At 41.6% G+C, this 48,108-nt stretch carries 35 protein-coding genes, 1 tRNA gene and 1 pseudogene (1 of these 37 running past the window's edge); 20 read left to right on the plus strand and 17 right to left on the minus strand.

The genetic code is table 11. The features are described from left to right. Window positions 1-1,108, plus strand: partial view of a DUF1822 family protein gene (locus RMY27_RS09740; RefSeq protein ID WP_322662647.1) — the 3' portion only. Its footprint begins 122 nt before the window's first position; only the last 1,108 of its 1,230 coding nucleotides appear in the window; its start codon lies off the left edge, out of view; its stop codon occupies window positions 1,106-1,108. Window positions 1,109-1,261: 153 nt separating this feature from the next. Here the strand turns inward: RMY27_RS09740 and RMY27_RS09745 are convergent, their stop codons facing one another. After that, window positions 1,262-1,396, minus strand: coding sequence for a hypothetical protein (locus RMY27_RS09745; RefSeq protein ID WP_322662648.1), 135 nt, complete (start codon window positions 1,394-1,396; stop codon window positions 1,262-1,264). 126 nt (window positions 1,397-1,522) lie between these two features. On the opposite strand from RMY27_RS09745, the gene RMY27_RS09750 reads away from it, so the two are divergent. Next, a complete protein-coding gene (locus tag RMY27_RS09750) occupies window positions 1,523-3,913 on the plus strand; it encodes a CHASE2 domain-containing protein (RefSeq protein WP_322662650.1) in 2,391 nt (796 codons plus the stop codon). Window positions 3,914-3,946: 33 nt separating this feature from the next. On the opposite strand, the gene RMY27_RS09755 is transcribed toward RMY27_RS09750, so the two are convergent. From RMY27_RS09755 to RMY27_RS09785, 7 genes are all read right to left on the minus strand, one after another. After that, window positions 3,947-5,194, minus strand: a complete 1,248-nt coding sequence (locus RMY27_RS09755; RefSeq protein ID WP_322662652.1) for an HlyD family secretion protein — start codon at window positions 5,192-5,194, stop codon at window positions 3,947-3,949. 219 nt (window positions 5,195-5,413) lie between these two features. Continuing rightward, window positions 5,414-6,610, minus strand: coding sequence for a hypothetical protein (locus tag RMY27_RS09760; RefSeq protein ID WP_322662654.1), 1,197 nt, complete (start codon window positions 6,608-6,610; stop codon window positions 5,414-5,416). Window positions 6,611-6,729: 119 nt separating this feature from the next. Continuing rightward, complete coding sequence (locus RMY27_RS09765; protein WP_322662656.1) at window positions 6,730-8,232, minus strand: HlyD family efflux transporter periplasmic adaptor subunit; 1,503 nt, start codon at window positions 8,230-8,232, stop codon at window positions 6,730-6,732. Between the two features lie 38 nt (window positions 8,233-8,270). Then, window positions 8,271-10,463: a peptidase domain-containing ABC transporter gene (locus RMY27_RS09770; protein WP_322662658.1), complete on the minus strand. Its 2,193-nt coding sequence runs from the start codon at window positions 10,461-10,463 to the stop codon at window positions 8,271-8,273. 182 nt (window positions 10,464-10,645) lie between these two features. Beyond that, window positions 10,646-10,975 (minus strand): beta/gamma crystallin-related protein, encoded by a 330-nt coding sequence (locus tag RMY27_RS09775; protein ID WP_322662660.1) that lies wholly within the window; start codon window positions 10,973-10,975, stop codon window positions 10,646-10,648. A 202-nt stretch (window positions 10,976-11,177) separates the two neighbouring features. Then, complete coding sequence (locus RMY27_RS09780; RefSeq protein WP_322662662.1) at window positions 11,178-11,516, minus strand: beta/gamma crystallin-related protein; 339 nt, start codon at window positions 11,514-11,516, stop codon at window positions 11,178-11,180. A gap of 541 nt (window positions 11,517-12,057) precedes the next feature. Then, window positions 12,058-12,405: a beta/gamma crystallin-related protein gene (locus RMY27_RS09785; protein ID WP_322662664.1), complete on the minus strand. Its 348-nt coding sequence runs from the start codon at window positions 12,403-12,405 to the stop codon at window positions 12,058-12,060. Between the two features lie 367 nt (window positions 12,406-12,772). Here RMY27_RS09785 and RMY27_RS09790 point away from each other — a divergent pair, with 367 nt between their 5' ends. Together RMY27_RS09790 and RMY27_RS09795 are read left to right on the plus strand one after the other, a co-directional pair. Then, window positions 12,773-17,029, plus strand: coding sequence for a filamentous hemagglutinin N-terminal domain-containing protein (locus RMY27_RS09790; protein ID WP_322662666.1), 4,257 nt, complete (start codon window positions 12,773-12,775; stop codon window positions 17,027-17,029). Beyond that, a complete protein-coding gene (locus RMY27_RS09795; protein ID WP_322662668.1) occupies window positions 16,995-19,619 on the plus strand; it encodes a CHAT domain-containing protein in 2,625 nt (874 codons plus the stop codon). The genes RMY27_RS09790 and RMY27_RS09795 overlap by 35 nt, the downstream gene beginning before the upstream one ends. 39 nt (window positions 19,620-19,658) lie before the next feature. On the opposite strand, the gene RMY27_RS09800 is transcribed toward RMY27_RS09795, so the two are convergent. Then, window positions 19,659-20,498 carry a DUF928 domain-containing protein gene (locus RMY27_RS09800; RefSeq protein ID WP_322662670.1) on the minus strand — a complete coding sequence of 280 codons (840 nt, stop codon included), beginning with the start codon at window positions 20,496-20,498 and terminating at the stop codon, window positions 19,659-19,661. A gap of 367 nt (window positions 20,499-20,865) precedes the next feature. Further along, window positions 20,866-23,037 (minus strand): PAS domain S-box protein, encoded by a 2,172-nt coding sequence (locus RMY27_RS09805; protein WP_322662671.1) that lies wholly within the window; start codon window positions 23,035-23,037, stop codon window positions 20,866-20,868. A 297-nt stretch (window positions 23,038-23,334) separates the two neighbouring features. Between RMY27_RS09805 and RMY27_RS09810 the strand changes: the two genes are divergently transcribed. The 8 genes from RMY27_RS09810 (at window position 23,335) to RMY27_RS09845 (ending at window position 30,503) form a co-directional block, all read left to right on the plus strand. Further along, on the plus strand, window positions 23,335-24,504 hold the full coding sequence (locus tag RMY27_RS09810; protein WP_322662673.1) for an SDR family oxidoreductase: 1,170 nt from the start codon (window positions 23,335-23,337) through the stop codon (window positions 24,502-24,504). Window positions 24,505-24,509: 5 nt separating this feature from the next. Continuing rightward, window positions 24,510-24,580: transfer RNA gene (locus RMY27_RS09815), tRNA-Gly, on the plus strand. Between the two features lie 329 nt (window positions 24,581-24,909). Then, the gene (locus RMY27_RS09820; protein ID WP_322662675.1) at window positions 24,910-26,253 is read left to right on the plus strand and encodes an adenylosuccinate synthase; all 1,344 of its coding nucleotides are present in this window, start codon (window positions 24,910-24,912) and stop codon (window positions 26,251-26,253) included. A gap of 91 nt (window positions 26,254-26,344) precedes the next feature. Continuing rightward, window positions 26,345-26,962, plus strand: coding sequence for a 50S ribosomal protein L25/general stress protein Ctc (locus tag RMY27_RS09825; RefSeq protein WP_322662676.1), 618 nt, complete (start codon window positions 26,345-26,347; stop codon window positions 26,960-26,962). Between the two features lie 89 nt (window positions 26,963-27,051). Beyond that, the gene (locus tag RMY27_RS09830; protein ID WP_322662678.1) at window positions 27,052-28,578 is read left to right on the plus strand and encodes an AAA family ATPase; all 1,527 of its coding nucleotides are present in this window, start codon (window positions 27,052-27,054) and stop codon (window positions 28,576-28,578) included. A gap of 134 nt (window positions 28,579-28,712) precedes the next feature. After that, window positions 28,713-29,219, plus strand: a complete 507-nt coding sequence (locus RMY27_RS09835; RefSeq protein ID WP_194044631.1) for a hypothetical protein — start codon at window positions 28,713-28,715, stop codon at window positions 29,217-29,219. Between the two features lie 161 nt (window positions 29,220-29,380). Continuing rightward, a complete protein-coding gene (locus RMY27_RS09840) occupies window positions 29,381-30,172 on the plus strand; it encodes a YdcF family protein (protein ID WP_322662681.1) in 792 nt (263 codons plus the stop codon). A gap of 109 nt (window positions 30,173-30,281) precedes the next feature. Beyond that, the gene (locus tag RMY27_RS09845) at window positions 30,282-30,503 is read left to right on the plus strand and encodes a hypothetical protein (protein WP_322662683.1); all 222 of its coding nucleotides are present in this window, start codon (window positions 30,282-30,284) and stop codon (window positions 30,501-30,503) included. A 5-nt stretch (window positions 30,504-30,508) separates the two neighbouring features. On the opposite strand, the gene RMY27_RS09850 is transcribed toward RMY27_RS09845, so the two are convergent. Continuing rightward, window positions 30,509-30,730, minus strand: coding sequence for a ferredoxin-thioredoxin reductase variable chain (locus RMY27_RS09850; protein WP_416211729.1), 222 nt, complete (start codon window positions 30,728-30,730; stop codon window positions 30,509-30,511). Window positions 30,731-31,216: 486 nt separating this feature from the next. Here RMY27_RS09850 and RMY27_RS09855 point away from each other — a divergent pair, with 486 nt between their 5' ends. The 3 genes and pseudogenes from RMY27_RS09855 (at window position 31,217) to RMY27_RS09865 (ending at window position 36,974) form a co-directional block, all read left to right on the plus strand. Then, window positions 31,217-35,668 carry a bifunctional diguanylate cyclase/phosphodiesterase gene (locus RMY27_RS09855; RefSeq protein ID WP_322662685.1) on the plus strand — a complete coding sequence of 1,484 codons (4,452 nt, stop codon included), beginning with the start codon at window positions 31,217-31,219 and terminating at the stop codon, window positions 35,666-35,668. 507 nt (window positions 35,669-36,175) lie between these two features. Continuing rightward, window positions 36,176-36,310: pseudogene (locus tag RMY27_RS09860) on the plus strand (transposase); the annotation flags it as partial. A gap of 106 nt (window positions 36,311-36,416) precedes the next feature. Continuing rightward, the gene (locus tag RMY27_RS09865) at window positions 36,417-36,974 is read left to right on the plus strand and encodes a hypothetical protein (RefSeq protein WP_322662687.1); all 558 of its coding nucleotides are present in this window, start codon (window positions 36,417-36,419) and stop codon (window positions 36,972-36,974) included. Here the strand turns inward: RMY27_RS09865 and RMY27_RS09870 are convergent. Continuing rightward, complete coding sequence (locus RMY27_RS09870; protein ID WP_322662689.1) at window positions 36,971-37,501, minus strand: hypothetical protein; 531 nt, start codon at window positions 37,499-37,501, stop codon at window positions 36,971-36,973. The two genes, RMY27_RS09865 and RMY27_RS09870, sit on opposite strands and share 4 nt — an antisense overlap. 625 nt (window positions 37,502-38,126) lie before the next feature. On the opposite strand from RMY27_RS09870, the gene RMY27_RS09875 reads away from it, so the two are divergent. Both RMY27_RS09875 and RMY27_RS09880 read left to right on the plus strand, forming a co-directional pair. Continuing rightward, window positions 38,127-39,440, plus strand: a complete 1,314-nt coding sequence (locus tag RMY27_RS09875) for a cytochrome P450 (protein WP_322662715.1) — start codon at window positions 38,127-38,129, stop codon at window positions 39,438-39,440. A gap of 8 nt (window positions 39,441-39,448) precedes the next feature. Next, window positions 39,449-40,189: a hypothetical protein gene (locus RMY27_RS09880; protein ID WP_322662691.1), complete on the plus strand. Its 741-nt coding sequence runs from the start codon at window positions 39,449-39,451 to the stop codon at window positions 40,187-40,189. Here RMY27_RS09880 and urtE read toward each other — a convergent pair. Continuing rightward, the gene (urtE, locus tag RMY27_RS09885; protein WP_322662693.1) at window positions 40,152-40,850 is read right to left on the minus strand and encodes an urea ABC transporter ATP-binding subunit UrtE; all 699 of its coding nucleotides are present in this window, start codon (window positions 40,848-40,850) and stop codon (window positions 40,152-40,154) included. The two genes, RMY27_RS09880 and urtE, sit on opposite strands and share 38 nt — an antisense overlap. A 489-nt stretch (window positions 40,851-41,339) precedes the next feature. Between urtE and RMY27_RS09890 the strand changes: the two genes are divergently transcribed. Beyond that, a complete protein-coding gene (locus RMY27_RS09890) occupies window positions 41,340-41,534 on the plus strand; it encodes a hypothetical protein (RefSeq protein WP_322662695.1) in 195 nt (64 codons plus the stop codon). Here the strand turns inward: RMY27_RS09890 and RMY27_RS09895 are convergent. Further along, window positions 41,491-43,134: a calcium-binding protein gene (locus tag RMY27_RS09895; protein ID WP_322662697.1), complete on the minus strand. Its 1,644-nt coding sequence runs from the start codon at window positions 43,132-43,134 to the stop codon at window positions 41,491-41,493. The two genes, RMY27_RS09890 and RMY27_RS09895, sit on opposite strands and share 44 nt — an antisense overlap. 768 nt (window positions 43,135-43,902) lie before the next feature. Here RMY27_RS09895 and RMY27_RS09900 point away from each other — a divergent pair. Next, entirely contained in the window at window positions 43,903-44,427 is a 525-nt protein-coding gene (locus tag RMY27_RS09900; RefSeq protein WP_322662699.1) for a hypothetical protein, read from the plus strand. A 26-nt stretch (window positions 44,428-44,453) separates the two neighbouring features. Here the strand turns inward: RMY27_RS09900 and RMY27_RS09905 are convergent, their stop codons facing one another. After that, complete coding sequence (locus RMY27_RS09905) at window positions 44,454-45,149, minus strand: pentapeptide repeat-containing protein (RefSeq protein ID WP_322662702.1); 696 nt, start codon at window positions 45,147-45,149, stop codon at window positions 44,454-44,456. Window positions 45,150-45,342: 193 nt separating this feature from the next. Further along, complete coding sequence (locus tag RMY27_RS09910) at window positions 45,343-46,131, minus strand: tryptophan-rich sensory protein (RefSeq protein WP_322662703.1); 789 nt, start codon at window positions 46,129-46,131, stop codon at window positions 45,343-45,345. A 136-nt stretch (window positions 46,132-46,267) separates the two neighbouring features. Here RMY27_RS09910 and hisD point away from each other — a divergent pair, with 136 nt between their 5' ends. Continuing rightward, on the plus strand, window positions 46,268-47,548 hold the full coding sequence (gene hisD, locus RMY27_RS09915; RefSeq protein WP_322662705.1) for a histidinol dehydrogenase: 1,281 nt from the start codon (window positions 46,268-46,270) through the stop codon (window positions 47,546-47,548). A 283-nt stretch (window positions 47,549-47,831) separates the two neighbouring features. Here the strand turns inward: hisD and RMY27_RS09920 are convergent, their stop codons facing one another. Further along, on the minus strand, window positions 47,832-48,065 hold the full coding sequence (locus tag RMY27_RS09920; protein WP_322662707.1) for a hypothetical protein: 234 nt from the start codon (window positions 48,063-48,065) through the stop codon (window positions 47,832-47,834). Between the last annotated feature and the right edge of the window lie 43 nt (window positions 48,066-48,108).

Here is a 48,108-nt window from a genome sequence, read left to right on the forward strand (position 1 = left end):
AAATCAAATTTGCCTTGATGGGTTTTTGAATTGGGTAAAAGCTGAATATGTTCCAGAAGCAAGTGTCTGGCATAGTTCCCCTGGTATTCCTGCTTTTTGGGAATTTGTCAATGGCACAGCAATTTTGTTAGAGGAAAAGCGAGTCGTTTTAATTCCCAGCGAGGCAATTGACGATCGCGAGTTAGAAATTCCTCAAGAATGGGTAGACATTCCTAGTTGGGCAGCAGATTATTATTTAGCAGTGCAAGTTACAGCAGATGGGGATTGGGTAAGAATTTGGAGCTACATAACTCATAGGGAACTTAAATCACTAGCAGACTATGACCAAGTAGATAGGACTTATTGTATAGATGCACGGCACTTAATTAAAGACTTTAATGCTTTTTGGATGACTTACCAATTTTGTGGAACAGAGGAAATGAAAGGTGCGATCGCTCCACTACCAGAATTATCGAATGTTCAAGCAGAAAATCTTGTGCAACGGTTAGGTAATCCCTCTGTAACATTTCCGAGACTTGCAGTGCCATTTACAACTTGGGGAGTGCTACTAGAGAATGAGCAGTGGCGGCAGCGTTTGTACCAAGAAAGGCTGCAATCTCTACAACAGGTGGTTCCTGAGCGCAGCCGAAGGGCTGCGCCTACACAATTTTCACAAGTACAAGTGAATCTCAGCCGTTGGCTGGAGCAGATTTACGATACTTCTTGGCAAGCTATAGAGACTTTTTTTGAGCCAAACTCCAGTAGCCGAGCTTTTAATTTCCGCACTTCTTCCGGGTTAAATGCTACCGCTATCAAACGCGCCAAACTGATTGACTGGGGAATAGAAATAGAGGCTCAAAAAGTTATTTTATTAGTTGCCTTAATACCAGATCCTAACCTGTTGGTTAGGATTCGCGTGCAACTACATCCAGCTTGTAATCAACCTTACCTACCTGCTAATATCAAACTAGTTTTACTTTCAGATCGAGGGGAAATACTTCAACAAGTACAAGCAAGAACTCAAGATATTTATGTGCAGTTGAAACTTTTTCATGGAGAAGTGGGAGAATGTTTCAGCATCCAGATCGAGCTGAATAATTATCAAATAACAGAAAGCTTCATAATTTAGTTATTAGGAGGCAGCAGTATTAAATTGGTGTTGATTGGGAGCATCCCTAACTGAACTGTACTGAGATATAAGTAGTCCGTCCTTTGCTTGTACTTGTAGTTTGTTCGATAAAGAAAGGCGATTTGAGGGCTGAAATGCTTAAGCAAACGCTGCCTACAGCGGTAAACTACGCAGTATTTTTTCGATACCTTCAAAAGTTTTTAATGCCTCTAGTGATGTATTTTTATACAAAATTGATACGATCTCTTTTGCGGTGGCTTGTAAACGTTGTTTTTCCTCAAAGGTCATAGGTTTAACCCAAATTGGTCTTGTGTAGTATAATGACTACACTTTCCTTTGGTATTTTTGCATAAGTAGAATGCTCTTTGTTGATTAGTCATTAGTTAATCACGAATGGCAAAGTCCACTGAACTTATGAGTAAGCTAGTTGTCTTCAGCTTCTTGGGAGGAGATTTAAATCAAGGGTTTCCTGTTGTCACGGCTCAACTTTGGTGTCACAACCAATTTGTACCCGTGAAATTAACAGGGAGTCTACCGCCAGCCCCAGAACTAAGCGAACTCTACCGCAGATGGAAGTTACTCTACGCAGCAGTTCATCAACGCCTGGATCGTAGCAATCAACGGATAAAAGTACATTCACAAGACATAACCAATATTTCTGTCAATGACTTCGATAAAGTGTGTCAAGAGCTACAAGCAAATATCAATGCTTGGTTGAAATTTGAGTCATTTCAGAATATTGAACGGCAGTTGCGAACTCTACTTAGTCGCCATGATGAAATTAGAGTAATTATTGAAACAAATATAGTTTTATTACATCGCTTGCCTTGGCATCTATGGCATTTTTTTGAAGATTACCCGAAAGCGGAATTAGCTTTGAGCAATCATGAGTATGAATCTCCTCAAGTATTACAAAAATCTCCTACAGGTAAAGTCAAAATTTTGGCAATTCTAGGCAATAGGGTTGGTATTGATATTGAAAAAGACGCCTCTTTGTTACAAGGTTTAACAGATGCCAAAACCACCTTTCTTATAGAACCAACACGGCAAACACTTGACGAATATCTATGGAATCAGGATTGGGATATTCTATTTTTTGCTGGACACAGCACTAGTCTTGCTGACGGAGAAATTGGGGAAATTTGCATCAATCAAACAGAAAGCTTAACAATTTTCCAGTTAAAAAATGGACTTAAGACAGCAATTAGACATGGTTTAAAACTGGCAATTTTTAATTCTTGTGACGGAATTGGTTTAGGACGAAATTTAGCCGATTTAAATATTCCCCAAATGATTGTAATGCGGGAAGGAGTGCCAGATTTAATCGCACAGGAATTTTTAAAAAACTTTCTTACTGCCTTTGCAGATAGCAAACCATTTTACTTGGCTGTGCGAGAAGCGCGAGAAAGACTTCAAGGACTGGAAAATAAATTTCCTTGTGCCAGTTGGTTGCCAGTAATCTGTCAAAATCCTACAACTGTTCCTACTACGTGGCAAGAACTGCGTGGCAATTTTGATAATACTAAATTTGTGGGTAAAGTTTCGACAAAAGGTAAAATTGCGACATCAAAATCTAAATTTTGGAATGTACTACTTAGTACTTTTCTTGTGGCTGTTTCAACGGTAGGTTTGAGATACTTGGGAGTCTTTGAGAAAATCGAACTGCAAACTTTCGATCAAATGCTACGGTTGCGATCTAAGGAAGACCCAGATCCAAGGTTGATAATTGTAGAAATTACTGAAAAAGATATTCAATCACGACAAGACATAACCAAAGGACTGAAATCCATTTCGGATAGTACGTTAGCTAAATTGCTCAACAAATTACAAAAGTATCAACCGCGAGTTGTTGGACTGGATATTTATAGAGACTTTGCTGACCCCCCAAACAAATCAAATCTAATACAACTTCCGACTGAACTTAATAAAGAGAACGTTGTTGTTGTCTGCAAAAGCCGCGATAGTAAATACGATCCCCAAGGTGTTAAACCTCCGAAAGATGTACCTGTAAGACGTCAGGGTTTTACTGATGCAATTAAAGACCCAGATGGTATCGTCCGTCGGCAAATTTTGATGATGGCACAAGAGCCTTCTTCGACTTGTACAACGCCTTATTCGCTCTCATTGCAATTAGTTACTCGTTACTTATCTTATGAAAATATTAAACCTAAATTTAATAAAGATTATGTACAGTTTGGCTCTAAAGTATTTAAACGCTTAAAACCTAATCGCAGTGGTGCCTATCAACAAGGAGTTGATTTAGGCGGAAATCAAATACTTGTCAATTACCGTAATACAGATTATCAGAGAGTTTCCCTTGATGATGTATTGAGTCATAAATTTGATCGTAAATCATTTAAAGATAAGCTAGTTCTCATTGGAGTGACAGCTAATACAGTCAGCGATACTTGGTCAACTCCCTACAGTACTGCACAGCAAGATTACCAAGAGATATCAGGGATATTTATACAAGCACAAATGGTTAGCCAAATTTTGAGTGCAGTTTTAGATCAACGTTCAATTCTTTGGGTTTTGCCTTACTGGGGCGATATTCTTTGGATATGCGGTTGGTCTGTAGTTGGGAGTCTGATTATTTGGTGGGTGCGATCGCTCTTAGATAAGAGATGCGCCATCTTTGTGACAGTTGTCATATTATATGGAGTTTGCGCGATCGCTCTTTTAAAACAAGGGCTATGGTTGCCATTTATTCCTTCTGCCTTTGCCGTGGTTGCAAGCGGTGTTATTGTAGTGTTGATTCAACGCCCTCAAGAATTTTTCACGATTCGACAATCATTAGTTGAGTAATGTCAGACTAGTAAAAATTAAAGGCATAAATTGCTAAAAAGGCGAGGACTTTGATTCAAGAAAGCGAACGTTTACACTTCTCCCCGCCAGACAAAAATCGTCAAATCTAGGTGTTTTCTGCCAATCAACTTTGATTCGTACTGCCGCTACCCGTACTGTTAGTTGACGGCGGGCAATTTCTGGCGGTGGTTCTACAACATATTGCCCAACTTCAACACGACCTGTACCTGCTCTGATTGTCTCTAATCGTCCTCTCCATTGAAAATTACTTGAGTTATTAAGGTTGATTTGGGCTTCTTGTCCAATAACAAGTTTCGACGCATCAGTCTCATTTATAAATGCCTCTATCCAAAGATTCTGACAGTTGAGTAACTGAATAATCGATTTATTAGCTTCAACTATTTCCTGGGGCTGGGAATCAATTGACCAGATCACGCCTGTTGTTGGTGCTAAAACTGAGGCAGTTTGCTGAACCTGCAATTCTTTACTGGTACTAGCTAGTTGTGATTGAATACTCTGGATTTGTTTTTCGAGGTTTCTTTGTTGTTGCTTTAAGTCTGTTAACTCTACCTTAAGTTCGAGAACACGAGTTTCAGGATAGCTTAAGGTGCGAGTTCCTTCTAGCTGAAGTCCGGCTTTCGTTGCTTCTAAGTTGAGTTTGGCTAGCTCAATTCTTGATTGAACTTCCTTGACTACAGCAGATGCTTGCTGCGCTTTTGCAATTTCGTTTTCGGCTTTGGAGATAGTCTCTGCTCCCTCCTTAGCTAAACGAACAAAGCGTTGAGTGTCAGCGATCGCTACTGTTTCTGTAGCTTTTGCTTGAGCTATTTCCCCTTCATATTGTTTTATTTGTTGACGGGCGTAGTTGAGTTGAAGTGTTTTCTGGGTATCAGTTTGTTTTTTAAACAAGTTCATCAATTCAGTGCGATTCCGAATTTGCTGTTTTACCCCAAAGATTTGCTGTTGAATATCCTGTAGCCGAGTTTTCAATTCCTGCTTCTCAATTTTGAGGACTGATACTCGTGGATTTTCGACAGTAGATTTAATTGTGCCGATTTGTGTACCTTTCTCAAGTTTGTTGCTCAACTTAATTTTATCGCTTTTCAACTCTAGTTCACCTGGGATAGATGCCCGCACAAAAATAATTTCACCATTAACAAAAGCTTGTACACTGCGAATTTGAGAAAAGTTGCGTCTTAGCCTAACTCCAATAACAGCCAGACAGCTAAGGACTAGAATCGAAAGGATAATTTTTCCTGAAGCTGTTTTAATTAATTTCATGAAACAAATCGCTTTAAATTTTAGTTATAGCAATCCTAAATCAGATGTGAAAACTTCTCTTTCTTTTGTTGGCGCTCTTGGTAGTTCGTTAATTTTCATAACTCAAATAGGATTGCTATAGTTTTCTAAATACTATTTAGACTATTTAGAAAACCAGCATCCAAACAAGTACAAAACGTAATTTCATTGCTTAAGTAACAAACAAAGCATACAGCAGCCTCAAGAATCCCAGGTAGCTCCATAAGCTGGAATACCTTTTCCCAAACAAGCCTTGACCACCTTTTCAGTAACCGCTTTGTTGGATACACAAAACACAGCTTGCGCCCGAAAATCTCGAACGGCGCCAAGAGCTAGCTGCTCTACATTTGGTCTACCATGCATTCCTGTATCGAAAATATTGCAACGAGGATGAGAGTCAAGCAAAGACCAAAGCTTTTCGCCGTAAGTTTGTTCGTGTTCGTTAGCGATCCATACAATACAAAGTTTGTGACTATTTTCTATCACATGAGGTATGACTGGTGCAATTCCTGCTCCAGTTGCGATTACAACTACTCGTGAATAAGCGTTAATTGAGAACATAAAACCAGGAGGCTTGACTCGACGAACCCATAATCGTTTGGGCAAATTTCCTTTTTCAACTTGCCGAATCAAATTTTTAGTCCAGTCACCTACCGCGCCGATTATTAAATGAATTTCTGATTCGCCCGTTTGTTTGCTGAAACTCGTTCCTGCAACAGAAAAAGAATGCCATTCAATACCATCTAGACTAATTCGAGCAAATGTCCCTACATCAGCCCTACCTGGAAGAGTCACAACTAAAACCCCAACAGATGGACAATCCATCCTAAAATTATCAAAACACTGCACGCTGATCCAAGGCAAAAATATGCTGAAAATCATCAGCGCGATCATGAGTAAAACTGGATTAGTTAATAAAGTTTCTAGAGGATAAGCTTGGTTGAGAGCGATGATAAATTGAAATCTAATTTGATGCAAGACAAGAATACTCAAACAAGACCATCCCAGATAGCGATGGCTGATTTCAAACGTGTCATGGAACTTATGGCGGAATGGGGGAATAGCAGTGATGATAATAATAAATAAAAGTGTTAACAACATACTTGATGTAACGATTGATATAGGATCGCTCTCTGTAGCCATTGATAGAGGATCGCTTGGGTTTCCCAACTGCTGCAATACATCAACAATTAGCCACAGAAAACCCCAAGTAGCACATGAGGCGTGAACGCCACCGATATAATGAACGCCACTATTAAGATAGTATTTGCCATAAACAATCTTTACCGAAGTCCATACTGCCAAACGATACAAGAAATGCAAAATCAGTTCATTACGGACTAAAATAGCTACTAATATATTGCTGACGCTAAAAACTGCCGTTGAAATGTCAGTCAAATATATTGTTTCGTAAAAAATAACTAAAAGTAAAATATTGACGCTAGAAACCAAAATCCACCAAAAAACATGCATATTAAAGTTTTGCATGAGCATAAATCTATCTCTTAATGTCAATATCACAAATCTGTCATTAATCTTGCCTTGCGAAGCAGGAATTGCAGCACAGTTTCTTCGCGGGTAATAATATCAACTCTGCCATCCATACCCAATTGAATTTGACATTTTTTTGTACTGCGACCTAAAGCAAGTTTCTCTGGTTCAATTGTGACTTCGTAAAAAGCACCTACAGCAGTTGCTTTTGGGATAGAGTTCGTATCAGTATCTGCATCATTTTTTTGCGAACTCACAGCATCCGGGGAAATTGCTTTGACAACGCCATTGAGAGTACCATAATCAGGATAAGCACAAGCACTAACTCGCATTTGCACCTTTTGACCGACTTTTATCTTACCTTTTTCTTCAGAACCGACAGCTGCTTTGATAACTAAAGGTGCATGACTAGGAACAATTTGCACAACTTCCTCCCCAGCCCGGAGAGTTTGACCAGGGTTTCTCAAATTGAGCTTGGAAATAATCCCGTCTGCTGTAGCGGTAATAGTAGTTTGCTTCAGGTCAATTTCGACTTGCTTAAATTCGCTAGTATCACGCTCTAATTGTTTTTCCGTTTCAATTTTCTGTTTTATAAGTGCTTGAAGTTCTCTTTCTAAAGATGCTTTGTTTACTTCCCCAGAAGCTTTTTCTTGAGCAATGCGTTCAGTCGCCATTGCTATCTCTGCATTGCTGGGGTTCAGAGCTGCTTGAGCGCGATCGCGTTTAGCAATAGCCCCATTAACAGCTTGTTTTAGCCGTTCATTTGTTTTTTCTTGAGCTTTATAAGTTGCTTTTTGCGCCTGTACAGCTTGTTCTTGTTGTTTCACAGCCAACTGTACTTCTTCAAGTTGATCGCGGGATAATGCCCCTTGTTTGGCGGCACTGTCATATCGGCTCTGCTTTGATGTCGCTGCTCCTAAAGCTGCCTCAGTTGCGTGGAGATTAGCTAATGCTGATTGTAACTGTGCTTGACCTGCATATAATTCTTCTTGAGCCATTTTGACATTGGCTTCTGCTTCTTGAAGTTCAGTGATGCTAGTAATTTTTTTGTCTTGATGAGCGCGATCGCGTCCCTGTAATTCTGCTTTAGCAGAAGCGATAGTCCGATTAGTGCGATCGCTTTCAGCTCGAATTTGACTATTTATTGCATTTATTTGCGGAACAGTTTGAATTAGTTGTAACCTAGCTTGTTGAATATTGGTTTGCAACTGGTTTTTTTTAGTTTGCAGTCGAGAATCATCAATAGTGGCAATTTTATCTCCTTTTTGCAGCGTTTGATTTTCTTTGACGTAAATCTGCATTACCTGTCCTTCTGTCGCCGCCTGTACAATTGGCAATTCACCCGCAGGACGAATGACCGCTTGCCCTTTGACCGTAACTTTATATTTAACCACCGCAGCCACAGGAACAGCTAACGCCAAGGCAAATACGATAAATAGTCCGCCAAATGTAGTCCAACGACTAATTGGTGGGAGAAACTCGTTGTCTTGAACTAAAGGTAAAAAATTTGTTTGAGGGTTACTAATCATAAGTGCTGAGTAGATATAAAATACCCAATAACCATTAACTAATTACGAAGAACTAAAGAAGATTTAAACCCATTATTAGAAGGAGAAATCTCATCAATAAAGCTTAAATGCTCTCCAGGTATATGACGTAATTCTTCTGGAGTTCCTTGAATTTTTAAATATCCATTTTCAAGCAAAACAATCCAATCAGCCCGTTTGATAACTTGAGGACGGTGACTAATCATAATTGTAGTTTTGCCTTGACGGTGAGCAAGTAATCTATTCAAAACTTGGGTTTCACTTACTGGATCGAGAGCGCCTGTCGATTCATCTAAAATTAATATAGGTGGGTCAGTCACAATTGCTCTAGCTATAGCTAATCTCTGCCTTTGTCCGCCAGAAAGATTTGCTCCAAATTCACCTAAAACAGTTTGATATTTATCAGGTAATTTACTAATAAATTCATCTGCACCAGCAATTTTGCAAGCTTTGACTATCTCCTCAAAACTAACGTTGGGATAACTGAAGCGAAAATTTTCAACAATCGAACGGCTCCAAAAATGAGGTTCTTGGGGAACTAATATGATTTGCTGTCGCAAACATTCTAAAGATAAATCTTGCTGGTTGTATAAACCGTAACAAATATTCCCTGATTGGACTTGATATAAACCAGTAATTAATTTGCCAAGAGAACTTTTACCACAGCCTGATTGACCGATTAAAGCTATTACTTGACCACCAGGGATAGTTAAAGAAAAATTTTCTAACAGGTCAGTTCTACCAGCATGATGAAAGTTAACTTGAGAACAAATAATATCTGCGTTTCCAGGAATTTCTGCCCAAGGTTTTTTAAAGTCATTTTCATCTTCTGGGGTAGAATCTATCACTTCTGTCAAGCGTTGAACGACAATTTGAGCAGTGATAAATTGATCGATTAGCCCGACTACTGACGTTAAAAACCCAAGAAAGCTGCCACTCATACCACTGTACGCCAGCAGTTGACCGATGGATAATGTCTGATTGATCACCAAGCTAGAACCGAACCAGAGTATGCCAATACTCGTCAATTTGGAAAGAATACTCGTGACTGTGCTGCTGTAAAGCCCCAATTTCATTGTATCCCAGCCTAAGTTAGCAAGGCGACCAAAATTTGTCTGATACTCTTGCCAAGCTTGAGGAGTTGCTTGGGTGGTTTTGAGGACTTGAACACCGTGAAAGGTTTCGACTAAAAAGCCTTGATTTTCTGTACCTTTAACTATGAGGCTGCGGGTTTTCTGGCGTAAGGCGGGAAGAAAAAGCAGGTTGACTCCTGTGACAATGATAAAGGCAGCGACGGAAGCTAGAGTAAGTTCCCAACTATAGAAAAGCATGAAACCCAAAGAAACCAGAGCCACAAAAAATTGACTGGGTAAACCAAGGACAATTTCGGAAACTAGATTATTGATGGTATGAACATCTGCAATCCGGCTAACGACTTCCCCACTGCGACGAGCTTCAAAATAAGATAGGGGTAAGCGCAACAGTTTTCGGCCGTATTCTAGAATTAGCCCGTATTGCAACCGTTGACCAAAATGACCAATCAGATGAGATTGTACCAAACCAATGGCATTTTGAATTAGGTTCATGGCAATGACGCCAATTGCCACTGTTGTTAGCAGTTGGGTATCTCCCCGCACTAGCACGTCATCGGTGAGGAGTTGCATCATTAAAGGAGAAGCCAGGGACAACAGCCCGATCGCAAAGTTAATGGCGATCGCCTGAATCAGAAGGTTACGATAGGGTAATATCCGGGCAATAAAGCGCCCAAAACCGCCAATTTTATCTTCTGATTGCTCATAAAAGCGGCTGTCGTCTGGCATTAGCAGCAGCATCACACCATCACTCCAACCCGCCATTAACTCTTTTAGGGTGAGATAACGGATACCAACTGCGGGGTCAGAGATAATACATTTTTTCCCCTTCAGCCCGTAAAAGACCACCCAGTGGTAGCCTTTCCAGTGAATGATCGCAGGCAAGGGAACTTCATTTAATTTTTCTAGTACTTGTGCGGTGGCTTGGACTTGACGAGCATGGAATCCCAGGGTTTCTGCTCCCCGCCTTAAACCTAATAGTGTAGTTCCTCGCGTTCCCGTGCCTACAGCTTCTCGCACGCGATTGAGGGCAAAGGTGCGTCCGTAGTGTTTGGCAACAGTAGCTAGGCTTGCAGCACCACAGTCTTCCTCACTGTGTTGGAGAACAACCTGATATCTCATGGTAAAATTAAATATCTATGAAAAAAGTAGGAGCGAAAGCAATCTCGCCCTTAGTAACTGCGAGAAAAAGCGTTACTCAGCTAAAAGCGAAGGTGACAGCGTTTTTTCTCTTTTGATTTTCAGGACTTAAGTTTCAAGAATCACAATAGATGAGATCGGATCGTTGAAAGTGTTAGCTTAACCTACCCGATCCTCCGGAAAGATGTGATTGAATCACTAAAACCGAGACCAATATTTGCATAACGTCCTGGTCCCAAATCGGCAGAAACACCCCGAAATTGAGAATCTGTGTAGAATCTCCAAACACCCTCGTTGACTACAATCGAGGTAATACGGTCATTTACTCTGTCGCCCACATTTCCAGTACCTTCGTTTGTCAGCACTAACAGCTTCCTAAAATTGCTGTCATCGTAGAGTTCCAATGCAGCACCGCCAGAAACAGCAGCAGCAGTTTCATGGGAAAGGTCTTGCACACCTTCGCTGCTGTAAAATAGATAGTTAGTAGGACTCATATTTGATTTTTGAAAAGCTCAGTACAACTAGATATCTATGAAAAAAGTAGGAGCGAAAGCAACCTCGCCCCTAGTAACTGGGAGAAAAAACGTTACTCAGCTAAAAGCGAAGGTGAGAACGTCTTTTCTCTTTTGATTTTCAGGACTTAAGTTTCAAGAATCACAATAGATGAGATCGGATCGTTGAAAGTGTTAGCTTAACCTACCCGATCCTCCGGAAAGATGTGATTGAATCACTAAAACCGAGACCAATATTTGCATAACGTCCTGGTCCCAAATCGGCAGAAACACCCCGAAATTGAGAATCTGTGTAGAATCTCCAAACACCCTCGTTGACTACAATCGAGGTAATACGGTCATTTACGCGCTCGCCCACATTTCCAGTACCATCGTTTGTCTGCACTAACAGCTTCCTAAAATTGCTGTCATTGTAGAGTTCCAATGCAGCACCGCCAGAAATAGCAGCAGCACTTTCATAGGAAAGGTCTTGCACAGCTTCGATACTGTAAAGGTCTTGGGTTTGGTTGTTGATGTTAGACATTGTTTTTCTCCTGAGTTTCAGATTGTGTTTGAAGTGAAGGTAATCGCTTGTTTGCCTTGACTCTAATTCTTAATTGGTAGCAGTGATTAAATTTTATTCACTGTTGGAATGAGAGTTTTTTCCGGTTTACTAACCTAACTGATTTTTAACTAGTAGCAGTGACATGGGTTTATTCACTGTCGGTAATCAGGCGTTTTTGGCTTTCCCTCCTGATTTTTAATAAATAGCAAGCAGTGATTAAATTTCATTCACTGTGGGAATTAGAGTTATTTCCGGCTTGCTAACCTGACTGATTCTTAATAGGTAGTTCAACTCGCAACGTAAAACTTGAAAGGCTATAGTTCCAAGGAAAGCCAGCTTTACACGACACAATATAAGAAAGATATTTTGTCGTTGTTTAAAGTAGACTGTATTACGCTCTGCATAACCCAACATAGTCTAGGCTGTGTTGGGTTTAATTTCGTTCCAACCAACTTTTGAAAACTACTCAAAAAATGAGATTGAGTTGTTGGGAATTCAAAAAGTTAATGTCAGTTCGTTATTATTTAATATTTCTTTTTGCTGACGAGATAACATCATTGAATTCCGGTGGAATGGTAGCATAGTCTCCTGGGTTCAAAATTATACCAACACCACTATAGTTAGCATCTGACCAAAATGTCCATTGCCCAGAAAAGACTTTAATCGATGAGATTTTATCGTTAAAATTATTCAGATCGAAAAGACCGATGTCATCAGAAAAAATAGTTGAGGCAAGTCCTGAGAAATTTGCATCTGTAAATACTTGCGCTGAAGCACCACCTTGAATGGTTGCAGCCTTTTCACAGTTGAGTTCTTGAAAAAGTACATCGTTGTTCATATCTACTCCGTGGTTGTTGATGTTAGACATTGTTTTTCTCCTGAGTTTCAGATTGTGTTTGAACTGAAGGTTAAGCTCGTTTGCCTTAACTCTGATTCTTAATTGGTAGCAGTGAGTAAATTTTATTCACTGTCGGGAATCAGAGTTATTTCCGACTTACTAACCTTCCTGATTCTTAATTGGTAGAAGTGAGATTTGTTTATTCACTATTCAGAATCAGGCGTTTTGGGCTAGTCTGACCTTCTAATTTTTAATTGGTAGCAGTGACATGATTTTATTCACTTGATTCAGCAGTGCCAATTTGGTAATATTCTCTCTTATGCATAAGTTGATTGCCCTGACACCAATACTCAATTAAGGCTTCCAAGCTAAATTTCCTTTTCTATAGGAGAGTGCAATGTCTTTTAGAACTGCGCCAAACTGGTTACAAGGTCTAGGAATTGCCATTGTCAGTGCGATCGCTTTATATGCAAATATCTCAGTTGCCCAAATCACCCCAGACGGCACTCTGCCAAATAATTCCAACGTCACATTAGAGAACAACACCTTTAAAATCACCGGAGGAAGTCAAGCAAGGGGTAATCTCTTCCATAGCTTTAAAGATTTTTCTGTTCCTTCTGGCTTGGAGGCATTTTTTAACAATGCTGCAAATATTCAAAACATTATTAGCCGAGTCACAGGAAATTCTATCTCTAATATTGATGGTTTAATCCGAGCTAACGGCACAGCTAACCTCTTTCTAATTAATCCCAATGGTATTATCTTTCGTGAAAATGCTCGGTTAAATATTGGTGGTTCATTTTTTGCCACATCTGCCAATAGTATGAAATTTGCTGATGGATTTGAATTTAGTGCAAAAAATCCTCAATCTACACCTTTGTTAACTATTAATGTCCCTATTGGTTTGCAATTCGGGAGCAATGCTGGAAATGTTTCGGTAGAAAGGTCTAATCTACAGGTAAATCCTGCTAAAAGTTTAATACTTGTTGGCGGCAATGTGAGCATCGATGGTGGTCAGCTTGTAGCTCCTTCGGGAAGTGTGGAGTTGGGGGGAGTAGCAGGAGAAAACACCGTTGGACTTTTTTCTAACGGGGATTTTCTTGGTTTGAATTTTCCCCAAGGAGTGCCACAAGCTGATGTATCTCTCACCAATCAAGCTGAAGTGAATGTACTTGCAAGTAGTGGTGGTAGTATTGCTGTCAATGCAGCAAATTTGAATATATCGGAGGGAAGCCAACTGATAACAGGAATTTCAGGCGTTGGTTCATCCAAAACTCAGGCGCGAGATATTAAAATTAATGCCACTGGGATAGTTGCGATCGCAAACAGCAGCAATATTTCCAATCAAGTGCTAGAGAACGCTGTGGGTAATAGTGGAAATATTAATATCAATGCTGATTCACTTTCTCTAAGCAATAACTCTTTTCTAGCAGCCAGTACCAAAGGACAGGGAAATGCAGGCAACGTCACTATCAATACAAACTCGCTTTCTGTTTTTAAAGACTCTTACTTAGCAGCCAGCGCCAATGGAGAAAACGGAGATGCTGGAAATATAAATATTAATGCCCGCGATCGCGTATCGTTTGATCTGGGAGGTCAAGCATATAGCAATGTGACGACCAGAGGCAAGGGAGGCGACATCAACATTAGTACAGAATTACTTACCGTAACCAATAGTTCTAAGCTGAATGCTAGCACTTCAGGAGTAGGAGATGCGGGTAATATCACCTTCAGCACAGGATCATTTTCCGTAACAAATAACTCTCAAGTGACTACCAGTACTTCGGAAGTGGGAAATGCAGGCAATATAACCATCAATACAAACTCGCTTTTTGTCACTAATGAATCTTTTTTAGCAGCCAGCGCCAATGGAGAAAATGGAGATGCTGGAAATATAAATATTAATGCCCGCGATCTCGTTTCCTTCGAGAATGGAGCCAAAGTATATACTGATGTAAATCAAGCTTCTTTTAGTGATACCACAGAAGTAAAAGGTAATGGAGGCGATATCAAAATTACCAGCGGCTCGCTTTCTCTAATGAATGGCGCTCAATTCATTTCCAACACCCAAGGTGAAGGGAATGCAGGCAATATAACCATCGATACTGGCGCACTTACTGTGACTAATGAATCTTTCTTAGCAGCCAGCGCCAATGGAGAAAACGGAGATGCTGGGAATATCACTATTAATGCCCGCGATCGCGTATTGTTTGATCTGGGAGGTCAAGCATATAGCAATGTGACGACCAGAGGCAAGGGAGGCGACATCAACATTAGTACAGAATTACTTACCATAACCAATAGTTCTAAGCTGACTGCCAGCACTTCGGGAGTGGGAAATGCAGGCAATATAACCATCAATACAAACTCGCTTTTTGCAACTAATGAATCTTTCTTAGCTGCCAGCGCCAATGGACGGGGAAATGCTGGGAATATCACTATTGATGCCCGCGATATCGTTTCCTTTGATTATGGAGCCAAAGTATATACTGATGTAAATCAGGTTTTTTTCAGTGCTACCACAGAAGCAGAAGGTAAGGGAGGCGACATCAAAATTAGCAGTGGGTCGCTTTCTTTAACGAATGGCGCTCAATTAATTTCCAACACCCAAGGTGAAGGGAATGCAGGCAATATAACCATCGATACTGGCGCACTTACTGTGACTAATGAATCTTTCTTAGCAGCCAGCGCCAATGGAGAAAACGGAGATGCTGGGAATATCACTATTAATGCCCGCGATCGCGTATTGTTTGATCGAGGTAGCGCATTCAGCAACGTTGGCATCTGCTCATTAATTGCCGTTGGCTGCACCCTAAGTAATAACACGATAAAAGGCAATGGAGGCAATATTAGGATCAATGCGCCATCTCTCCAATTAATAAATGGCTCTTTTTTAGCTACTGGAGTGGGTGACAACAATAATTTGGACAAGAAAGTAGAGGGAAATGCTGGCAAGATATCAATCCATCTCAGGGATGGTTTATCTCTAGACCAGAGCTTTATCACGACTACACTTTTTGCTAATGGGAAGGGCGAAGCCGGAGATATTGATATCCAAGCAGGATTTGTCTCTTCTTATCAATCTTTGATATCTGCTAGCACTCAAGGACAAGGAAATGCTGGCGGGATTTCTGTGCAGACTATGGGTGCAATTTCCCTGGCCGACAGTGATATCTCTACTGCCGTACGAAAAGGGGCAACTGGAGATGCTCAAGGGATTAACATCACAGCCCAATCGCTCTTATTAACAGATGGCGCTCAACTGAATACAGTCACATCTGGAGAAGGAAAAGCTGGTAATATCCTCATCAATACAACAGATAAAGTTAGTGTATCTGGGACTAATACAACAGTAGCTCCCACCGACCTTTTTCAAAACAATATTCCACCCAGATTCAATTCTCCTCCACAGTTCGTAGATGCAGTATCGAGCGGCATCTTTTCTAGCACCAATTCCTCTGGAGTTGGCGGCAATATAACAGTGAATACAAATACATTTAGTATTTCCAAGGGCGCGGTTGTAGATGCCCGAACTACAGCCAGTGGAACAGGGGGAGCAATTAATATCAATACGAATACAATTGATGCAATATCGGGTGGACAACTAACTGCCATCACATCTGGTAGTGGGCGTGCGGGTAGCATCACTCTTAATGCTACTGACAGTGCGACAATCACAGACAGCGATCCAACTTACTCGGCTCGACTTGCTCAATTCGTTGCTGACAATATCGACATATATGGCAAACCGAAAGTAGGCAATCAAGGTGCAGCCAGTGGACTAACTGTGAGCAGTCTTGGTTTGGGAAGTGCAGGCGATCTCACAGTACAGGCTAACTCTATCCGTCTTGACAACAGCGCAAAAATAAGCGCTGACACTACAGGAGGAGGTGGAAATATCTTTCTCAACTCGCCTCTACTATTATTACGTCGAGGTAGCAGCATAACCACTAACGCCAGTGGTGATGATATCACTGGTGGTAACATCACAATTGATAACAAAAATGGCTTCATCGTTGCTGTTCCCAATGAAAATAGCGACATTAGAGCAGATTCTGCGAAATTCCGTGGCGGGAATGTCACTATCAAAAATATTGCAGGGATCTTTGGTATCCAGTCCCGAAATGAGCCTTCTCCAAACACAAACGATATTACCGCAAAAGGTGCAACTCCTGATTTAAGCGGCAATGTGCAAATCAACACACCTGATGTAAATCCTAGTAACGGCTTAGTCGAACTCGCAATTAATCTAGTTGATGCTTCTAGGCAAATTTCCAATGCCTGCGCTCCTGGAACTCAGCAATTCCAAAATACATTTGTCGCAACAGGACGCGGCGGACTACTCATCAATCCTACTGAACCATTACAAGATTTAAGTACTCTATCAGGTTGGGTGAGATTGAAAACACAACCAGAAAACTTGGCACACACAGCGACTCAGCCACAACCAACAGCATCAACTACTCCTAAAATTGCTGCTACAATTCCGATTGTGGAAGCTTCTGGCTGGGTAATCGATCGCAACGGAAACATAGAATTAGTAGCACTTCCTCAACTCAACCCCCACAGCCTTTGGCAAACACCTGCTTCCTGTCCTGTATCTCAGGGAGGTGTGAAATATGGCAAAATTCCAGCTGCCAAAGCGAGCCGTTAGATTTGCGGTAACTCCTGTAGTCCTATTTACTATTGCTATTTTTTTGACTATTATCCCTAGCACATTTGCTAAACAACTCTACACAAATTCAGCAAACGGGTTTCACATTCAAATCAATAAACCCCCAGTTACAACGCCACAGCAACTTCTTGAGCAAGGAGAAGCACTTTATCAAACTGGGCGCTTTACTGAAGCTGTAATTATTTTACAACAAGCTGTCCGTACCTATCAACGAGAACGCAATAACCCTGCACAAGCCGCAGCGCTGACTAACCTTTCTGTTGTGTATCAGCAACTCGGCTTGTGGAAAGAAGCTGATGCAACTATCGACAATAGCTTAAATTTACTTGGCTGGGATGAGATAAATCAAAAGTTAAATGTCAATAATCCCAAATCTGAATTGTTAGAAATTCTTGCACAAACTCTCAATATTCAGGGCGAATTGCAACTAGCACTGGGACAAACTGATGCATCTTTGCAAACATCACAACAAGCAGAGCAAATCTGGAAGAAATTAGATGATAATGCTGGAGTAGCGCGCAGCCGGATTAACCAAGCACAAGCCTTACGAGTTGCTGGTTTTTACCGCCGTAGCTTAGATATATTGAATGAAGTATCCCAAGAATTAATTTCCCAATCTGACTCACTTGTAAAAGTAACAGCTTTGCGATCGCTTGGCAATGTTTTACAACAATTAGGCGAACTTGAGTTATCCCAGAAAAACTTACAACAAAGCTTAGAAATCGCTCAACGTCTGCAACTGCCTCTAGAAATTAGCTTGGCAGAATTTAGCCTCGGTAACACTGCTAGGTCGTTAAGTAATATTGAAGATGCGATCGCTCATTATGAAAATGCTGCCAAAATTGCACCAAACCCTCTGGCCAAAGTTCAATCCCTAATTAATCAGCTGAGTTTGCTGGTCGAAAACGAACGCATCACTGAGGCAAAGTCATTAATACCCACAATTCAAGCTCAAATCCCTAATCTGCCTACCAATCAAGCTGGTATTTATGCACGGATCAATTTTGCTCAGACTTTGACCACAATTAGTAACAAAAAAGACATTGCAGAAATTCTGGCAACTAGCGTTCAACAAGCCAAAATTATCGGCGATGAACGTGCCGAATCTTATGCTCTGGGCAGCTTGGGAGAAGTTTACGAGCAGAACCAACAATTGCAAGAAGCACAAGATTTGACCCAGCAAGCATTATTTATGGCTCAAAAAATTGATGCCTCAGATATAGCTTATCGCCTTGAGTGGCAGTTAGGACGCTTACTCAAAGCACAGGGAAATATCCCAGCCGCCATATCTGCTTATGATCTTGCTGTAACAACTCTTCAGTCTCTTCGCAACGATTTAGTTGCGGTTAATCGAGAGGTACAGTTCAATTTTCGCGATCGCATAGAACCTCTTTATCGCCAGTCTGTAGAGTTGATTTTACAAGAGAAAGGACAAGGAAAACCAGATTTAGATAAAGCACGTCAGCGAATTGAAGCCTTGCAAGTTGCAGAACTCGACAATTTTTTCCGAGAAGCTTGCTTGAGCAATCAATTTGTGATGTTGGACAAAATAGTAGACCGCGACAACCCGTATACTGCTATTTTCTACCCGATTATTCTAGATAACCATTTAGAAATTATTATCAAACTTCCCGAACAAGCGTTAATACATAAAACTTCTAAAGTCAACCGTCAGCAATTAGAGCAAGTTATTACAAAAATACGAGAGACAATAGTCGAACCCGATGCTAATCAGAAATTTAAAGCAGTTTCTCAACAGCTTTATAATTGGTTAATCAAACCAGTTGAAACAGACCTTAAAAATAGTAAAGTTAATACTCTAGTCTTTATTCCAGATGGTTTGCTGCGAAATCTCCCGATGTCTGCATTGTATGATGGCAGAGAATATTTAGTCCAAAAATACTCTGTAGCTATTAGCCCCGGACTGCAACTATTTACTCCCAAACCTTTAGCACACAAAAAATTAAATGCCCTGGTTGGAGGACTATCACAACCACCCAAAAATGAAAAGTTTGCACCACTTCCCAACGTTAAGGTTGAACTGAAATTAATTCAGGAATCAGGCGTATCAACAACTACATTATTGGATGAAAATTTTACCAGTACAAATTTAGCAAAAACTATCAACGCTCAACCTTTTAGAGTTGTTCACTTGGCAACTCATGGGCAATTTAGCTCTAAAGCAAAAGACACTTTTATCCTAGCAGCTGATGGACGCATCAATGTGAGTGAATTAGATAGTTTGCTCAAAAGTAGAGAGCAAAAACGAACAGAACCAGTTGAATTACTTGTTTTGAGTGCTTGCGAAACAGCAACAGGCGATAACCGAGCTGCATTAGGATTAGCAGGAGTTGCCCTGCGTGCTGGTGCGCGGAGTACTTTAGCCTCACTATGGCAAATTGGCGATAACTCTACAGCTTTATTTATTGAGGAATTTTACCGCCAGTTAGTGGCTGGTAAAACTACGGCAGAAGCTTTACGCTTTGCCCAATTAAAATTACTTCAAGCTTCTGAATATAACCGTGCGATGTACTGGGCACCCTACGTTATAGTTGGTAATTGGTTGTAAAAATATAGGCTTATAAATATTTTACTGGATATGAAATTATTAGCGGGTTGGTAATTTTATTAGAGGCATCATAGCTATATTATCTAAATTGACTGATTGTAATAAACTTTGCCAATCTTTTTCAATAGATGTATCATTATAATTAGAAATGCGTATTTGTGCTAGCATATCTAGAGCGTCAAACCAAATCCCTTTTTCAGCATAGATTATAATCTTTTGTCGAGGCTCTTTTGCGGCTTGTAATTGTTGCACAACACGATCCTCTAAATTGATTCTTTTAATGTCTCCTTCTACATATACAGGAATGCTTGCTGTCTTTTGATTACAGCGTACTTTTAAATACCAGCGATATGTCTTACCTACTTCTAATAAAGCAGTACTAGGGAGAGAAATACCAATGATACTTGGCTCTGAAGGTAGGGCGATCGCATTTCTATAAACATCATTTTCGGCGCTATCCTGTAAGCTAAATTCAGCACTTGAGTTAGACAAATCCTTAGTGTAGGGGATATAAAACCAAAACGTAGGTCTTTCTAAAGTGGTTAGTCCCTCTACAGTCCCGATAATTGACTTGTTTATCTGTTTGCCAACCTTTTGTTCCTCTTGAAATGGTACTAAAGCAGTGAGCGGGGTTGAAACCGCAGGGCAATTATCTCGGCTACCCATTCCGGCTCTACGCCCAGATATAGGACTTAATGCAGCAGGTGCTTTTGGTAAAATAAAAACTGGTCGAGAAGTAGGTTGTTGAGGTGAAGCAGGTGTTTTAACTGGTTGTGCAGGTTGTTTATTAGTAATTGGTTGTTTAGTTTGCTCTGTTACTTGTGCTGAATATTGGGTAGTGCTGCTCAAAATCAAAGCAGTTGTTAAGATCCATTTCATTAACTTAACAGGTACGATTTTTGCTTGTTGCTATCGTCAGCATAAAGGTTAATGTAGCATTTGGTTAAATTGATCTTCACCATTTTTGAGGGGATTTCCAGATTTTGACTTAATTACTTCTGGTTCGTCCATTTTTTAGGGAGTTAAGAAAAGCAGATACTAAAAAGTATACCAAAAGGCATATTCACAAAATGACTCGATTAGGCATATGTTCGCAATTATGGCTACTGAACCCATAATTACAAACGAACGAGTCGATGATATATCTATACTTTCAACTTTAAATAGAGCGTTAATCCAACTACGATTTCACCTTAAATTAAACCTCTCCATGAAAACTTGTATATAAGTTTTCTTGTAGATATATTTAGGCATCTTTTATAACTGATTCCAATTGTTGAGACGGCGAATGTGTGTCTCTGAATGTTGAGGCAGGCAAGTACACTGTAAATTGAGTACCTCTGCCTAATTGGCTGTAAACATTGACAAAACCACCGTGATTTTTAACAATACCCAACGCCGTAGAAAGTCCTAAACCTGTACCTTTGCCTACCTCTTTGGTGGTGAAAAATGGTTCAAAAATCCTTTGCTGGACTTCTGACGACATCCCCATACCAGTATCCGTGACTACGATCGCAATATAAGAACCCACTTTCGCATCTATATTTATCTGGGCGGAATGTTCGCCAATCACCAGATTTTCTGCCGCAATCTGAAGAATACCGCCATTGGGCATAGCGTCGCGGGCGTTGATTACTAAGTTTATCAATACCTGATGTAGTTGAGTTATGTCTCCACGAACGTACCAAAGATTTTTAGGGATATTTATTTGGCAACTAATAGATTTGGGGAATGTTTGAGCGATAATTTGCTCAATTTCTGCCATCAAAGGCTGAATTTCCACAATTGTCCGTTTGCTTTCAATACCGCGTGCAAAAGATAACACCTGTTTAAGCAAATTAGCACCGCGTTTCACATTATTTTCTAAAGTTTGCAGTATTTGCTGACTCTGAGAATCAGGCAATTTCTTCTGCAACAGTTGAACTGACATTAAAATTGGCGATAGTATGTTGTTGAGGTCGTGAGCGATACCGCCAGCTAGAGTGCCAATACTCTCCAAACGTTGCGATCGCAGAAGTTGAGCTTCTAGTTGTTTCTGTTGCGTAATCTCAGTGTTCACACTCAAAATGGATTTGGGTTGTTCATTATCATCTCGGATCAGTGTCCACCGACTTTCAACGATAATTACTTTGCCTTCCCTTGTCAGTTGATGCAACTCACCCCGCCACTCACCCGTATCCATCACCTTCAAGTAAGCATCTTCTAGCTGTGGTGAAATCTCTTTATACAAAAGTTGTAAAACATTTTTACCTACAACTTCCTCAGCTTTCCAGCCGTATAGACTCTGGGCACCTTTATTCCAGAATAAAATTTGGTTGTGGATATTTCGTACCAGAATTGCATCCTTTGATACATCTAACAGCGCCGCTTGTTCACGAATTTTCTGTTCTGCCTGTTTTTGCTGGGTTATATCTCGCGTCAGTGCCAAATGGATGAATGTGTTGTCATCAGATTCGTTACGTAGTGGTACGGCATGAGTTTCTATGTAGCGGCGAGTGCCTTTAAATCCCACGATTTCAAACTCCAAAGTGCCCTTGTTACCTTGGCAGACACTTTCATGTAAGTCGGCAAAGGCTGCTTTATACTCTGGCGCAACTACAGCATCAACTGGTTTACCAATCAAGATATCAGCATTTTCCACTTCCATCATTGCCAGCCCTTCTGCATTAATTTCTAAAAGGGTGCCATCCTTGGCAATTAGCTGGATGCATTCTGGTTCTGCATCTATCATCGCTCGTAAACGATTTTCGCTTTGGCGTAGGGCCAGTTCCGTCTGCTGAAGTTGCCTGATATAACGCCACAACAAATCATACAGCAGCGCCACCAGCACCAAATCCACAATCGCAGCGATAAAAAATGTCACTATCGCCTTTTGGGAATTTGCTTGGGACTGCTGCATTTCCTGGTGTAATAAATTTTTCTCGGCTTTCAAAGAGTCGTTAATCAACTGGTGAATCTCTTTGCCAATTTGCTTGTCATTATCAGATAAGATTTGCTGCCGAACTGCTTCTAATCCCTGGTTTTGTCTGAGGGAAATTTCTTGTTGGAGAATCTTAAGTATGTTGGTAATTTTCGGCTCCAGCAAAGCAATCCACTGCTGCTTTTGGCGATTATTGGCAGTTAAATTTTTGAGAATCTGAATATTGCTATTTGTTTGTTGATAAGCTGCAAGATAACCTTGTAAATCATCTGCATCTGCTGTAATTAAATAACTACGTTGTGCAGTTTCAGTATCTTTGAGTGTAGATTGGATACTTTCAATTTGGGTAATAAATTTATAGGAGTATGCTAGCCATTGCTGGTTGTAAATCAGCTTCACAGTGTTGCTATATGAAACTATAGCATTAGTAAATACAACTGCCAATGCTAGGACGAATATTGCTTTCAGCTTTTGGACTCGATACCATTTTTTGCTCATGCGATCGCCCCTTCTGCCGCAGATGCCCTCCATCAGTTAAGATTAAAGATCAAAAACAAATACTGAAAATATTTTAAGGATTTTGATAACACGGGTAGCAAAATACAATATCTTAAAGTTGTAAATATCTGGATTTGTTGGGATGATGATTTATACATAATAGTTACAAATAAATCCGCTAGTTTTTAATATAAATTCATTTTTACAGTAACGTGGGCAATGCAGTTGAGATGGGATATAGCCATTTTCAATCCGGTGAGCTACAGGTATGCAAGGCAATAATACCAAAAATGACTAATGAGCAAACCATCACGTTGCATTGTCTGCAAGACAACTTTTTTACAGAGTCATAGTTTTTACACTGGACTCTGTGTTGAGTGTGGAAATCTTAACTTCAGTAAGCGTCAACAAACTGCTGATTTACGGGGTACAATTGCCATTGTCACAGGAGCCAGGGTCAAGATTGGTCATGGGGTAGCATTGAGACTGTTGCGAAATGGTGCAACTGTGATAGCAACAAGCCGTTTTCCTCATGATGCGGCAAAAAGGTACTCAACAGAGCCAGATTTTCTAGAATGGCAACATCGGTTGCAAATTTACGGACTCGATTTGCGCCATCTCCACAGTGTTGAGCAATTTACCCAACACGTTTGCAAGTTTTATCCGCGACTCGACATTATTATCAATAATGCAGCACAAACAGTGCGTCGTCCGCCTGCGTTTTATCGTCATTTAATTGAGTTTGAATCACTACCTTTCGGGGAACTACCGCCAGAAATACAGGTGTTAGTAAGCCATAATCATGCGGTGAACGCTGAGAATCCGGCACTATTAAGTATTAAAAAAGAAAAACAAGCCACATTTACCGAAAATTCTGCTTTTCTCTCCCAAATTCCTTTAATTACCAAAGATAGCGTAGATAATTCAGCTTTTTTCCCTTTAGGAAGGTATACCGATGATGGAGAACAACTCGACTTGCGTCCCTTTAATAGCTGGCTGATGAAGGATGATGAAGTCAGTATTTTAGAATTATTGGAAGTGCATATAATTAATGCGATCGCTCCATTTGTCATTAGCAGTAGACTCAAGCAATTAATGAGCAACTCCAAAGAAACTAATAAATACATTATTAATGTTTCTTCAATGGAGGGGCGATTTAACGATGTTGACAAACCCTGGCGACATCCCCACACCAATATGGCAAAGGCTGCTCTCAATCAAGTGACCCGTACCTGTGCCAAAGAATACGCTAAACATCGTATTTTTATGAATGCAGTAGACCCTGGCTGGATTAGCTTTCAACACCCCTATCATCAAGTAAAATCCATGCAAGAAGGTGGACTTTATCCTCCCTTTGATATCAACGATGCGGCTGCACGCATTTGTGACCTAATTTATCTAGGAATTAACCAAGGTAAAATACCTTTTGCTAAATTATTCAAAGACTACACAGAAACAGATTGGTAATTTCTGGCAGTGTAGCTTAGTGGTAGAGCGTCCGTTTGCCAGACAGAAGACAACCGTTCGATTCGGTTCGCTGCCCCAGCAACGTAGTTCAAACAGTAGAATTCCTTGGAGTACACCAGGAGATACGGGTGCAATTCCCGTCGTTGCCTTTTAATCAAAAATCTCAAATCTAAAATTGGTATGACCCCGCAAAACCCAATCCACTTCAAGATATTCCGATCAATTGACAACTAAGTTTTTTGAGAGTGTCTTTAAAAGATGTTTGAAAAGTCCTCTTATCATTAGCAAAACGTTGTATATATCCCTAAGTACCCTGATAAATTGGGGTATTTTGATTATTGACATGATTCACGTAATGTGTTAATAATAATAGTTTGTGGAAACTTTACTTCTTAATATAAGCTCTTGGCTAACGTCATTGTCATAGGTGCCCAATGGGGCGATGAAGGAAAAGGTAAAATAACTGACTTACTCAGCCGTTCCGCAGATGTTGTGGTGCGTTACCAAGGGGGTGTCAATGCTGGACACACGATTGTAGTCAAAGGTCAGACCTTTAAACTGCACTTGATTCCCTCTGGAATTTTGTATCCAAATACCGATTGCATTATCGGTTGTGGAACAGTCATCGATCCACAGATTTTGATCGCAGAACTCGACCAACTAAAAGAGTTAAATATTTCCACTGACCACCTGCTGATATCTGAGACAGCCCACGTAACGATGCCTTATCATCGATTGATTGACCAGGCATCTGAAGAACGACGGGGAAGCCATAAGATCGGCACAACAGGTCGGGGCATTGGGCCGACTTATGCTGACAAATCTGAACGTACAGGCATTCGGGTTTTAGACTTGATGGACCCTGATGGGCTGCGCGAGCAGCTGGAGTGGACGATTAATTATAAAAACGTCATTTTAGAAAAGCTTTACAATTTGCCACCTCTAGATCCACAAGAGGTGATTGAGCAATATTTGGGCTATGCAGAACGCTTGCGACCTCACGTTGTTGATACATCGTTGAAAATATCCGATGCGATTCAACGACGACGCAATATTTTGTTTGAAGGCGCACAAGGTACGCTCCTAGACTTAGATCATGGAACTTATCCTTATGTCACCTCCTCTAACCCTGTCGCGGGTGGGGCTTGTGTTGGTACTGGGGTAGGGCCGACAATGATTGACCGGGTAATTGGGGTGTCAAAAGCCTATACAACCCGTGTCGGAGAGGGGCCATTTCCGACTGAATTAGATGGCGAGTTGGGAGAATTGTTGTGCGATCGCGGTGCCGAATTTGGTACAACCACCGGACGCAAACGGCGCTGTGGCTGGTTTGATGCGGTTATTGGTCGCTATGCTGTGCGGATTAACGGCATGGATTGTATGGCCCTGACCAAACTGGATGTTCTCGATGAATTAGAGGAAATCAAAGTTTGTGTGGCTTATGACATAGATGGCCAACGCAGCGAACACTTCCCCACCAGTTCTCGTCAATTTGCTAGATGTCGCCCCATCTACAAAACCTTACCGGGGTGGAAAGTGTCAACAACTCACTGCCGCACCCTAGAAGACTTGCCACAAGCAGCATTGGATTATCTGAAATTCTTAGCCGAATTGATGGAAGTTCCGATCGCGATCGTCTCATTAGGAGCCAGCCGCGATCAAACCATAATCGTAGAAGACCCTATCCACGGGCCCAAACGCGCTTTATTGCACCCCGACGGTACACCTGCTACCCTACTTAGTGCGTAAATTTAGTCATTAGTCATTTGTCATTGGTCATTAGCAAATGACTAATGACAACTGACAAAGGACAACTGACAACTGACAAAGGACAACTTTTATGGCTATTACAGTCGAATCTCAAAAACGTCCAGAAGGTAGCAAGCCAAAAGCTTTGCGCCGTGCTGGATTGATACCTGCCAATTTGTATGGTCATAAGGGTACAGAATCCATTTCTTTGACCATTGAAGCCAAAACTGTTGAGCGTTTGCTCAAAAGAGCTTCCGTCAACAACACCTTGATTGAGTTGAATGTTGCTGATGCACCTTGGCGCGGTAAAACCTTGCTGCGGGAACTTCAGATTCACCCCGCAAAAGGTACGCCTTACCACCTCAGCTTTTTCGCAGTTGCTGGCCACGGCGACACAACTGTAGAAGTACCACTGCGTTTTGTGGGAACTGCTGTTGGTGTCAAACAAGAAGGTGGTTTTTTAGACACCGTTATCACTGAGTTACAAGTGAGCTGTGCGCCGGAAAACATCCCCGAAATAATTGAAATTGATGTCTCTAACCTGCAAATCGGAGACAGCTTGCGTATTCACGAGCTAGTCTTGCCTCAAGGTGTCACAGTTCTTGGTGATACGGAGCGAGTCGTAGTTAGCGTTTCGCAGCCGCAAATCAGTGCTGCTGCTGAGGATGAAGCTGAATCAGCGAGTGAAACAACCTCTGAAGCTACGTAAGTGTGTAATAATTTTTGATGTTAGCCAGGGGGAAACTCCTGGTTTTTTTGTATTTGAACCGCAGAGGCGCAGAGGCGCAAAGGACAGAGATGACAGCGACTCTTCCAGCTTTTATTGAGCAAATGTTGCAGCCGGGATTTTATCCCCATCCGGTAACAGAACCTATTCAACTAATTCAAACCCACATTTCTTATGTGCTGCTGACTGGGGATTATGCCTATAAGGTGAAAAAACCCATGAATTTTGGTTTTTTGGATTTTTCTACCTTAGAGAAGCGGCATCATTTTTGTCAGGAAGAGTTACGGCTAAATCAACGGGGAGCAGGCGAACTGTATTTAGAAGTTTTGCCCATAACTTTGGTAGGAGAGCAATACCAGTTAGGGGGAACGGTTGAGGCTGTAGAATACGTGCTGAAGATGCGCCAGTTTCCTCAAGAGTCGCTATTAAGTACACTTTTTGAAGAAGGTAAGTTAGATGAGACACGCCTAGATGAGTTGGGACGGGTGGTGGCTCAATACCATGCCGAAGCTCAGACGAATGATTACATTCGCACTTTTGGCGAAGTGCCAAATGTTCGCGCTGCCTTTGATGAGAATTATCAGCAAACTGAGAAGTATATTGGTGGCCCCCAGACTCAGGCGCAATTTACAGAAACAAAGCAATATACAGATAACTTTTTTGCCGAACGTCCAGAATTATTTGCTAGCAGAATTCACAACGATTATATTCGTGAATGTCACGGAGACTTACACCTGAAAAATATTGCCCTGTGGCACGATAAAATCTTGCTGTTCGATTGCATTGAGTTTAACGAGCCGTTTCGCTTTGTGGATGTGATGTACGATGTGGCGTTCACGGTGATGGATTTGGAAGCTCGCCAACGCAAAGACTTGGGTAATGCGTTTTTGAATGCCTATATAGAGCAAACTGGAGACTGGGAAGGCTTGCAGGTGCTGCCTTTGTATTTAAGTCGTCAGGCTTATGTCCGAGCTAAGGTAACTTCATTTTTGCTAGACGATCCGAGTGTACCCGCGACGGTGAAGGAAGAAGCGACAAAAACCGCCGCTGACTATTACAAACAGGCTTGGGAGTACACTAAACCAAATCTGGGACAATTAATATTGATGTCGGGATTGTCGGGTTCTGGTAAAAGTACAACAGCAAGGTCTTTAGCCCGTCAACAGGGAGCGATTCACCTGCGTTCGGATGCAGTGCGGAAGCATCTAGGGGGAATTTCTTTGTGGGAAAAGGGTGGCGATGATTTGTATACACCGGAGATGACCGAGAAAACTTACACACGGCTGTTGGAATTGGGAATTATCCTAGCTAAACAAGGTTTTTCGGTGATTTTGGATGCCAAGTATGATAAGCAGCAATTGCGGCAAGAAGCGATCGCACAAGCTACAAAACATCAACTTCCCCTTCAGATTATCCAATGCACAGCACCGCTGGAAGTTCTAAAAGAGCGTTTGAACAATCGCACTGGTGATATTGCTGATGCCACCGCCGATTTATTAGCCTCACAAATCAAACAAGCTGAACCTTTCACTGAAAAGGAACAACCTTATGTAAAGATTTGGGATACAACTCAGCCACAACAGGCACAATTAAAATAATTCGTAATTCGTAATGACGCTCTCTACGAGACGCTAAAAGCGAACGCGGACTCGCTAACGTAATTCGTAATTTTCGATTTAATTACGAGTTACGAATTACGAATTAGTAATTAGTTAAATAAGTTTTTTATTTTATGGCAGACAAAAAGAACGACTTGTTCAGTATTTCTCCTAGCTTCTTTTCTCAACTATTATTTGGGGCATTTTTAACATTTATATTAATAATGACTGGCTCTGCACCAGCCCTGAGCATATTCTTAGGAATCATGGGCGGTTTTATCTTAAGCTGGATCGCAAATTTAACTGATAATAGTCCCCAAGCTCCAGCTGTCGCCTCATCTGATGGTGTCGATACAGGATTGAAATACTGGTTATTTTTCATGCTGGGCTTTGTATATTTGGGCTATCCCGCACCCATGAGTATCTTACTAGGTGGATTAGGCGCTTTAGCTGGAGGCTGGATTACTGCTTGGTGGGGAAGTAAGGAAGAAACTAGAACTCAGTTGCAAGTTGAAGAATCAGAAGAGACAGAAGTTGAATCAACGAATGAAAGGATCAACAAACGGCAAATCAGAAAAGCCGGTCGCCGTTACCGTCGCGCTCCTGGCAGTGGTTTCAATTACAAGTTTTGGGAAAGGTAGTAATTTGGGAATTGAGTGTTGAAAAGAGGCAGAGGGGCGGAGGGGCAGAGGGGCAGAGGGGCAGAGGGGCAGAGGGGAAAGATTTACTTGCTACTTCTCCTCTTCTCCCCTGCTCCCCTGCTCCCCTGCTCCCCTGCTTCCCTGCCCCACGCCCTAACAATATGTTCTTATATCTATCCAAATTACTGCCACTATTTTTTTATCCACTAGGATTAGCCTGTGTAAGCTTGGTAGTAGCGTTAGTGACTTTGTGGAGACGACCACGGGCTGCTGCGATCGCAATTGCTTTTTCCCTAATTTTATTGCTATTTTGTAGCAATGCTTGGATCGCTAAATCATTAGTGCGATCGCTAGAATGGCAAAATCTTCCACTTGCCCAAATACCTAATGCAGAAGCGATTGTAGTTTTGGGTGGCGCAACGAAATCAGCTTTTCCCCCTAGACCTACTGTTGATTTGAGTGAAGCAGGCGATCGCGTTATCTACGCGGCACAACTCTATCGCCAGAAAAAAGCGCCTATAATCATTCTGAGCGGGGGACGCATTGATTGGCGTGGAAGTGGTTCTCCAGAATCAGCAGATATGGCCACAATACTCACATCCATTGGTATTCCAGCTGAGGCGATTATCCAAGAACCTGACTCTCTCAATACTTATCAAAATGCTGTAAATGTCCGCAAAATCTTGTTATCTCGTGGGATAAATCAAGTATTATTAGTAACTTCGGCAATGCATATACCGCGATCGCTTCAGATTTTCCAGCGTCAAGGAATCAATGCTATTCCTGCACCCACTGACTTTTTAGTTAGTGAGGGTGAGTTGCAAGAACTCGGTAGTACTCCCAAAGCCGCTATACTCAATTTATTACCTGATACTGACAACTTACACCAATTTACCATCGCTTTAAAAGAGTATATTGGTTCTTTAGTTTATCGCTTACGCGGTTGGCTTTAATTAAAGTTAGGAGTTGTTATAAAGTTATGAGTTATGAATTATGAGTTATTAATTAAGAAGTGCGGTAATTACCTGAATTCAAAACTTCCGACTCCCGACTCTTAATTTTATGTCAAAAAATTTACCTTATATTATTCCAGTTGCTCAACCTGAAGTTGAGGAAGCTTTTGCCGCTTACCAAACAACCCATCAGTTTTACCACGAAGTTCGGTCACGGTCAGAGTTTCAGCGTTATTGTGATTGGTATTATACAACAGCAGAACAAAACCGCCAAGACCTTAAAAGAATGCGCGGCGAACTGAATATTTTTCAGTGGTTTCGCCGCCGATAAGTGATTTAGATGATTTCTAACTCATTTTCACGTAAATGGGCTTTAAACTTTTTACCAAACTGGACTACAATCGGCAGATTAGCGCTTACTGGTCTGTCTCGCCATTGGGTGGCAATAGCTACTACATCGCCTTCTGTACCTTTGATATCAAAAGGCTGATTCCGATGTTCAGGATGATGATACACCACTACCGAATCTTTAACGCGGACGCGATCGCCAACTTTCATAACAACATTTACACCTAGCATTTTCTTTTCCACAAGTATCTGCTACAAAATATATGATTAAATCGCTTAGAATTTGATTTAATCAGCTATTTCTTGACGCTTCATCGGGGTGCAACGGCTTAACCCTCTGCGTCCAGGCACGTCTTAGCAATCCGCGCGTACTTTTTTCTGTTTTTTGCCACGTTAATAAGTATCGCCCATAGCCTTTCTCTTTAACCCAGAAGCAGGGAAATGAAAGAAAATCAGGCGATATCGGATGTGCTTAGTACTTTGACAAGATATCCAACCCTTTTATCTTGACGCTAGGATGTTCCCCAGGTCAACTCTCTCACGAATGTTTCGTGTATGGCAGATGCTTGGTAATTGCGATCGCTCGTTTGAAAGCAACCGCGATGCCTGCAAAGGCAAGCTAACCAATGCTAAAAAAGTTTTCTAAGTATAATTAACTACTATACTAAATCAAACAACTTTTGCTTGAGACGCGTGATGCTGGAATTTTGGAAAAGCCTTCTTGCTTATAAACAGTTTATTCCCCACGGTCATTGCTATCTCTGGAAACTAGAATTAGTGGGGTTGCATGTTGTATCTGATAGTTTGATTGCGCTTGCTTACTATTCTATTCCGATCGCACTACTTTATTTTGTCCGCAAGCGCCAAGATTTTTTCTTCAAGTGGGTGTTTGTCCTATTTGCAATATTTATTGTTACTTGTGGTACTACGCACGTCATGGACATTTTGACGCTCTGGTATCCAACTTATTGGTTGAGTGGTTTAATCAAAGCTATTACAGCCATAGTTTCACTGTATACAGCTTGTGAACTTATACCTTTGATGCCAAAAGCAGTTGCTTTCCCCAGTTCTGCACAACTGGAGGCAGCTAATCGAGAACTGGAGCGGGAAATTAGCGAACGCAAACAGGCAGAACTCGCATTACAAGAGCGGGAAGCTATGTTGCGGCGAATTGGCGATAATCTGCCCAATGGGGCAATTTATAAGGTAATCCGCGAATTTGATGGCAGCGATCGCTTTTCTTATATAAGCGCGGGGATTGAAAGACTGATGGAAGTTAGGGCAGAAGATGCACTGAAAGATTCAAGTTTGCTCTATCGCCAGTTTATTCCAGAAGATGTACCACTTTTCCAGGCAGCAGAGGATGAATCGTGGCGGAATCTCTGGGTGTTTGATATACAAGTGCGAATCCAAACGCCGAGCGCTCGGCTAAAATGGTTACATTTTCGTTCTACGCCACGTCAGTTGCAGAATGGCTGTGTGGCTTGGGATGGGCTGGTAGTGGATATTACCGATCTCAAGTGTGCTGAAGAGACACTACGCAAGAATGAAAGCTTATTAGAAGAATCTCAGCGAGTTGCTCGTCTCGGTAATTGGGAATTTGATATTGCCAGTGGCAAAATTACCTGGTCAAAGCAATTGTTCGGCCTCTTTAATCGAGATCCCGCGCTTCTTGAGCCGAACTACCAAGAAAATCTGCAACTGTACTGGCCAGAAGATGCAGGAAAATTAGCCCAAGCAATTGAGCGGGCAATGTCAACTGGCGAATCCTACAAACTCATTCTGCGTACATCTCCAACTTACGGGTCTACTATTTATATTGAGGGGATTGGATATGCAGAATTCAACGCGGATGGAAAAGTAATTCGTCTCTATGGAACTGCCCAAGATGTTACAGAACGGCAAGTCGCACTCAATGAACGCAAACAAGCCGAGGAAGAACTCCGACGCAGTGAAACGCTGCTAGCTACTGCTCAAAAGATTTCCCATCTGGGCAGTTGGGAATGGCATTTAGAGTCTCAAAGACAAATTTGGTCAGCCGAAACCTTCCGCATCTTCGGTTTAAATCCTGCTGAATCAGTACCGACGCAGGCTGCATTTCTCCAGATGCTTCACCCAGAAGACCGACCAGGGTTGCAGAGGCATTTACTAAAGTCGATCGCCAATAAAACTCCTTTCAATCTTGAATATCGCATTGTCCGACCTGATGGCTCATTACGCTACCTGGAGTCCAGAGCAGAGGTAGCTTATGATACTCAAGGTAAAACTATTAGACTGTATGGAGCTATTCAAGATATTACAGAACGTAAAGAAAGCGAGTTAGAACTCACCAAGAGCCGCGACTTGCTAGAAGCTGTCTTTAACGAATCCGCTGATGCGCTCTTTTTGGTAGACACAGAAACGTTACTGACCATAGACTGTAATAATCGTGCAGTAGAATTATTTGCAGCCTCAAGCAAAGCTGAACTCATTAATATTGAAGGTCATACTTTACAAAAAGAGCAGTTTACTTCTGATGAACTAACCAGCATTGTCGAAGAAATTAACCAGCAAAGGTTGTGGAGTCGCGAAATTGAATACCTCACCAAGCAGGGCAATTGCTTTTGGGGAAACATGGCAATTAAACAAATCAGGGTTGCTGACCGAGTGATGAATTTGGTACGAGTTACGGATATCAGCCCTAAGAAGCGGATCGAAGAAGAACGCCAACGAGCAGAAGTAGCCTTAGCCAAAAGTGAAGAACAACTCAGGCTGACAATGGAATTTAACCATATCGCTAGTTGGGATTGGAATTTGCTTGAGGGGACAGTCATCTGGAACGACAACCATTTCCGTTTGTTAGGGTTAGAACCAGAAACATCATCAGCTAAATACCAGGTATGGCGCAATGCTATTCATCCAGAGGATATTGACCGAGTTGAACAGGCTCTATTCAACGCTATAACTCAGCATACTAATTATGAAGCTGAATATCGGGTGATTCATCCCGATGGCAAGGTGCGCTGGATAACTGGAAAAGGACGCAGTATTTACAACGAAGCAGGTAAAGCTGTGCGGATGTTGGGTGTGCTGATTGATATCAGCGATCGCAAGCAAGCAGAAATTGCTTTGAAAGAAAGCGAGATTCGCTACCGTGCCATTGTCGAAGATCAGACTGAACTCATCACCCGATATTTACCAGACGGTACACTCACCTTTGTCAACCAAGCTTATGCACTTTATTTTGGGCGATCGCCAGAGCAACTGATCGGCAGCCGCTATCAACCGATTATCTTTGAGGAAGATCGGGAGCGAGTTGCTCAATTAATAGCTTCACTGAGTGCTGATAATCCTGTTGTCATCATTGAGAATCGCGTCGTTGTGGCAAATAAGGTGCGTTGGACTCAGTGGCATAACCGAATGCTGTTTGATGAGCAAGGATGCTTTATCGAATTTCAGTCAGTGGGACGCGATATCACAGCCCTCAAACAAATTGAAGAAACACTTTTTCAAGAAAAAGAATTAGCTCAGGTGACGTTGCAATCCATTGGAGATGCAGTTATAACCACAGATGCCTCTAGCAGGATTCAATACCTCAATCCCATTGCAGAATCTCTGCTCGAATGTAGTGAAGCATTTGCACGAGGGTTGCCGTTAAAAGAAGTCTTGAGAATTGTGCATGAAACGACACGGGAGGTAGTTCAGAACCCAATTGAGCAAGCGTTACAGGAAAATCGAATTGTGAGTTTAGCAAACCATACCGTCTTAATTACTGAGAGCGATCAAGAGATTGCAATTCAAGATTCCGCCGCGCCCATTCGCAATCGTGAGGGACAAGTTATTGGCGCGGTTATGGTGTTTCATGACGTGACTCAGAACCGCCAGCTTTCGCGTCAGCTATCCTGGCAGGCAAGCCATGATGCCTTAACCGGATTGGTGAATCGCCAGGAGTTTGAGCGGCGGGTTGAACAAGCATTGCGCCTTGCCAAGTTAGACTACCAGGTTTATGCGTTGTGCTATTTGGATCTTGATCGCTTCAAAATTGTCAATGATACCTGTGGTCATCTGGCTGGAGACGAATTACTGCGTCAAATTACCGCCTTGTTGCAGGAGAAGATTCGGAAAACTGATACACTCGCACGCTTAGGCGGCGATGAATTTGGCTTATTGCTCACTCAGTGTACACAGGAGGAAGCTTTACGAGTTGCCAACAATCTGCTTTCATGTGTTCAAGAGTTCCGGTTTGTTTGGCAAGAGCAGGTATTCTCAATTGGAGTAAGTATCGGCTTGGTTGGTATTGACAGGAACAGCGAGAGCCTTGCAGAGATGATCAGCACGGCTGACGCCGCTTGCTATACCGCGAAGCACCGGGGGCGCAATCGCGTGTATGTTGCTCAGACTGACGACCAGGAGCGACTGCAACAGCGTGGCCAGATGCAGTGGGTCAACCGCATTTCTCAAGCATTAGAAAGTGATTGCTTTTGTCTCTATGCTCAAAGAATTACCGCGATCGCTCCGGCAGATCAAAACGGCGACCATTATGAAGTGCTGCTGCGGCTCCGGGATGAGCAGGGAAATTTAGTGCTGCCGATGGCGTTTATTCCAGCAGCAGAACGCTACAACTTGATGCACCTGATCGATCGGTGGGTAATTCAGACTCTGTTCAAAAATTGGTCAACGCTTGTTGGCGATAAACAAAGCATCTATGCGATTAACCTTTCTGGCTCTAGCATCAACGACGATCAGTTTATTGACTTTCTGTATGAGCAGTTTAGCCTACACTCCATCTCACCCCAGTGCATTTGCTTTGAGATTACCGAAACTGTAGCGATCGCTAACCTCATCAAAGCCAAGCAGTTCATTCAGTCACTTCAACAGATGGGCTGTCGCTTCGCGTTAGACGATTTTGGGGTGGGGATGTCGTCGTTTGCTTATCTCAAGTCTCTGCCTGTGGATTACCTCAAAATTGACGGGAGCTTTATTCGTAACATTGTCGATAATCCTGTAGATAATGCGATTGTCACAGCTATCACGCAGATTGGTAGTGTTATGGGTATTCAGACGATCGCAGAGTTTGTGGAGAATGACGCGATTTTAGAGCGAATTACGACACTAGGAATTGATTACGCACAGGGATACGGCATTGCACTACCTCACCCATTGGGCTAGTTTCCAATAGGGTTCGGATAAGCAGGGGAGGCTGGGGAGCGCGATCGCTACTTTTTTCTCCGTCACTCTCAATGTACAAGTAGTTCTTGTCAACATTGCAACATTCCTCATCAACATTACAATATCCATAAGGAACATTGTAATATTCCTCATCAACATTACAATATTCCTTATCAATGCTGGAACATTTCTCATCAACATTACAATATCTATAAGGAACATTGTAATATTTCTCATCAACATTAGAATATTCCTTATCAATGCTGGAACATTTCTCATCAACATTAGAATATTTCTGTATAACCTATTTCCCAGTCGGACATATTTGCTGCACTCGCTGGGTAAGTTACTGACACACTTGCTGAATATCCTTGAGGATTAATTTGCCACAACCAATAAACGAAGTTATCTGGGTTGATTCCGGTTATGACGTTGATAAAGAAAGCGCTTTCAGTTTAGCTGATGATTCAAGCTCATGTTGAAATCATAGGGTATACTGAGCAAGAATGGAAGGTTTTGCCCAAACGTTGAGTAGTAGAAAGAACATTTGGTTGGTTTAACCACTACCGTCGTCTCAGTAAGGATTATGAACGTCTTCCAGAAATGAGTGAAGCTGCCATATATGCCGTTATGACTGATTAATTTTGTATTTCTTATTCCCAGCGATCGCTTCATCTGTTAAATGCGTATTTTTATACTAAAACTGGGTATTACAAATAAGTACTTTTGATCGAATAGGTTTTCAAAGATGATTTTAAGCCTTAGAAATACTAGTGCTGTGTGTGCCGTATTTTTATTAGTCAGTGTCAGCAGTTTTCACAAATCAGCCATAGCCAATATAAATAACCAGTCCCAATTGATAGCGCAGCAGAGTAAAACTCAGGTAAACCCAGTTTTTAAATCTATTCTGCCTAAATTAAAGCAAAAAACTCAAATTCGGATTCTTTTACCAAAGTTTATTCCTGAGTCAGATGGGGAAAATCCAATTTATGCAACTATAGAAGCTGCTACGCAAAAAAAGTATGATATTTTACTGGGTTACACTCCCGACTGTAATGGTGCTTCTGCCTGTCGTTTAGGCGTTGTTTCTGCTGAAGCCGTAACCCGCAAAACACCCAGCCTGACTGGGAAACGTGTATCCTTAGCTAAGGGAATTACTGGCTATTTTGTAGATTTTACTTGTGGTGCTGGTTGCTCAGATGCTACCTTGACTTGGAGACAACAGGGTGTGCAATATGTTTTTGGATTAAAAGCAGGCGATCGCACTTCTTTAGTAAAAATGGCTAATTCTGCGATTAATCCCTAGTTCACGTCATTTGATTGTACTTCCCAACGAAACAGCCGCGGCAATTGAGATACATCTATGGCGTAGTTAACAATCCACAGCACCAATTCAAAAATCAATAAATATCGTACCCACTGCAACTCGCTTGTAGAATCCAAAAGTGTCAAACCCTCATACAACTGCCAAAAGCGGTAAGGGAGATATATATAAGGAACCATCACCCAGACGACATTTTGTAACTGCCTAAGTGTCACTCTTTCAGAGATGATTTGCAACCCTAAGACGATAAAATACCAAGCAAGCACAGCTAACACCGTGCGATCGCCCCACCATACACCCCACAATAGCATAACCACTAATGGCGGCACTACTGCTAGCAGTTGCACTGAGCCAAACCAGATTTTATACCAACCGGGAAATGGTAAAGGTAGAGTATAAGGCTTGGCGTTTTTCCATCCCCAGTTCACAACCACAATAAAAAGCGTGGCAATAAGGAAAAAGAGGAGATTTTCTAGGAATAGATACAGGTTGATGTTTAAGGAAGTCATGGGAGTATTATCAAACTCTGATGTTTGTGTGTCATGCTCTTCAAGTAGTATTTTTGCTATTTACTGATAACAGGTTTTAGGTTGTTATATCATGTCCGCCTAATTAGTTATGATTTCCACAGTCATTACACCCCACACGCCAGATGCTCCACTTGGGGAGACCCCAAGACCGCACTGGCTCCCCTTAATCCCAGGGCTGTTTCATTCCCTAAAAGTCCTTAATTTACAAGCGTATCAGTCAAAAAAATCAGGTTGTTAACAATCCAATTCAGACAAAAACCAGGCGATCGCACTTAAATTTATCGGTTGAAGCCGTAATTTTTCGATTACCAACTTACTCAAATTTTTGGCTGATACTGTTGACAAAATCGCGATCTGAACGAATGAAACAGCCCTGCCCTTAATCCCCTCCCCGCAAGCAGGGAGGGGAGACGAAGCGTAGCTTTGGCGGGGTGGGGTTCTTCGGGTTTAGTAAGTAATCAAGCGAACATGATATTAGTGCAAGAGACAAAGATATTTGAAAGTACTAAGAATATTTTGGGGTGCTGCGATGCCTACGGCGAGCTTTGCTAACGCAGCAGAGTTGGAATATCGTGTTAACTTTTTCATAGCTACCCTTAGAGATATGAAAAGTAATCAAATTCCTCCTGGAAGCTTTGGTTTGCCTGTATTAGGTGAAACACTTTCCTTTGTTTTCGACAGCGATTTTGCTAAAAAGCGCTATCGCCAGTATGGGCCCATCTTCAAAACTCATCTTCTTGGCAGACCGACTGTAGTGATGGTCGGGCCGGAAGCATTAGAGTTGGTTTTGTCAAGCCAAATGGAGAATTTTTCTTGGCGCGAGGGATGGCCTGATAATTTCAAGACAATACTGGGTGAATCACTTTTTCTGCAAGATGGAGAAGAACACCGCAGAAACCGTCGCTTGATGATGCCAGCATTGCATGGCCCAGCATTGGCAAATTATGTCTCCACAATGGAAGATATTACACGCAGCTATCTCCAAAAGTGGGAGAAGCAGCAGGAATTTACTTGGTTTCAAGAATTTAAACAACTGACGTTTGATATTGCTAGTCAATTATTGTTGGGTACGCGTCCTGGCCCTGAATGTGTACGTTTTAGCAAGTTGTTTGCAGCCATGACAAATGGACTGTTTGCGATTAATCCGTTGCCCTTGCCATTTACAACATTTGGTAAAGCTATAGCTGCTCGTAATCAGATTTTAGAGCATCTAACTCATGTTGTCAGAGAACGTCAGCAAAATCCAACAAAAGATGCTCTGAGTTTATTAGTGCAAGCCCAAGATGAAGAAGGGAACCGGATGAGTGAAAAAGAACTCATCGCTCAGGCGTTACTATTACTATTTGCTGGACATGAAACTACTACTTCGATGCTGACTTGGTTGTGTGTAGAGTTAGCCCGTCATCCAGAAGTACTCGAAAAAGCAAAAGTTGAACAATTGCAACTTGCAAGTCAAGGTGACTTGGATTTAGAACAATTAGGGAAAATGCCCTATTTAGAGCAGGTTTTGTGGGAAGTTGAAAGATTGCATCAACCTGTCGGAGGCGGGTTTCGTGGCGTAATTAAAGACTTTGAGTTTAAAGGTTATCACGTTCCTGCTGGTTGGCAGTTATACTATTCAATTGGAGTTACTCACCGAATTGCAGAAATTTATTCTGAACCAGACCTTTTTGAACCAGACCGTTTCAGTCCTCAGCGCCAAGAAAACAAAAAGTATCCTTTTAGTTTAGTTGGTTTTGGCGGTGGGCCGCGCATCTGTATTGGACTAGCCTTTGCCAAAATGGAAATGAAGATTGTTGCTGCTCATCTTCTACGCAATTATCATTGGGAGATATTACCCAATCAAAGTTTAGAGGAAGTTGTGGTTCCCACTAATCACCCGAAAGACGGATTGCGCGTTAGATTTCAACCTCGGTGAAATGTTTTATGACATCCCAAATAAACATACATTTACCTAACGGAGTTTTACAACGCTTGCAAAATGTGAAAGATTTTGTGGGCGGAAGCGTTAACTCTCTAAGTAACTCAGCACAACAAGCTGGTGAGTCTTTGAAGACAACAGCCACTACAACAACTGATAAAGCAATTGATACAGTTACAACAAGTTTAGAGCAAACTTGGCAAACTGCTGATAAATTTAAGAGTACAACATCGGGCGCAGTTAAAGATGCGATCGCATCTTCTGCAAGTGATTGGTTGACACAACACCCGATATTTTTTCGGTTAGTTCAAATACTAGGTTGGGCGGCTAATCACCCAATTATTAGTGTAGTAATTTTGTTGTTTGCACTTGCGCTGATTTGGAGCATCATCAAAGCAATTGTCCGCTTAATTGAGACAGCTAGTTGGTCAATACTCAAAGTTCCGTTAAAATTATTTCAGGCTTTGATTAAAGTTAGTTTTGTATCTTTAACTAAACTTGGGAGATTTGCTGTTCAAAGAATTACAGGTGCAAAAACAACTGATAATCCGCCTACTTTACTAACTGAAAGTTTTCAACCAAATAAACAACAACGATTAGCAGAAATTTCTAATCGTTTGGAGGCAATTCAAAAGGAACAGCGTGAGCTTTTACAAGAAGCAGCAGACTTGATTGCTGCCGACACAATTGATATAGAAATATCAAAAATTAAACAGCTAAAAAGCGCTGAATCACATCTTGGCTGAGTTCGGTGGTGGAACCGGAGGCGACGATACCACCTTTTTGCATAGCGTAATAGTAATCAGCTTGACGGACAAAGTGCAAATGTTGCTCTACCAATAAAACCGAAATGCCTGTGGTTTCGACAATGTGACGAACTGCGGCTTCAATTTCTAGGATGATTGAGGGTTGAATACCTTCAGTGGGTTCATCTAAGACGAGTAATTGAGGTTCTCCCATTAAAGCACGTGCGATCGCTAACTGTTGCTGCTGTCCTCCGCTTAAATCACCACCCATCCGCGAAAGCATGGTTTTTAACACCGGAAATAAACTAAAAACTTCCTCTGGAATTTCTGCTTTTTTTACTGGTTTGCGTCTAGCTTCCAACCCTAGCAGGAGATTTTCTTTAACTGTCAACCGAGGGATAATCTCTCGTCCTTGGGGGACATAACCAATTCCCAACTTTGCCCTTTGGTCTGGAGATTTGGAATTGATTAATTCTTCAGCTAAATTAATAGTACCACTGCGGGGTTTGAGTAAACCCATGATAGTTTTGAGTAGGGTAGTTTTTCCAACACCATTACGTCCAATTAGGCAAACCATTTGCCCCGATGGTACGCTCAAATCTACATTGCGGAGAATATGGCTTTCGCCGTAATAAACGTTAAGGTTAGAAATTTTGAGCATAAAAGAATTTTTAACTGTTTAATTTTGATATCAAGTTTTTAACTGGCGATCGCTCTGTTAATAAATAATTAACCACAGTTGATTAAGAGTCTGGTTAATCCCTTATAATACCTGATTGCGAATGCAACGAAATAGAAGGTTTATAAAGATTAAGTTTAGCAATCTTTTATAAAATTAACCTTGATACAAAAAAATGTATTATAGCGGTTCTCGACAAGCGTGAAGTACAATTTTGACCTCTCTCCAAACCTCTCTCCTAAAAGGAGAGAGGCTTTGAATTGTTCCCCCTTCCCGCTTCGGGAAGGGTTAGGGGGTTAGGTCTATTTGCATACCTGTACCTCACCGGATTGAAAATGGCTATATTAATCTGATTCCACGGCATTAAACCTACATTCTATAGGTGCGATCGCGTCTTCTGAATTTTTTCTGGGTTCAACTAGTGGGTAATATGACATACTCATAGGCATTTCCATAATCTGGAAATAACCTATGCACGTTTCCAGAAAGGAATATCTTACTGATCTCTGCAAGAATCGCGATCGCTTAACAAAATGGCTGGCATTAAGCAATCGAATGCGAGACGCTAAAAATAGCACCTCGCAAACTGTACCGCTTGGCAATCAAAGAGCGCTAATTCCGATTAAACAACCAGAAAATTGTTTACGCCGAGGGACAATCCAGTAGATAGTTGTGCAAATTTTACCTGAGTAGACCCAGACGCGCTGCCATCAAGGTCAAAGAACAGTCCACCTGTAGCACTGTTATAGATAAATCGTTCATTGCTTGTCGTTGCAGATGTTCCGAGAGTAAACTGACTTGTCTGAAGTGAACCTAGTAATAACCCGCCGCCAAAGCCAGCAGCCGATACCTGAATCACTTCATTAGTCGCGTTGAAGTCATAAATACTGTCAACACCTTTATTGTAATTATTGAAAACAAAGGTATCAGTACCAGTGCCTCCATAAAGGGTATCATTACCAAAGCCACCTATAAGGGTATCATTCCCACTACCACCATAGATCGTGTTTTTACCAGAGGCGCTAGAGGCAGAGATATAATCATTGCCAGCGCCACCATCGAGTAAGTTATCACCCTTTGAATTACTAGCATCCAAGTTGTCGTCCCCAGTGCCACCATTAAGAGTGTTTTTTCCAGACGAGCGAGACTCGTATGTGATGGAGACATCGCGGGGTGAGTAGGGGTCGCTGGGAATATAGCTGTATTTGCCAGAAATGGAGAGATAATCATTGCCATCACCCCCAGAGAGTAAATTATCGCCTGTTGAACCGCCAGCACTCAAGGTATCCTTACCTGCACCGCCGTTGAGGGTGTTCTTACCAGACGAGCGAGATTCGTCGTATCCGTAGTTACCTCCGTCGTAGTAGCCAGAGATGGAGAGAGAATCATTGCCATCGTCCCCAGAGAGCAAATTATTGCCTGTTGAACCGCTAGCACTCAAGTTATCGTCACCAGCGCCACCGTTGAGAGTGTTCTTACCAGACGAGCGAGAGTTGTAGTCGTAGTCTGGGTAGCTAAAGCTCCGGTAGCCAGAGATGGAGAGATAATCATTGCCATAGCCCCCAGAAAGCAGATTATTGCCAGCAAGGGAGTCATTCCCCGTACTACCAATGAGGGAGTCATTTCCCGCACCACCAATGAGGGTATCATCACCCGCACCACCTCGCAGCAAATCGTTTCCACTCAAGCCATCGATTTTGTCATTACCGCCTTGACCATTAACGACATCATTTGAGTCCTCTAACCCAGTAATGTTATTGTTGAGGTCATTGAGGAAAGTTACTGTGTTCTTGATGCCCAGGCTAGTATCAGTAGAGTTGGAATCGAGGACATTAAAGCTGTCAGTGATGCTATTTTGCCCGTCAAACAGGATATTACCAAGTGCTGGTTTGGCTCCAGAAGCTTTCAGATTCTCCAAATTTTCTAGTTTGAAGTTTTCCAGGATAACTAAGGTATTAGCATTCCCTTCAAAGGAGATTTCCAGGTTGTTGCCATTCTGAAGCAGCAGTAAATTTCGAGCAGTTAATCCTGTACCCTGGAATTTGATGGTGTCCACTTCAGCAATAACTGCTGCTGTCGGGTTAGTTCCTTTACCTATGCCACCAAAATCAGTGATTGTATCAGTGCCGTCGCCCAAGTTGTAAACAAATTTATCCTTGCCACCGCCACCAGTTAAATAATCATTCCCAGTACCACCAATGAGAGTATCATTCCCAGTACCACCCTGTAGTAAGTCGTAGCCGCTGGTTCCAATGATATTTGCCATAATTTTTACCTACCTGATTCCATTTTTTCAGTAACTTCAGTTCTCAACTTTGAATTTAGCGCTGTTTTCAGGCACAAAATACTGACCAAAATTGACGTTTTGGCATACTTTCTACCTGAAGAATTAGGAACAGTAATATTCATCAAAGATTCATCCTATGAAAAGGCTTTTCAATAGGACTGATTTTTATCTCTCAAACTATCTAAGTCGAATGATACTGTACAAATTAATCAGGGTGTAAATTCAAGTAAATAGTTAACTACTGACTTAAAAGTTGATTTTTATACTTCTGAGCTGGGAAATTATGCGTGCATATTTACCTTGAAACACAGAACATTTAAATAACCTAACACTAAGCATATACTACCATATTTACTTAGATGTCACACACTTGAAATTTAGTTCAAGGTAAGGAGAGATTTATTGTACTCAGGTTAATTAGGACATTTTTGACTCGCTTTGAGGGTGTTTAAAAAGTATGCTAAGTCTGAATTAACTTTGAGAGCGCGTGTACATCTGCGGTTTATGTAGTTAGTTCGTCAGGTGTTTTAGCTTACAAGCGATCGCAATTTTTTTGAGAATTTCCGAGCAAAACTTGCGAGTCCGATGTTGCTTGGGTTAGTAAAAACCAAATTTTTGGGATTGTGGGGAAAAGTTTTTTCTTCTTCAACATTTTTCTTTTCCTTTTCTCAGTAATTACCCTGACTTGAATTTCCCCAATTAATTACTAAAATCTAATACTACATTCAATTTAGTATTGGTTCAAATATGAGTATGATTTCATTTAGACCTTTGATTTTGATTATAGGCACAAGTATTGGTTTACTGCCTTTGTTGTCCAACTGGTGCGTCCAAGCACAAAATCAATCACAAAAAATTGAGCTAAAAGTTTATAGTGAAAACGAGCAAAAACAAAGCTGTCCAGACAAGGTAATTGTTACTGAAAAATCCCGTCCTTATCAAGAAGGCAGTTTTGCAACAGATGGCTCTATTAACCTAAGTGCCTATGCCAGTAATATCTCTGTTCAAGCCAGTAATAGGTTTAGTGTTACATGGGTTGGGACACTCAAACCAAAATATGCTAGATGCTTTGCTTCTGCTGGAATGACTAAGGTTGATGGACAAGACTATTCTGGAAAGATTAATTATTTACGGATGCACTTTGTAAAAGGTAAAGTTTACTTCATCTTAGATTTGGCTGGTGGCTCTGATGCTAATGATTATCCCCTAGTAGTGCTAAAAAATAGTTTAAAGAATGGCAATCCTAACTGGACTTGGGGTGGAACTGACTAAAGGTAATACTGGAGTGCGGCGATCGATCATTGTTGAGCAAAAGCTAAGTCACTTTCAATTAACTTGGCATTTGTTAGGTTAGCCCCACTCAAATTGCACAAGTGAAAATTTGCTCCTCTTAGGTCTGTTCGTGACAGATTAGCTCCTGTTAAATCTGCACCAGTGAGGTTGACTTCACTTAAGTTAGCACTACTTAGGTTAGCCCCCTGAAGTGAAGCTTGTTGCAAGTTTGCCTCGCTGAGGTTTGCCCTGATCAGGTATGCTTTACTCAAATCGGCTCCACTTAAATTAGCTTGACTGAGGTCTGCTGCTGTTAAATCAGCTTTAGTTAGATTGGCTTGACTTAAGTCCGCCCAACTCAACGAAGCATAACTTAGGTTAATTTCACTCAGCTTCACTGATGCAAGTACTGCACACCTCAAATTAGCATTAACAAAATTTCTTTCTCCAATTGCATAACGGCGTAAAATTGCATCAGTTGTTACTCTGTCTAACACCGCTTTTGATGCGCCTTGATAACACCATGTAGCTTGTAATAGTTTGGCAGCAGTGTTAACAGCTATCTCATCACTAGAAGCCACAATTACACCATTGCAGCCATCCCATTGGCCGTTAAGCATCAGGGCAATCTCATTAGCGGCAGCAGTTGAGTCAAATAATAAAATAGATTCTTTATGCCGTTTTAACCAGTTATTCCAACCAATTGAGATAATATTTTTCATTTCTATAAATTTTGGTCTTTTCAGACGATTACGGCTCTAACTATCTATCTTGGCTAATAATAATCAAACTGGTGTGTGTAACAACCGACCATTATTGTGCGTGCTTAACGAACGCTTGCTAAAAGTCTCTTCCCCTACCCCCACACCCTACACCCCACACCCCGCCCCAACTGGGATTGGTCATTACTTACACTTAAATATGTTCTTGTTGGGTGCGTAAGCGGTTAATCGTAGCGGTTAAAAATAGGAAAATTGCCAAAATAAATACGGTATTTCTGAGCATTAAGTTATCAAAATGTTTGAGTGCGATCGCTACTAATGCCCAGATTGTTACTCCTGTATAAGCGATGTCTCGACGCTGGATGACCATAACTACTGCAACTGCTGTTGCTATCAATACCATGATCAGAGTCCAGGTTACAGCAGAAATCCCCCAACCGTTCCACCCGTGAAAATTCAAGGCAGACGCTACATTGACAATGGTCGCGACGCTAATCCAGCCTAGATAAATGCTAATCGGAAAGTGAATACACCATTTTTTCAGCCGAGGTACACGCGATTTGCCAATTTCTAACTGCACATAGACAGCAATCAAGGGCAACAGAATCAAGAGCATTGCAATGACAGAAAGAGCAAAAAACCGAGACAAAAATAGATATACCCAAATACTTTGAGCAACACAGGCAATCACCAACAGATAACCTGTCTTACGTAAATCAGCCTCATATCGTTGGTTAGGTAGAGCTTGGTATACCCCAAAAGCAAACAACCCAAGGTAAATCAGCCCCCAGATAGCAAAGGCGTAATTGGCAGGGATAATCAAGACATTTTTAAACAAAGTATTGGAAATTTCCCCGATGTTAAGTCCATTGAGCGGAAAAATGTTCGATACTATGTTGATAACAAAAGCACCAAAGATTGCAGCCAAAGTAACAAGCTGCCGCCAAATATCCCGGTAATTGCCTCTTGTGGACTGCTGCATAGGATGTTAACTCATAATCTTTTGTGCTTTTAGCTTACATCTGAAAAAGAGTGATGCATATAAGCCACAGTCATATCTAGCAAGTTAATCAGGAGTTAAACTGATTATTGACCTCACTGCTTTTAAGGTACTGTCCATGCAGCTACTTCAAACTACCGACAAAGATTTTTCTGTCAAATTCCAAACTCTTGTAAGCGATCGCCGGGAAGTTACAGTTGATGTTAGTGGGACAGTACGCGAAATTCTAGCTGATGTCAAAGTGCGTGGTGATGCCGCAGTCAAGGACTATACTAGCCGCTTTGATCGCAACAATCTCCAGTCTTTGCATCTGGGCGAAACCTTTATTGCCGAACACGCGGCCCAATGTCCTGCCGATGTCTTGGCAGCGCTGGAATTTGCTGCTGAAAGAATTGTGGCTTTCCATCAAAAACAACTACCGCAAGATATTGGCTATACCGATGCAGTCGGGGTGAAACTGGGATTGAATTGGGTAGCGCTGTCGCAAGTGGGAATTTATGTACCAGGGGGACGGGCTAGCTATCCGAGTTCTTTGTTGATGAATGCCTTACCAGCGAAAATTGCTGGTGTTGAAAGAATTGTCATGACAGTACCGATGCCTGGTGGTGAGATTAATCCTGTCGTATTGGCTGCTGCTCAAGTTGCTGGTGTGACAGAAATATATGGCATTGGTGGGGCGCAAGCGATCGCAGCATTAGCTTATGGTACAGAAAGCATTGCCCCAGTGGATAAAATTGTTGGCCCTGGTAATGCTTATGTTGCTGAAGCCAAGCGTCAAGTCTTTGGCACTGTTGGCATTGATAGCATCGCTGGCCCTTCAGAAATTTTAGTGGTAGCTGACGGCCAGAACAATCCAGATTGGATTGCCTGGGATTTACTATCGCAAGCAGAACACGATCCTAGTGCCCAGTCAATCTTAATTACTGATTCCGAAATCTTCGCGCAACAAGTAATCAAGGCTGTTGAGAAAATTCTCGCCGATTTACCCACCAGAGAAGTCGCCAGTGCAAGTTGGCAAAATTATGCAGCTGTGATTCTAGTTAGCGATTTAGCCGAGAGTATACCACTGCTCAATCAACTAGCTCCAGAACACGTGGAATTGTGCGTGGACAACCCGCAACTCCTTGCCAATCAAATTAAGTGTGCCGGCAGCGTGTTTTTAGGACGCTACACTCCAGAAGCGGTTGGCGATTATTTAGGAGGCCCCAACCATGTACTGCCAACTGCACGTTCTGCCCGCTTTGCCTCTGGTTTGAGTGTCTACGACTTTCTCAAACGAATTACTTTTTTAGAATGTGACAAACAATCATTACAGACAATAGGCAAAGCAGCTATCACCTTAGCAGAGGCAGAAGGTTTGCCAGCCCATGCAGGTAGTGTATCTGTACGCTTGCAATAATAGACCTCTTGCAAAAAGCACTTTTGCAAGAGGGGGAAAAGGGTAAAGGTTAAAGGGGAAGGGGACAATACAGAACTTTTTACCCTTCCCCCCGCCCTTTATCCCCAGAGGCCCCACCTTCCCCTTGTGCCGACTTATGCAAGAAGTCTAATGATAAATCATCACCAAGATGCGAGAAATTGCCGTCAAGACAAAAAACTAATTATTGTAGAGACGGCGATTCATCGCGTCTCTTGCTTTAACCAAACAGTATTGAAGTCGAGCTAAGAGCAAGAGGGAGCGTCTACACTTGACATTGATCAAAAGATTCTCGAATAAAATAGAGTGCATCGCGTTTTTGAACTTCCATACCGCCTCTATTCCAACTTCCCCAACGAGTTATAAATTTTTTATTGCGATCGCGACGTTCAATTGCAACAGTAAAATTATTACGGAGTTCCCGATAACATCCATCCAAATTTGTCAAGGTCAAATCTAGTGCTGGAATATTAAATTTATTCTCCCCTTTAGAGACCATTTATAAAGTAAATCTTTAGGAGGTTAGACGACGCAGCATAATG

Source organism: Nostoc sp. DedQUE09 (assembly GCF_034530915.1).
Lineage (GTDB): Bacteria > Cyanobacteriota > Cyanobacteriia > Cyanobacteriales > Nostocaceae > Nostoc.

Bases quoted from the DNA above. Each gene is read 5' to 3' on its own strand.
- RMY27_RS09745 (WP_322662648.1), bottom strand. From the start codon at position 1,396: ATGACCTTTGAGGAAAAACAACGTTTACAAGCCACCGCAAAAGAGATC.
- RMY27_RS09750 (WP_322662650.1), top strand. From the start codon at position 1,523: ATGAGTAAGCTAGTTGTCTTCAGCTTCTTGGGAGGAGATTTAAATCAA.
- RMY27_RS09755 (WP_322662652.1), bottom strand. From the start codon at position 5,194: ATGAAATTAATTAAAACAGCTTCAGGAAAAATTATCCTTTCGATTCTA.
- RMY27_RS09765 (WP_322662656.1), bottom strand. From the start codon at position 8,232: ATGATTAGTAACCCTCAAACAAATTTTTTACCTTTAGTTCAAGACAAC.
- RMY27_RS09770 (WP_322662658.1), bottom strand. From the start codon at position 10,463: ATGAGATATCAGGTTGTTCTCCAACACAGTGAGGAAGACTGTGGTGCT.
- RMY27_RS09775 (WP_322662660.1), bottom strand. From the start codon at position 10,975: ATGAGTCCTACTAACTATCTATTTTACAGCAGCGAAGGTGTGCAAGAC.
- RMY27_RS09780 (WP_322662662.1), bottom strand. From the start codon at position 11,516: ATGTCTAACATCAACAACCAAACCCAAGACCTTTACAGTATCGAAGCT.
- RMY27_RS09785 (WP_322662664.1), bottom strand. From the start codon at position 12,405: ATGTCTAACATCAACAACCACGGAGTAGATATGAACAACGATGTACTT.
- RMY27_RS09790 (WP_322662666.1), top strand. From the start codon at position 12,773: ATGTCTTTTAGAACTGCGCCAAACTGGTTACAAGGTCTAGGAATTGCC.
- RMY27_RS09795 (WP_322662668.1), top strand. From the start codon at position 16,995: ATGGCAAAATTCCAGCTGCCAAAGCGAGCCGTTAGATTTGCGGTAACT.
- RMY27_RS09800 (WP_322662670.1), bottom strand. From the start codon at position 20,498: ATGAAATGGATCTTAACAACTGCTTTGATTTTGAGCAGCACTACCCAA.
- RMY27_RS09805 (WP_322662671.1), bottom strand. From the start codon at position 23,037: ATGAGCAAAAAATGGTATCGAGTCCAAAAGCTGAAAGCAATATTCGTC.
- RMY27_RS09810 (WP_322662673.1), top strand. From the start codon at position 23,335: ATGAGCAAACCATCACGTTGCATTGTCTGCAAGACAACTTTTTTACAG.
- RMY27_RS09825 (WP_322662676.1), top strand. From the start codon at position 26,345: ATGGCTATTACAGTCGAATCTCAAAAACGTCCAGAAGGTAGCAAGCCA.
- RMY27_RS09830 (WP_322662678.1), top strand. From the start codon at position 27,052: ATGACAGCGACTCTTCCAGCTTTTATTGAGCAAATGTTGCAGCCGGGA.
- RMY27_RS09835 (WP_194044631.1), top strand. From the start codon at position 28,713: ATGGCAGACAAAAAGAACGACTTGTTCAGTATTTCTCCTAGCTTCTTT.
- RMY27_RS09840 (WP_322662681.1), top strand. From the start codon at position 29,381: ATGTTCTTATATCTATCCAAATTACTGCCACTATTTTTTTATCCACTA.
- RMY27_RS09845 (WP_322662683.1), top strand. From the start codon at position 30,282: ATGTCAAAAAATTTACCTTATATTATTCCAGTTGCTCAACCTGAAGTT.
- RMY27_RS09850 (WP_416211729.1), bottom strand. From the start codon at position 30,730: ATGAAAGTTGGCGATCGCGTCCGCGTTAAAGATTCGGTAGTGGTGTAT.
- RMY27_RS09855 (WP_322662685.1), top strand. From the start codon at position 31,217: ATGCTGGAATTTTGGAAAAGCCTTCTTGCTTATAAACAGTTTATTCCC.
- RMY27_RS09865 (WP_322662687.1), top strand. From the start codon at position 36,417: ATGATTTTAAGCCTTAGAAATACTAGTGCTGTGTGTGCCGTATTTTTA.
- RMY27_RS09870 (WP_322662689.1), bottom strand. From the start codon at position 37,501: ATGACTTCCTTAAACATCAACCTGTATCTATTCCTAGAAAATCTCCTC.
- RMY27_RS09875 (WP_322662715.1), top strand. From the start codon at position 38,127: ATGAAAAGTAATCAAATTCCTCCTGGAAGCTTTGGTTTGCCTGTATTA.
- RMY27_RS09880 (WP_322662691.1), top strand. From the start codon at position 39,449: ATGACATCCCAAATAAACATACATTTACCTAACGGAGTTTTACAACGC.
- urtE (WP_322662693.1), bottom strand. From the start codon at position 40,850: ATGCTCAAAATTTCTAACCTTAACGTTTATTACGGCGAAAGCCATATT.
- RMY27_RS09890 (WP_322662695.1), top strand. From the start codon at position 41,340: ATGCACGTTTCCAGAAAGGAATATCTTACTGATCTCTGCAAGAATCGC.
- RMY27_RS09895 (WP_322662697.1), bottom strand. From the start codon at position 43,134: ATGGCAAATATCATTGGAACCAGCGGCTACGACTTACTACAGGGTGGT.
- RMY27_RS09900 (WP_322662699.1), top strand. From the start codon at position 43,903: ATGAGTATGATTTCATTTAGACCTTTGATTTTGATTATAGGCACAAGT.
- RMY27_RS09905 (WP_322662702.1), bottom strand. From the start codon at position 45,149: ATGAAAAATATTATCTCAATTGGTTGGAATAACTGGTTAAAACGGCAT.
- RMY27_RS09910 (WP_322662703.1), bottom strand. From the start codon at position 46,131: ATGCAGCAGTCCACAAGAGGCAATTACCGGGATATTTGGCGGCAGCTT.
- hisD (WP_322662705.1), top strand. From the start codon at position 46,268: ATGCAGCTACTTCAAACTACCGACAAAGATTTTTCTGTCAAATTCCAA.
- RMY27_RS09920 (WP_322662707.1), bottom strand. From the start codon at position 48,065: ATGGTCTCTAAAGGGGAGAATAAATTTAATATTCCAGCACTAGATTTG.